Source organism: Roseibium hamelinense (assembly GCF_007830545.1).
Taxonomy (GTDB): domain Bacteria; phylum Pseudomonadota; class Alphaproteobacteria; order Rhizobiales; family Stappiaceae; genus Roseibium; species Roseibium hamelinense.
On record NZ_VLLF01000011.1, the window covers coordinates 115,344 to 165,422 of the forward strand.

At 56.4% G+C, this 50,079-nt stretch carries 53 protein-coding genes, 1 tRNA gene and 1 pseudogene (1 of these 55 cut by a window edge); 23 read left to right on the plus strand and 32 right to left on the minus strand.

From position 1 onward, the window contains the following. Positions 1 to 427: the 3' portion of a C40 family peptidase gene (locus JM93_RS19495; protein WP_145346972.1), read on the plus strand. The gene continues 449 nt to the left of window position 1, outside the view; the window shows 427 of its 876 coding nt (coding positions 450–876); its start codon lies beyond the left edge, outside the window; it ends in the stop codon at positions 425 to 427. Between the two features lie 16 nt (positions 428 to 443). Here JM93_RS19495 and JM93_RS19500 read toward each other — a convergent pair whose 3' ends face one another. Next, positions 444 to 1,625, minus strand: coding sequence for a DNA recombination protein RmuC (locus tag JM93_RS19500; RefSeq protein WP_145346974.1), 1,182 nt, complete (start codon positions 1,623 to 1,625; stop codon positions 444 to 446). A 100-nt stretch (positions 1,626 to 1,725) separates the two neighbouring features. Between JM93_RS19500 and def the strand changes: the two genes are divergently transcribed. From def to truA, 5 genes are read left to right on the plus strand one after another with little or no spacing between them, the layout of a single operon-like run. Further along, positions 1,726 to 2,244 (plus strand): peptide deformylase, encoded by a 519-nt coding sequence (def, locus tag JM93_RS19505; RefSeq protein ID WP_145346976.1) that lies wholly within the window; start codon positions 1,726 to 1,728, stop codon positions 2,242 to 2,244. 24 nt (positions 2,245 to 2,268) lie between these two features. Further along, on the plus strand, positions 2,269 to 2,901 hold the full coding sequence (locus JM93_RS19510) for a MarC family protein (RefSeq protein WP_145346978.1): 633 nt from the start codon (positions 2,269 to 2,271) through the stop codon (positions 2,899 to 2,901). Positions 2,902 to 2,933: 32 nt separating this feature from the next. Further along, positions 2,934 to 3,872 carry a methionyl-tRNA formyltransferase gene (gene fmt / locus JM93_RS19515; RefSeq protein ID WP_145346980.1) on the plus strand — a complete coding sequence of 313 codons (939 nt, stop codon included), beginning with the start codon at positions 2,934 to 2,936 and terminating at the stop codon, positions 3,870 to 3,872. A gap of 26 nt (positions 3,873 to 3,898) precedes the next feature. Continuing rightward, positions 3,899 to 4,438, plus strand: coding sequence for a GNAT family N-acetyltransferase (locus JM93_RS19520; RefSeq protein WP_145346982.1), 540 nt, complete (start codon positions 3,899 to 3,901; stop codon positions 4,436 to 4,438). A 6-nt stretch (positions 4,439 to 4,444) separates the two neighbouring features. Next, positions 4,445 to 5,272: a tRNA pseudouridine(38-40) synthase TruA gene (truA, locus tag JM93_RS19525; RefSeq protein WP_145346984.1), complete on the plus strand. Its 828-nt coding sequence runs from the start codon at positions 4,445 to 4,447 to the stop codon at positions 5,270 to 5,272. Here the strand turns inward: truA and JM93_RS19530 are convergent. Together JM93_RS19530 and JM93_RS19535 are read right to left on the minus strand one after the other, a co-directional pair. Beyond that, positions 5,269 to 5,730, minus strand: coding sequence for a hypothetical protein (locus tag JM93_RS19530; protein ID WP_145346986.1), 462 nt, complete (start codon positions 5,728 to 5,730; stop codon positions 5,269 to 5,271). The two genes, truA and JM93_RS19530, sit on opposite strands and share 4 nt — an antisense overlap. Positions 5,731 to 5,793: 63 nt before the next feature. Next, on the minus strand, positions 5,794 to 6,633 hold the full coding sequence (locus JM93_RS19535) for a DUF2189 domain-containing protein (RefSeq protein WP_145346988.1): 840 nt from the start codon (positions 6,631 to 6,633) through the stop codon (positions 5,794 to 5,796). A 202-nt stretch (positions 6,634 to 6,835) separates the two neighbouring features. Between JM93_RS19535 and JM93_RS19540 the strand changes: the two genes are divergently transcribed. From JM93_RS19540 to JM93_RS19555, 4 genes are all read left to right on the plus strand, one after another. Then, a complete protein-coding gene (locus tag JM93_RS19540; protein WP_280114727.1) occupies positions 6,836 to 7,264 on the plus strand; it encodes a DUF805 domain-containing protein in 429 nt (142 codons plus the stop codon). A gap of 21 nt (positions 7,265 to 7,285) precedes the next feature. Continuing rightward, positions 7,286 to 8,458, plus strand: a complete 1,173-nt coding sequence (gene dapE / locus JM93_RS19545; protein ID WP_145346992.1) for a succinyl-diaminopimelate desuccinylase — start codon at positions 7,286 to 7,288, stop codon at positions 8,456 to 8,458. Between the two features lie 15 nt (positions 8,459 to 8,473). Then, entirely contained in the window at positions 8,474 to 9,067 is a 594-nt protein-coding gene (locus JM93_RS19550) for a hypothetical protein (RefSeq protein WP_208995336.1), read from the plus strand. 147 nt (positions 9,068 to 9,214) lie between these two features. Further along, positions 9,215 to 9,883 carry a class I SAM-dependent methyltransferase gene (locus JM93_RS19555; protein WP_145346994.1) on the plus strand — a complete coding sequence of 223 codons (669 nt, stop codon included), beginning with the start codon at positions 9,215 to 9,217 and terminating at the stop codon, positions 9,881 to 9,883. Positions 9,884 to 9,919: 36 nt separating this feature from the next. On the opposite strand, the gene dapD is transcribed toward JM93_RS19555, so the two are convergent. Continuing rightward, positions 9,920 to 10,768, minus strand: a complete 849-nt coding sequence (gene dapD, locus JM93_RS19560; RefSeq protein ID WP_145346996.1) for a 2,3,4,5-tetrahydropyridine-2,6-dicarboxylate N-succinyltransferase — start codon at positions 10,766 to 10,768, stop codon at positions 9,920 to 9,922. Positions 10,769 to 10,996: 228 nt separating this feature from the next. Between dapD and JM93_RS19565 the strand changes: the two genes are divergently transcribed. Further along, positions 10,997 to 11,902 (plus strand): DMT family transporter, encoded by a 906-nt coding sequence (locus JM93_RS19565; RefSeq protein ID WP_145346998.1) that lies wholly within the window; start codon positions 10,997 to 10,999, stop codon positions 11,900 to 11,902. Positions 11,903 to 12,567: 665 nt separating this feature from the next. On the opposite strand, the gene JM93_RS19575 is transcribed toward JM93_RS19565, so the two are convergent. The 9 genes from JM93_RS19575 to rpmH form a co-directional block, all read right to left on the minus strand. Beyond that, positions 12,568 to 13,434: a LysR substrate-binding domain-containing protein gene (locus JM93_RS19575; protein ID WP_145347000.1), complete on the minus strand. Its 867-nt coding sequence runs from the start codon at positions 13,432 to 13,434 to the stop codon at positions 12,568 to 12,570. Between the two features lie 67 nt (positions 13,435 to 13,501). After that, a complete protein-coding gene (locus JM93_RS19580; RefSeq protein WP_145347002.1) occupies positions 13,502 to 14,425 on the minus strand; it encodes a DUF817 domain-containing protein in 924 nt (307 codons plus the stop codon). A 15-nt stretch (positions 14,426 to 14,440) separates the two neighbouring features. Beyond that, positions 14,441 to 15,187: a pyrimidine 5'-nucleotidase gene (locus tag JM93_RS19585; protein WP_145347004.1), complete on the minus strand. Its 747-nt coding sequence runs from the start codon at positions 15,185 to 15,187 to the stop codon at positions 14,441 to 14,443. Next, the gene (gene argB / locus JM93_RS19590; protein ID WP_196220724.1) at positions 15,184 to 16,071 is read right to left on the minus strand and encodes an acetylglutamate kinase; all 888 of its coding nucleotides are present in this window, start codon (positions 16,069 to 16,071) and stop codon (positions 15,184 to 15,186) included. The genes JM93_RS19585 and argB overlap by 4 nt, the downstream gene beginning before the upstream one ends. 115 nt (positions 16,072 to 16,186) lie before the next feature. Further along, complete coding sequence (yihA, locus tag JM93_RS19595) at positions 16,187 to 16,840, minus strand: ribosome biogenesis GTP-binding protein YihA/YsxC (protein WP_145347006.1); 654 nt, start codon at positions 16,838 to 16,840, stop codon at positions 16,187 to 16,189. A 51-nt stretch (positions 16,841 to 16,891) separates the two neighbouring features. Continuing rightward, positions 16,892 to 17,536, minus strand: a complete 645-nt coding sequence (locus JM93_RS19600) for a CatB-related O-acetyltransferase (protein ID WP_145347008.1) — start codon at positions 17,534 to 17,536, stop codon at positions 16,892 to 16,894. A gap of 151 nt (positions 17,537 to 17,687) precedes the next feature. Beyond that, a complete protein-coding gene (gene yidC, locus JM93_RS19605) occupies positions 17,688 to 19,514 on the minus strand; it encodes a membrane protein insertase YidC (protein ID WP_145347009.1) in 1,827 nt (608 codons plus the stop codon). Between the two features lie 6 nt (positions 19,515 to 19,520). After that, positions 19,521 to 19,928 carry a ribonuclease P protein component gene (gene rnpA, locus JM93_RS19610; protein ID WP_145347084.1) on the minus strand — a complete coding sequence of 136 codons (408 nt, stop codon included), beginning with the start codon at positions 19,926 to 19,928 and terminating at the stop codon, positions 19,521 to 19,523. 66 nt (positions 19,929 to 19,994) lie between these two features. Beyond that, the gene (gene rpmH / locus JM93_RS19615; protein ID WP_040616499.1) at positions 19,995 to 20,129 is read right to left on the minus strand and encodes a 50S ribosomal protein L34; all 135 of its coding nucleotides are present in this window, start codon (positions 20,127 to 20,129) and stop codon (positions 19,995 to 19,997) included. Between the two features lie 330 nt (positions 20,130 to 20,459). On the opposite strand from rpmH, the gene JM93_RS19620 reads away from it, so the two are divergent. From JM93_RS19620 to JM93_RS19635, 4 genes are all read left to right on the plus strand, one after another. After that, positions 20,460 to 21,278 carry a TVP38/TMEM64 family protein gene (locus JM93_RS19620; RefSeq protein WP_341873647.1) on the plus strand — a complete coding sequence of 273 codons (819 nt, stop codon included), beginning with the start codon at positions 20,460 to 20,462 and terminating at the stop codon, positions 21,276 to 21,278. A 35-nt stretch (positions 21,279 to 21,313) separates the two neighbouring features. Next, positions 21,314 to 22,744 (plus strand): dihydrolipoyl dehydrogenase family protein, encoded by a 1,431-nt coding sequence (locus tag JM93_RS19625; protein WP_145347011.1) that lies wholly within the window; start codon positions 21,314 to 21,316, stop codon positions 22,742 to 22,744. A 74-nt stretch (positions 22,745 to 22,818) separates the two neighbouring features. Then, positions 22,819 to 24,306, plus strand: a complete 1,488-nt coding sequence (locus tag JM93_RS19630) for a sensor histidine kinase (protein ID WP_145347013.1) — start codon at positions 22,819 to 22,821, stop codon at positions 24,304 to 24,306. 225 nt (positions 24,307 to 24,531) lie between these two features. Next, positions 24,532 to 24,608: transfer RNA gene (locus JM93_RS19635), tRNA-Arg, on the plus strand. Here JM93_RS19635 and JM93_RS19640 read toward each other — a convergent pair. The 15 genes from JM93_RS19640 to JM93_RS19700 form a co-directional block, all read right to left on the minus strand. Next, positions 24,609 to 25,697, minus strand: coding sequence for a tyrosine-type recombinase/integrase (locus JM93_RS19640; protein ID WP_170230763.1), 1,089 nt, complete (start codon positions 25,695 to 25,697; stop codon positions 24,609 to 24,611). Beyond that, complete coding sequence (locus JM93_RS19645; protein WP_145347016.1) at positions 25,681 to 25,893, minus strand: transcription factor iiib subunit; 213 nt, start codon at positions 25,891 to 25,893, stop codon at positions 25,681 to 25,683. Before JM93_RS19645 ends, JM93_RS19640 begins: the two co-directional genes overlap by 17 nt. 36 nt (positions 25,894 to 25,929) lie before the next feature. Next, a complete protein-coding gene (locus JM93_RS19650) occupies positions 25,930 to 26,517 on the minus strand; it encodes a MerR family transcriptional regulator (protein ID WP_145347018.1) in 588 nt (195 codons plus the stop codon). Positions 26,518 to 26,644: 127 nt separating this feature from the next. Next, the gene (locus tag JM93_RS19655) at positions 26,645 to 26,932 is read right to left on the minus strand and encodes a hypothetical protein (RefSeq protein WP_145347020.1); all 288 of its coding nucleotides are present in this window, start codon (positions 26,930 to 26,932) and stop codon (positions 26,645 to 26,647) included. Between the two features lie 381 nt (positions 26,933 to 27,313). Then, positions 27,314 to 27,892 carry a hypothetical protein gene (locus JM93_RS19660; protein ID WP_208995338.1) on the minus strand — a complete coding sequence of 193 codons (579 nt, stop codon included), beginning with the start codon at positions 27,890 to 27,892 and terminating at the stop codon, positions 27,314 to 27,316. A 155-nt stretch (positions 27,893 to 28,047) separates the two neighbouring features. Continuing rightward, a complete protein-coding gene (locus JM93_RS19665; protein WP_145347022.1) occupies positions 28,048 to 29,541 on the minus strand; it encodes a DUF1254 domain-containing protein in 1,494 nt (497 codons plus the stop codon). Positions 29,542 to 29,827: 286 nt separating this feature from the next. Continuing rightward, complete coding sequence (locus JM93_RS22005; RefSeq protein WP_208995340.1) at positions 29,828 to 30,748, minus strand: DUF1214 domain-containing protein; 921 nt, start codon at positions 30,746 to 30,748, stop codon at positions 29,828 to 29,830. Then, positions 30,670 to 31,008, minus strand: coding sequence for a DUF1254 domain-containing protein (locus JM93_RS22425; RefSeq protein ID WP_425280838.1), 339 nt, complete (start codon positions 31,006 to 31,008; stop codon positions 30,670 to 30,672). Before JM93_RS22425 ends, JM93_RS22005 begins: the two co-directional genes overlap by 79 nt. A gap of 81 nt (positions 31,009 to 31,089) precedes the next feature. Continuing rightward, positions 31,090 to 31,311, minus strand: a complete 222-nt coding sequence (locus tag JM93_RS22015; protein WP_208995344.1) for a hypothetical protein — start codon at positions 31,309 to 31,311, stop codon at positions 31,090 to 31,092. An 836-nt stretch (positions 31,312 to 32,147) separates the two neighbouring features. Next, a complete protein-coding gene (locus tag JM93_RS19675; RefSeq protein ID WP_145347024.1) occupies positions 32,148 to 33,413 on the minus strand; it encodes a DUF445 domain-containing protein in 1,266 nt (421 codons plus the stop codon). After that, positions 33,404 to 34,222: a poly(3-hydroxyalkanoate) depolymerase gene (phaZ, locus tag JM93_RS19680; RefSeq protein WP_145347026.1), complete on the minus strand. Its 819-nt coding sequence runs from the start codon at positions 34,220 to 34,222 to the stop codon at positions 33,404 to 33,406. Before phaZ ends, JM93_RS19675 begins: the two co-directional genes overlap by 10 nt. An 18-nt stretch (positions 34,223 to 34,240) precedes the next feature. Then, positions 34,241 to 35,866 carry an alpha/beta fold hydrolase gene (locus JM93_RS19685; RefSeq protein WP_145347027.1) on the minus strand — a complete coding sequence of 542 codons (1,626 nt, stop codon included), beginning with the start codon at positions 35,864 to 35,866 and terminating at the stop codon, positions 34,241 to 34,243. Between the two features lie 12 nt (positions 35,867 to 35,878). Beyond that, positions 35,879 to 36,346 carry a MaoC family dehydratase gene (locus JM93_RS19690; protein WP_145347029.1) on the minus strand — a complete coding sequence of 156 codons (468 nt, stop codon included), beginning with the start codon at positions 36,344 to 36,346 and terminating at the stop codon, positions 35,879 to 35,881. Between the two features lie 12 nt (positions 36,347 to 36,358). Next, positions 36,359 to 37,987 carry an AMP-binding protein gene (locus JM93_RS19695; RefSeq protein WP_145347031.1) on the minus strand — a complete coding sequence of 543 codons (1,629 nt, stop codon included), beginning with the start codon at positions 37,985 to 37,987 and terminating at the stop codon, positions 36,359 to 36,361. Positions 37,988 to 38,059: 72 nt separating this feature from the next. Continuing rightward, entirely contained in the window at positions 38,060 to 38,449 is a 390-nt protein-coding gene (locus JM93_RS19700; RefSeq protein ID WP_170230765.1) for a phasin family protein, read from the minus strand. An 868-nt stretch (positions 38,450 to 39,317) separates the two neighbouring features. Between JM93_RS19700 and JM93_RS19705 the strand changes: the two genes are divergently transcribed. Both JM93_RS19705 and JM93_RS19710 read left to right on the plus strand, forming a co-directional pair. Beyond that, positions 39,318 to 40,529, plus strand: coding sequence for an acyl-CoA dehydrogenase family protein (locus JM93_RS19705; RefSeq protein ID WP_145347035.1), 1,212 nt, complete (start codon positions 39,318 to 39,320; stop codon positions 40,527 to 40,529). Between the two features lie 45 nt (positions 40,530 to 40,574). Continuing rightward, positions 40,575 to 41,609 carry an AraC family transcriptional regulator gene (locus JM93_RS19710; protein ID WP_145347037.1) on the plus strand — a complete coding sequence of 345 codons (1,035 nt, stop codon included), beginning with the start codon at positions 40,575 to 40,577 and terminating at the stop codon, positions 41,607 to 41,609. On the opposite strand, the gene JM93_RS19715 is transcribed toward JM93_RS19710, so the two are convergent. Next, positions 41,606 to 42,196 (minus strand): GNAT family N-acetyltransferase, encoded by a 591-nt coding sequence (locus JM93_RS19715; protein ID WP_145347039.1) that lies wholly within the window; start codon positions 42,194 to 42,196, stop codon positions 41,606 to 41,608. The two genes, JM93_RS19710 and JM93_RS19715, sit on opposite strands and share 4 nt — an antisense overlap. Before the next feature lie 219 nt (positions 42,197 to 42,415). Between JM93_RS19715 and JM93_RS19720 the strand changes: the two genes are divergently transcribed. The 4 genes from JM93_RS19720 to JM93_RS19735 all read left to right on the plus strand — a co-directional run bounded on the left by JM93_RS19720 (position 42,416) and on the right by JM93_RS19735 (position 45,541). After that, positions 42,416 to 43,522, plus strand: coding sequence for an AraC family transcriptional regulator (locus tag JM93_RS19720; protein ID WP_145347041.1), 1,107 nt, complete (start codon positions 42,416 to 42,418; stop codon positions 43,520 to 43,522). Positions 43,523 to 43,814: 292 nt separating this feature from the next. Beyond that, positions 43,815 to 44,879: an AraC family transcriptional regulator gene (locus JM93_RS19725; RefSeq protein ID WP_145347042.1), complete on the plus strand. Its 1,065-nt coding sequence runs from the start codon at positions 43,815 to 43,817 to the stop codon at positions 44,877 to 44,879. 113 nt (positions 44,880 to 44,992) lie between these two features. Further along, positions 44,993 to 45,289 (plus strand): hypothetical protein, encoded by a 297-nt coding sequence (locus JM93_RS19730; protein WP_145347045.1) that lies wholly within the window; start codon positions 44,993 to 44,995, stop codon positions 45,287 to 45,289. Positions 45,290 to 45,295: 6 nt separating this feature from the next. Then, the gene (locus JM93_RS19735) at positions 45,296 to 45,541 is read left to right on the plus strand and encodes a hypothetical protein (RefSeq protein WP_145347046.1); all 246 of its coding nucleotides are present in this window, start codon (positions 45,296 to 45,298) and stop codon (positions 45,539 to 45,541) included. 92 nt (positions 45,542 to 45,633) lie between these two features. On the opposite strand, the gene istB is transcribed toward JM93_RS19735, so the two are convergent. Beyond that, complete coding sequence (istB, locus tag JM93_RS19740; RefSeq protein WP_145347048.1) at positions 45,634 to 46,404, minus strand: IS21-like element helper ATPase IstB; 771 nt, start codon at positions 46,402 to 46,404, stop codon at positions 45,634 to 45,636. Beyond that, positions 46,401 to 47,900, minus strand: a pseudogene (istA, locus tag JM93_RS19745) (IS21 family transposase). Before istA ends, istB begins: the two are co-directional and overlap by 4 nt. Before the next feature lie 94 nt (positions 47,901 to 47,994). On the opposite strand from istA, the gene JM93_RS22210 reads away from it, so the two are divergent. Beyond that, positions 47,995 to 48,219, plus strand: a complete 225-nt coding sequence (locus tag JM93_RS22210) for an SUMF1/EgtB/PvdO family nonheme iron enzyme (RefSeq protein ID WP_280114750.1) — start codon at positions 47,995 to 47,997, stop codon at positions 48,217 to 48,219. A 53-nt stretch (positions 48,220 to 48,272) separates the two neighbouring features. After that, positions 48,273 to 48,683 carry a DUF4345 domain-containing protein gene (locus JM93_RS19755; RefSeq protein ID WP_145347050.1) on the plus strand — a complete coding sequence of 137 codons (411 nt, stop codon included), beginning with the start codon at positions 48,273 to 48,275 and terminating at the stop codon, positions 48,681 to 48,683. Between the two features lie 115 nt (positions 48,684 to 48,798). On the opposite strand, the gene JM93_RS19760 is transcribed toward JM93_RS19755, so the two are convergent. Then, positions 48,799 to 50,079 (minus strand): GMC family oxidoreductase (locus tag JM93_RS19760; RefSeq protein WP_145347052.1); only part of this gene is annotated, 1,281 nt, incomplete at its 5' end.

Sequence of the window (50,079 nt, forward strand, 5' to 3'; positions counted from 1 at the left end):
TGTCGTTGCGAAACATTTGTCTCCGCTGAACGGCGTTGCCGGGGATTGGGTGGCCGTTGCCGAAGAGTTCCTCGGGACGCCCTATCTTTGGGGTGGCAGAAGCAGTTTGGGGCTCGATTGCTCAGCGCTTGTACAGCTTGCCGCTCAACGTGCCGGCATAAGTGTTGCGCGGGACAGCGATATGCAGGAGAGGAGCGCAGGCATTCCCGTAAAGTTCGACGGCTGTGGAGACGGCCTCAGCCGTGGTGATTTGATATTTTGGAAGGGACACGTCGCCATAGTGACCGGGCCGAACAAACTCATCCATGCCAATGGATACACCATGACAGTGGCTTTCGAAGAAGTGCAGGTTGCGTTAAGCCGGATCGCCGAAACCGAATGGGGCGATGTTACGTCGGTCCGGCGTCTCGAAGCCGGAAGCAACTAGAACACGCTGTTGCTTGCTATCCGCGAGACGACATCAATGGTGCGGTTGACGCCTGGTCTGTTTCTTTTCCATTTTGCTCGCCAAGGTCCAGATCTTCGATTTTTCGGCTTCGTTTACTGATTTTGTCAGTTGAAATCAGGATTTGATCGATATCCTTGTTGGCCTGGGAAAAATGGGTTTGAAGTTTTCCGACGCGGTCATTTAGACGGCTGACATCGTCAATCAGGTGGCCAACTTCTGCTTGAATCAAATGCGCTTGCTCACGCATTTTTGCATCCCGCAGAACGGCCTGAATAACTTGGATGGAAAGCATTAAAAGAGACGGGGAAACAATTACCACACGAGCCCGGTGCGCTTTTTGCACCAAGTCCTCAAAACGCTCGTTCAGTTCTGCAAATACACTTTCGGATGGAACAAACAGGAACGCCGTATCTTGTGTCTCACCGGGCAGCAAATACTTCTCGCGGATGTCTTGAATGTGTTTGGTGAAATCTCTGCGGAATTGGGCTTGTGCTTGTTTAAACTGTTCTTCTGTTTCAGCGCCCTTGAGAAAATTGAACCCTTCGAGCGGAAACTTGGCGTCTATTGCAAGAGGCGGCGCGCCATTCGGCATGTGAATAAGACAGTCCGGCCGGCTGTTGTTCGAAAGTGTCGATTGAAAAGAGTATGTGCTGGGCGCCATCTGGTCTTGAATGATGGCTTCCATGCGGCCTTGCCCGAAGGCTCCGCGTGTCTGCTTATTCGACAAGATAGACTGAAGCTGGCCGACTTGACCGGAGAGATCGGAAATCGTGCGTTGGGCACGGTCGATAACTGCCAGCCGCTCGTGGACTTGCCGCAGGCCCTCATGTGTCTGTTGGGATGTTTGGGACATCGATGCGCCAATCTTGTGCCCCATGCCATCAAGGCGGTCATTCACCGCGCGCATCATATCGGTCTGGCGCGATCCGAAAACCTCTGCCATCGTTTGCATGCGGCCCGTCATCTCACCCTGCGTTTTCAGGAGTTCCGACAGATGGGATTCGAGCTCATGTATCCGGGCTGCGGCCTGATCTTCCGTCTTGGCACGTGAGCGCATTTGCTTGAGTATTCGGGCAGCCAACCAGCAGGTTAGGAGGAGCAATACGAGTCCGGCCACTGCGGACGCTTCCCAAACTGATACCGATCTGTTGCCGATGACGAGGAGTGTTTCTGACATGAAACAAACATAGAACGATTCGCGTCGCAATGCAGTGCAAGCTTTTGAGGATACGCGGTTTCGCGTTGACCGTTGCGCCTGCTTTGCCTATTTGGAGCTCATGACGATACGAAACATTATAACCATTCCCGACCCGGTGCTCAGGGAGGTTTGCGCGCCCATCGAAAGTGTGGATGACGCAGTACGCAAACTTGCCGACGACATGCTCGATACCATGTACGACGCGCCCGGCATCGGTCTTGCCGCGAGCCAGATCGGCATTCTTCAACGCATATTTGTGCTTGATGTTGCTGCCGAAGGTGAAGACAAATCTCCTATGGTTTTCATAAATCCGGAGATCGTCTGGTCGAGCGAAGATCTTTCGATATATCAGGAGGGATGCCTGTCCATTCCTGAATTTTATGAGGAAGTCGAAAGACCGGCGTCAGTACGGGTCAAATATCAAAACCGTGATGGCGAAAGTCAAGAGCTTGAAGCCGACGGGCTGCTTGCGACATGCATTCAACATGAGTTGGATCATCTGAATGGGAAGCTGTTCATCGATTACCTGTCCAAGCTCAAACGCGACCGGGTGGTCAAGAAATTTTCAAAGGCGGCCCGGATGACGGCAAAAGCCTAGGTCGATTGGCTGGAACGGTGGGACATGGACACGGCGTTTTTCTTGAAAATGTTTGCCGCCTTGTTCGCAATCATGAACCCGATCGCCAATTTGCCCGTGTTCTTGTCCCTCACGTCCAGTCGGGACGCGCGCGGCCAAAGAGCGGTTGTCGTCACACTTACGATTGCGCTGGTGACTGGAACCGCCTTGGTTTCTGTTGCCGGCAACGCATTGTTGGCGCTTTTCAGCATCAGCGTTGATGCCTTTCGGCTCGCAGGCGGTTTTTTGATTTTGCTGATCGCTCTCAAGCTGATTGCAGGGGAGCAAAGCAAGGCGCACCACGGCACAGATGCTGAAAAAGCTCATCACGCGGACGTTGAGAATCCCGCGATCTATCCGCTCGCGGTACCCATCCTGCTCGGCCCTGGAACAATATCAACCTTGATTATCTACCGGGGACAGATCAGCACGGTCGGGCAAGACATCGCTTATGCAGCCGCTGCATGCGCCGCTATTGCGCTTCTTGTTGCTACCTTCTGGAGTGCCCCGGTCCTGTCCAAGGTACTCGGGCAAACCGCACAGAGCGTGATGGGGCGGCTTATGGGCATGGTATTGTCGGCCATTGCAATGGAAATGATGGTCTCAAGTCTCAAATCTTTGTTGCCAGGCTTGGCCTGACAACGCGCACCTTTCAAACCAGCAGGAATACCATGTCACTTCGCGTTGTTTTTATGGGGACGCCAGACTTTTCGGTCCCGACCCTGATGGAAATTGTCGGGCAAGGACACGAGGTTGTTGCGTGTTACTCGCAGCCGCCGCGTCCTGCCGGACGGGGAATGGATTTGAAAAAATCACCAGTGCATGAGGCCGCTGAGTCTCTTGGGATACCGGTTCTTACGCCGAACTCGTTGAAAGGGACTGACGAGCAAGCAGCATTCAAGGCGCTGGAGGCTGACGTCGCGGTGGTTGTTGCCTACGGTTTGTTGCTGCCGAAGGCTATTCTTGATGCACCTGCTCATGGATGTTTGAACTTGCATGCGTCTCTGTTACCCCGATGGCGTGGAGCTGCCCCGATCAACCGGGCGATAATGGCGGGAGACCCGGAAACCGGTATTCAGGTCATGCGTATGGAAGAGGGGCTGGATACTGGACCTGTGTGCATGTCCGAAACCGTTGCGATTGACGCATTGATGACCGCGGGCGAACTACACGACCGGTTATCTGCCTTGGGAGGTGATCTGATGGTTCGTGCTCTGGCGGCTCTCTCACGAGATGCCTTAACCACAGCACCGCAACCCGGAGACGGCGTAACTTATGCCCCGAAACTATTAAAGGAAGAGACACGCATAGATTGGTCGGCTTCAAATACAGATGTCCATAATCACATCCGCGGATTGTCGCCCTTTCCAGGCGCTTGGACAGAGTTTAGCATCGGGAATAAGCAAGAGCGGCTCAAGATACTTCGATCGGCGCCAGACACGTCTTCTGGAGCTTCTGGATGCGTTTTATCTGTTGACGATGATCCGGTCATTGCCTGCGGCCGCGGGGCAGTGCGTTTGCTTCAGGTGCAGCGCGCGGGTAAGAAGCCGATGTCCGGTAAAGAGTTTTTGCGTGGCGCGCCGCTCAAGACTGGTGACCAGCTATCGTAGAGCTGTGCGGCCGACGAGGAAAACAAATGACAATTCCCGAACCTGATACGCGTTTTGAAGTGAGGCCGTTCGCTACAGCAGATGGCGGAGCAGTGCGTGAGGTCATTGCAGATGCTTTTGGCCAGGAAAGAGAAGCCCGCCTGGTTCATCGCCTGCGGCACTGCGGGGCGCTTGTGAAAGAACTGGTAGCGGTCAACACGGCGGACCGGGTGATTGGCAGTATTTGTTTTAGCAGGGTCACAGCCGCTGCCGCCGGGCAGAGCCATGCGCTTTCGATCGTGTGTCTTGCGCCGGTATCAGTCTTGCCGGACTACCGGCGGCTTGGCATCGGCGCCGCTTTGGTGCGCACGGGTCTGGAAGCTTTGAGGGAACACGGCGAGGATCTGGTGCTGGTTCTGGGCTCACCCGCTTACTTCGGCAGGTTTGGATTTGATCCAGAATTGGCAAAGAAGGTCAAAGGCCCGTATGCGGGCAAAGCCTTTATGGCGTTGGCCCTTTCAGACGCCGGTTCCTTGGATCTTCCCGTCGAAGTCGCATTTGCAACGCCGTTTGAAGAGTTCGAATAACAACACATGCCCCGCTATAAATTAACCGTGGAATATGACGGGCGCCCGTTCTGCGGATGGCAGCGTCAAGCGAACGGACCTTCGGTACAGGCTGTTATCGAACGCGCACTCAAGGCTTTTACGGGTGAGGAAATCACCATTGGCGGTGCTGGGCGCACCGACACCGGTGTCCATGCGACCGGTCAGGTTGCGCACGCGGATCTCTTGAAGGACTGGGCCTCCGAAACAGTGATGGGGGCTTTGAATTTTCACTGTCAGCCCGACCCCGTCGTTATTTTGAATGTTGAAAAAATGCATGAGGGATTCGATTCCCGGTTTTCGGCAATCCGGCGAGCATATCAATATCGGATCCACAACCGATTGCAGCCCCTGACGCACCATCGGGGTCTTGCCTGGCATGTAAAGTATAACCTCGACGAAAAGGCTATGCACGAGGCGGCGCAGGAATTTATCGGACACCACGATTTTACGACCTTTCGCCACTCGCGTTGCCAGGCAAAGAGTCCGATGAAAACCTTGGAGGCGTTCAATGTGCGCAGAGAGGGGGAATTCGTCATCGCCGAGTGCGAGTCGCGCTCTTTCCTGCACAATCAGGTCCGTTCAATGGTCGGATCGCTCCGCCTGGTTGGCGAGGGAAAATGGGGCCTTGGCGATATTACCAGGGCGCTTGCCGCCAAAGACCGGAGAGCCTGTGGTCCGGTCGCACCGGCCGATGGACTTTATCTCACTCGTGTCGATTACCGATCGGCTAGGAACGACCTTGAGGCTCTGGCTGATTGGAAGGCAAGAAAAGCGGAGCTCGATGAGGCTGAAAATGAACGAGCTAAAGGTTAGCCGTTCCACTCTCCGAGGATTTGGGTCAGATTCATGAGGATGTACCCGAGCAATATGACCCCTGCGATGATTATCACAGTCCATGTGAACAGCTGAAAACCGATCGTCATTGCACCTAGGCTTACCGACATTGCCGCAAGTTTTCGATCTTCTCGCAAGACGAATGATAGAAGGCCCAAAATAATCGCACTGGCACCAAGGATAGGCCCAACGGTCTGAAGGATGCGATCGGTGTCCCATCCGGCAGGTTCAGGCTTCGGCGCGGGCTGCCCTTTAAGAGCGCGCACGGCCGAGTTGCGAATATCAGCCGCGGTTTCTCCGATTGTCTGGCCAATGGTTGGTTTAGGTTCAAACGGACCAGCCGAGAAATGCGCAATCACAATCAGGAAGCCTAGGGTGCCTAGCAAGGCCCCGAGTCCTGAGATCAAGTGCCGCCGCGGTCCGGATGATGCGCTCATGATATGGAAACCCCGATTGACTGCCGTTTTAAACCCCTATGATCCAGAAATGGAAGGGAACGCCTAATTTGCAGCTTCCTCCATAATGTCTTTACGTTCGGGAAATGAGACGCACTTTTTGTAAAGATGCCATGTCGTATGCCCAAGAATCGGTAGCGTGATTACAAGGCCCAAGAAGGCAGGTGCCATCGATACGATCAAGACGATCGTCACGATAAATGCCCATCCGATCATGGGGATAGGGGAAGCTGTGACTGCTTTCACGCTTGTGATCATTGCAGTAATGAAATCACGATCTTGCTCCAAGAGCAGTGGGAACGAAATCACCGTCAATGTAAACAGAATGAGGGACAAAATAGCGCCGACCACGTGGCCGACCGCGAGAAACATCAAGCCTTCTGGCGTTGAGACAACCTCGTTCAGGAACTCTCCGAAGCTCGCAAACGAGCGGAATCCCAAAAACAATGCGAGCAGCAGCCGTACCTGGTACATCCACATGATTTGTATGAACAGTACCACGAATGCCATCCATGACAGCTCCCGGCCCTTTTGTTCCCACATTGTTGTGAATATCTTGCTCCAGCTGATTTCCTCTCCCGCGCTGATCCGTCTGCTCACCTCATAAAGCCCAACTGCCGCAAATGGTCCGATCAGTACGAATCCCGCAGCAAGCGGGTAGCTAAGGTAACTCATGCTCAAAGCAGAGGCGCTGAGAACAACAATGAGGCCGCCTAAGGCAAAAAAGGCTCCAATCACCAGTCCGTATTGAGGCGCGCGTTTGAAATCATTGAGCCCTGCCGACAGTGCGTCAATGACGTCGTCAAATGAGATCGTTCGAACCTTCGGCTCCGGCGGCAATGCCGCTGGCACCGTTTGGGTCGTCGTTTCGGCCTGGTCAGCCATGGTGCATCCTCCCAAATGCAGCAGATAAGATGTAGGATGACGTAAAAATCTGGGCTGGCCAATCCCGATAAGCACTGACAAGTTCTTGACGTACTGCATTCATGCCCCAAACCCGTCGGAATTTTCTATTCTTCTTGATCGGTTTGGCAGTTGGCATTACCTCCTTGGCAGCTTTGAATTTTACCGAACACACGGGAACTCCATGTCTCTTCCGCGTCAAGACGCCAACACCTCGCCAGGACTTCTTTGGGCGCTTGCCAGTCCGATCGGCCGTATGAGCCGCGAACCCTACTGGCTGGGATTCGGACTGGTGTGGATTGTTATTGGTATTGCGATGCGGCTTTGGTGGCTCTCGCTTGGCGCAGACACACCTGTCGAACAATTGAATATTGTCGATTTCGTAGGCTCTAACGCGCTTTTCCCGATCTTGTTTTTTGTTTTGAACTGGATCGAGCTGGCCATGGTTATCAAGCGTGCGCAAGATGCTGGGCTGACGGGATTTTTAGGCCTGCTGGTTTTTGTTCCCATCATTAATCTGATAGCGGTTGTTATCATTGGACTATTGCCGAGCCAGCCGGCCCCAAACAAATATGGTCCGATGTCAAACAGCTATTTTCGTCGTCCCTCCTGATCATAAGGCATTATGGCCAATATGAATTCCGAAACACAGCTCGTCACCGAAATCGCTCAGGAGTTGATCCGTTGCGACTCCGTCACGCCGAATGAGGGCGGCGCACTCACGGCGCTTGGAAACCGGCTTGAGGCAGCGGGTTTTGGTGTTGAACGGATCATGTTTTCGGACGACAAGACGCCGGACGTAGACAACCTTTTCGCGACAATCGGCACCGGTGGTCCGCATTTTGTGTTTGCCGGACACACAGATGTGGTGCCGCCCGGGGCTTCGCAAGATTGGACGTTTGGGCCATTTGAAGGCCACGTCGATGCAGGCTTACTTTACGGTCGCGGCGCTGTTGACATGAAAGGAGGGGTCGCAGCCTTTGCCGCAGCGGCCATCTCCTTTCTGAAGGAGCGGCCGATGCCGATGGAAGGCCGGATTTCGTTTCTGATTACCGGAGACGAAGAGGGGCCGGCCATCAACGGAACGAGGAAGCTGCTCGAATGGGCGGAGGTGCAGGGCCATCGGTTTGATGGTTGCATCGTTGGCGAGCCAACCAATCCGAAACAGATTGGCGATGCGATCAAGGTTGGCCGGCGCGGCTCCTTGTCCGGTACGATTGTCGTGTCAGGTGTTCAGGGTCATGCTGCCTATCCTCACCTTGCGGATAATCCGATCCCGAAACTGGTAACGGTCTTGTCCGCTCTGAATGGGATGGTGCTGGATGCCGGAAATGATCGGTTTCAGCCATCAAATCTCGAGATTGTGACGGTCGACGTCGGTAACACTGCGTTTAACGTCATTCCCGCCAGGGCTGTCGCCCGGTTCAACATCCGTTTCAACGATGAATGGACGCTTGAGGCTTTGAAAGAACGTGTCTCCGAAACCGTCGTCAGCGCAGCGGTGGGTGTAGATGCCCGGGTTAGCCTTGAGTTCAAGCGCGATGCCAGCGAGTCGTTTTTGACGCGGGATTCCCGGTTGATCGAGACCCTAAGCAAAGCCGTCGCAGATGAGACCGGTCGTTCGCCGGAACTTTCCACCGGAGGGGGGACGTCGGACGCAAGATTTATCAAGAACTATTGCCCGGTCGTCGAGTTTGGTCTGGTCGGGCAGACTATGCATAAAATTGATGAGAACGTCCCTCTAGCGGATCTGGTTCAGCTTGAGGCAATATACCTGCGGTTCCTTCAAAGGTACTTCTCCGCTTGAAAGGCGACGCACTGGATGATCAGACAGGCTGAAGTGTACGCTGCATTCCGGGGCTCACTGCAGCTTCTGCGTTATGACCCGCGCGGCATGATGGGTTTTGACACGTCCGTGGGCGGATTTTGGCGCTCCTTTCTTGTTGTGTTTTATTTGCTTCCGCTTTTTTGGATCAGCTCCCTTGCGGAAAAGAAGCACATCGTTGAGCAGGCCAATATCCTTCCTGAGAATTTTCCCGAAACAATATATTGGAGCGCAAAGTTAACCGGGCTAGGGCTCGATTGGATTGCGCTGCCCCTGCTACTTGCAAGTTTGGCGGGGCCAATCGGGGTAACAAAGGGCTTTGTTCCATTTATCGTGGTCCGCAATTGGACGAGTCTTTTAACAGCGATCCCTTACGTTGTAATTTCGCTGCTTTATCTGGCGGGTATCATCAGTTCGGGCGCTATGGTCTTCGCGTCACTGGCGACCCTTCTGGTCGTTGTTTGGTTCCGCTACGTGATTGCACGCATCGCTCTTGGAGCCGCAGCTGGGACTGCGGTGGGAATCGTCTTGATGGATGTGTTGATTTCGTTGTTCGTCACCGAATTTGCCTACAAGCTGTGGGGCGGCTGACCGGATTAACCTTGTACGCATACAATTTGAAATTAACCTTAGGTTAACTTTACGTTTTCAACTCAGAGAACTACGGGGTAACAAGAGAAGGCGCTCCACCAAGGCGCATCAGAAAGTATATGTTTGTCAGTTATACAGCAGGTGGTTGTGCTAAACATTTCTCCAGTCTCGCCGAACAACAGTTTCCGCAAAAGGCGCGTCGCGCTTCTTGCTAAAATCATTGATGAATATATCGCGATAAAAGGCCGTTGCCGCCTCATCGATATGGGGGGGACGCTCGAGTTCTGGAATGTTTGGAATACTTTTTTTGACTACGAAAAGCTCGAGATCGTATGTGTGAACTTGCCAGCCCAATCGATGGCTGCGCCGCATTCAAACGTCCGCTATCTTCAGGGGAATGCATGTGACCTAAGCGACTTTGAGGACAAAGCGTTTGAGGTCGCATTTTCCAATTCAGTTATTGAGCATGTTGGCTCTTGGGCCAACATGCAGCGATTTGCGAACGAGACTGCGCGGGTTGCAAAAAGCTATTTTGTTCAAACGCCGAATTTCTGGTTTCCCGTTGAACCGCATGCCCGTTTGCCGATCGTTCATTGGCTTCCAAATCAGATCAATTATCGGATCCACATGGCAACCAAGGCCGGTTTTTATGCCAAGGCCGCCAATGTCGGGGAGGCAATGGTCAGTGTCGAGGACGCCGAATTGCTTGACGCGCGGCAGATGGCCTATCTGTTTCCAGATGCGGACATCAAGCACGAGCGTGTCCTTGGCTTGTCAAAGTCTATTCTGGCCACGCGGCATCAAACCCCGGCTTGAAAGAGTCACGGAGTTTGATGCGGTAGCGTGAGCCGATTAGTCTCGAAGCAACTCGTTGATGGATGTCTTGGAACGTGTTTGCTCATCAACGCGCTTGACGATGACTGCACAATATAGACTTGGACCTGGAGTACCGTCCGGCAGCGGCTTTCCTGGCATGGCTCCTGGCACAACCACTGAGTAAGCCGGGACTTCACCAATGAATGTTTCGCCGGAATTGCGGTCGATGATTTTGGTCGAAGCACCAATGTAGACGCCCATCGAAAGCACCGCGCCTTCACGCACTACAACACCTTCAACGACCTCCGAGCGCGCGCCAATAAAGCAGTTGTCCTCGATGATAACAGGGCCCGCCTGAAGCGGTTCCAGAACACCGCCGATACCGACCCCGCCCGACAGATGTACGTTTTTGCCGATCTGGGCACACGATCCGACGGTTGCCCAAGTATCCACCATCGTACCTTCATCGACATAGGCACCAAGGTTCACGAAGGACGGCATCAACACAACGCCTTTGCCAATGAACGCAGACCTGCGGACGGTCGTGTTTGGAACTGCACGGAAGCCGGCCTCTTCGAAGTCTACACCACGCCATCCGTCGAACTTTGAAGGCACCTTGTCCCACCATGTCGCGTCACCCGGCCCGCCCTTGATCACTTCCATCGGATTGAGACGGAAAGACAAAAGAACGGCCTTTTTCGCCCACTGGTTGACGACCCAGTCCCCCTGCTTTTTCTCTGCGACGCGCAGGTGGCCGCGGTCAAGCAGGTCGAGGGTTTTGACTACGGCATCACGGATGTCGCCTGTAGTATGGGTGTCGATGTTGGCCCGGTCTTCAAAGGCCGCATCAATTGTCTGTTCCAGTTTGGCTAGGTCAACTTTCATAAAGGTTCACTCTCTGAAGCGCGCTGAATGTGAGCGCGACCTAAGCTTTCCGTTCTGGCACTGTCAAGCCAATCAGCACGGCTTCGCGAACAGATCACGCGAAACAACAGGCTTTCCGGCTGTGCAGTCTGTTTTACCTCACGGCCGGCTATTGTTGAGGAAAGGTCAGCAATGCTGTGCGAGGTCACATGATAGATTGTAATGCGTTGTTAACAGGCCTTTTCCGACATGGAACTTTGGATCCCGATCACTATTTGCGCCGCCTTTTGTCAAAACGCGCGTTCGGCCGTTCAAAAGTCTTTGCAATGCCATGTCGGTACGACCGGAGCAACGTTTGCACGTTTCGGCTACGGTCTTCCATTCGCGGCAATCTATGTAATCGTCTTGCATGTTGGGTTCAGCTTGCCGCTTCCCTCACTGAACGCGGTTTTTCTGGTGGCCGGAGCAGCCGGTGGGCTTGCCCAAATCGCGGGCACCTTCCTGCTTGTCTACTTGTTTTCGCAAAGAAATTTTGCGGTTGGAACGGCGTATTCAAAAACGGAACCGATACAGGCAGCACTGTTCGGTTTTGTCTTGCTTGGAGAGAAAATATCCTGGGCATCGGCCGGGTTCATATTGGTCGGAATCGGCGGCGTTGTGGTGATTTCCCTTGCCCGCAGCAGCCTCAGCCTCGCGACCATATTTTCCGCTGTTCTTGGCCGCTCCGCATTGATCGGTATGGCGTCCGCTGCATTGTTCGGTGCTTCGGCCATCGCATATCGTGTTGCCTCGTTGGCACTGGAAGGCACCGGTGTTGCCATGCAGGCGGGATTTGCTCTGTTTTATGCGACCGTATTTCAGACCGTTTTGATGGTTGTTTGGATGCTTCTGAAGTCCCCTGCCACTTTGCAAGCCAGTGTCAAAGCGTGGCGCAGCGCGACCTGGGCGGGTGCGCTGGGCATTGCAGGATCGATTGGGTGGTTTACGGCCATGACCCTGCAGAATGTAGCCTATGTCCGCGCGCTCGCTCAGATCGAAATGGTCTTTACGCTTCTCGCCTCGTTTTTTGTCTTCAAGGAAGCAGTTTCAGACCGGGAAATCTTGGGGTGCATTTTGATCATCGCGGCAGTAGTCGGCATAGTACTCACGCACTGACGCTGCCAACCCTGTTATGGATTGAGAACAATCACTCGGGTTTGGCCCCCATCGCAAGTGTAACAACAATTCGAACAGCGGTTTCGATTTTCATATCCGACGCCCCAGTAAGTACTCGATCTGTTGCGGACCCAGGCTCCGTAACAGATCGTTTCCCCGTACCGGCACGAAATGCCTATGGTTTTTGTTGAATAGTCATCCAAGACATAGATCCTGCCGTTCCCAGGCCAGACATGGCCAAGCCGCGTATCGGAATATAGTTCTACATCAACAATTTTCGGGTGCTGACTCTGGAAACGCTACGTCAGAGATTCGGCCGAAACATGCGATGACGATGACATTGCAAACAGAAGTCCGGCAAGCAGTGTGGAAGAAAAATATATGAGTTGCCGCATAGGGAGCTTCCAAACGCAGGGGGATGCAATTCGTAACTTGAATGAAATGCGATTGATGTCTGTGCGGCAAGAAAAAAACGCAAGCAATGGCCCGCACCGACGAAACGCGGAACGGCATGTTTTTCTGCCCTTTGCATTTGGTCAAATTGGATTCAGCTGCGTTGCAAGAGGCTCTTGAATGCCCCCCGAAGATTGTTATCCGCGCTTTTGCTCTTCCATAGACGTCTGCCCGCCGTGAACCACGTCATTTTTAACCACAAATCCACACCGTCAGGGTGCTTCAGACCGAAGCCAGTCTCTGAAGCTCGATACTGGTCTTGACATTGGGCGTGTTGGGGAACGCACGAACCAATAACCGGTCTCCAGCTCAACCTGAGGCCAGTTCGGAACAACTAAGTGACCTGCTTCGAGTTCGGTTTTCAAAAAACGCCTATCGATTACGATTGCCCCCATACCTGCGATCGCTGCTTGAATCGCGAGGTCCCGTGTTTCCAAAACCATTCCAGCCGCACTGTCGGCGTGATCCAACTGTGCTGATCGCAGCCAGGTTGCCCAATCAGATCGACGGGCCGCACTATGCAGCAGCCTTTGGGATTTCAGTTCGTCAATTACAGGTTTGTCGGGCGCGTTCAGAAGCCGCGGCGCAAGAGCGACAGTAAGGTGTTCTTTCCAAAGAAGTGTGCTTTCCACCCCGGGCCAGTTTCCTTTCCCCAATCGGATGGCGCAGTCATAACTTTCGCGATTAAGATCAACAATTCGAGTTGAGGTCGATAATAGAATTTCGACATCAGGCTGAAGACCCTGGAATTGTGGCAGGCGGGGAATAAGCCATCGGGTCGCGAACGTTGAAACTGTGCTGATCCGCAATTCCGTGCGCCCGCGCCGGCGGAAACTGTCGACCGCCTCATCAATCTTGTCGAAAGCATCTCCAAGACCAAGTGCAAGTCGCTGACCTTCTTCCGTCAGAGTGAGTCCGCGCCCATCACGCAGAACCAGCGTTGCCCCGAGTTCGCCTTCCAGTTTCCGCAATAGGTGGGATAATGCAGAGGGCGAAACACCGAGGAGTTCGGCAGCAATTGATGCCCGTCCATGCCTGGCAAGAAGCGAAAATGCATGCAGAGCACGGAGGGATGCCATTTAGATCTTCCAGAATGGAGTCTGAGATGATCAAGAAAGACCAGCTTTTGCGCGTGTTTTCAAGCACCTATGTGACCGGTGTGCCGGGCTCTGCCGGTATTTCGTCAGTCTCCGGCAACGGTTTGTTGATTATGGTCACGAGAACGAATGATATGATCATTAACAAAACCCACGCATTCAATTTGTGCAATGAGACCAGCGACCAACCATCTAGTTGATCCGGGTACTGCCAGGCATTTGCGAAGGTGCCGATGTTTTCTGCAATCCAGATAAACACCGCGACCAGAAAGAACCCGAGTATTAGGGGCATTTTGTGCCGGTACCGATAGACCGAATAGTGTACCCAGGTCCTCCCAAACAAGACAAAGAGCATTCCAAACAGGCCGAGTCGTATATCCACCGTGAAATGGTGAGCGAAGAAATTGACATAGATTGCCAGCGCGAAGATCCACGTTGTCCAAAGCGGCGGATAATGCATGTAGCGGAACTGAAAGATCCTCGAGATTCTCGCCAGATAGCTTCCGACGGCCGCATACATGAAACCAGAGAAAAGAGGAACGCCGCCGAGGCGAAAGAAACCGTTCTCCGGATAGACCCATGATCCCGCGTGGGTTTTGAAGACTTCCATAGCCGTGCCAACAACATGAAAGATGAGAATTACTTTGGCCTCATCCCAGCTTTCTAGTTTGAAAGCCAACATGCTGATCTGAATGACAACCGCGCACAGGAATAAGAAATCGTAGCGTGTGACCCAAGCTTCCTCTGGGTAGACGAAACGGGTCAACAAAATGAGCGCCAGCAGGAGGCCGCCGAAGACGCAGGCATAGGCTTGTTTGAAGCCGAAGGCGAGAAACTCGGTAAGCGCCGCGCCGAACTGGCTGGGACCGAAATAACGGTCCACGTAGGGAAGGAATTGGTGCAGAAGGCGTTCGGTCCGTGAACCGGGCGTGACGGTGGTGTCCAAGCGGATGGCAAGGTGTCGCAGCGTCATAAGAGGCATCCTCTATCAGCTGTGCACGGCGCCGTTCACTGCTTTCAAAAACCCGGTCAAATCGTCTGTAACGAAATCCACATGAGGGGCATTCGCACCTTCGAGTTCCCAGCTCTCCCGGAATACTTCCCGGGTTCCCGAAGGGACGATGAGGGCAGTTCGCATCCCAAGCCGGTGAGGCACCTCAAGATTGTGGTGCAGATCTTCAAACATGGCTGCGCGGACCGGCGAAACGCCGGTTTTCTCTATAAACAGGTCATAGGTTTCTTTATTCGGTTTCGGCAGCAGTCCTGCAGCAACGATGTCGAAAATGTCTTCGAAGTGTTCGGTGATACCGAGTGCCGCTGCAGTCCGTTCAGCATGCGGGCGGTCCCCGTTTGTAAAGATGTATTTCTTTCCGGGAAGACGCGCGATCTGCACGCCCAAATCAGGATTTGGCCGGACATTCGAATAGTCGATATCATGAGCGAATGCCAGGAAATCGTCAGGATCGATTTCATGTTCGACCATCAAGCCGCGTAATGTTGTTCCATATTCGCGGTAATAAGCTTTCTGCTGTTCGGTCGCGGTTTTTCGATCAAGGTTCAACAGTTTGGAGACATATTTCGAGATCTGGTCGTTGATCTGACTGAACAGGTCCGTTTCCGCTGGGTAGAGCGTGTTGTCCAAATCAAAGATCCAAGCCTCGACGCCCTTGTAGACCCGCAGGTCTTGGCTGTGCGCGTACGTGCCCTCGGCGCTAGGTTCGTGACGGCCGGTCATGGGCAGATCAATGTGCCAATACCGCGATCGGTAAAGAGCTCTAGAAGAACGGCATGCGGGACCTTGCCATCCAGGATAACCACGCCTTCGACGCCTCGATCCAAGGCCTCAATGCAGGTTTCGACCTTTGGTATCATCCCACCCGATATCGTTCCATCTGCCATCAATTCGCGTGCGCGTGCGACGGATAATTGCTTAATCAGGTTTCCGTCCTTGTCGAGAACTCCCGGCACATCGGTAAGAAACAACAGCCGCTTTGCATTCAATGACCCTGCGATTGCGCCTGCAAATGTGTCGGCGTTGATGTTGTATGTCGCACCATCGATTCCAGGGGCCACCGGCGCAATGACCGGAATGAGATCTTCCTTTAGCACCAGTTTGAGCACGGTTGAGTTGACTGTGCCCGGTTCGCCGACGAATCCGAGATCGACGACTTTTTCAATATTGGAATCAGGATCCACCGCGGTGCGTTGCAGTTTTTCGGCAACCACCATGTTCCCGTCTTTGCCGCACAATCCGACAGCACGCCCCCCCTCGGCATTGATCGACTGAACGATCTCCTTGTTGATTGAGCCGGCAAGCACCATCTCCACGATCTCTACGGTCGCCTTGTCGGTCACACGCAATCCCGCTTTGAACTCGCTGACGATGCCGAGACGCGTCAACATTTTACCGATTTGCGGCCCTCCGCCGTGAACGACCACCGGATTCACACCGGATTGCCGCAGCAGGGTTACGTTCCGTGCGAAAGCTTTTCCTAGTTCCGCGTCGCCCATCGCGTGGCCGCCATATTTTACCACGACCGTCCGGTTGTCATAGCGCTGCATGTAGGGAAGCGCCTGTGCAATGATATGGGCACGGCTGTGATTGTCGGGCAGTGTCATGTTAAGCGAAGCTCACTGAAAAAGTCGATTGGCCGGACCGGCTCTATAGCCGGTTTAGCACCGGGGCTCAACGAAACTGTCTGTTTTCAGCGGTCCGGACCGCATCGTTATTTGTCTATAGTGTCGAAATACGGGCGATTTCCGCCTTTAACTCGTCCACACCCAGATTTTTTTCTGACGATGTTGCGATAATCTCCGGATAGGCTGCAACGCGTTTTAGAAGTTGAGCCTTGGTCTCTGCGATCAGCTTTTTGAGGGCCGGGGGCTTGATCTTGTCGGATTTCGTCAGGACGACCTGATAGACAACGGCCGCTTTGTCCAGAAGAGCCATCGTCTCAAGATCGTTTTTCTTTATGCCGTGCCGGCTGTCGATAAGCAAAAACACCCGTCTCAAAGATGGGCGCCCCCGCAGATACGAAAACACAAGCTCAGTCCAGGCATCAACCAGATCCTTGGGCGCTTGCGCATAGCCATAGCCGGGCATGTCAACGATGCTAACCGGCGTGCCGTCGGACACAAAAAAATTTAGCATCTGCGTCCGACCCGGGGTACTGGAGGTTCTGGCGAGGCCTTTGCGCCCCGTTAATGCATTGATCAGGCTCGACTTGCCGACATTTGACCTGCCAGCGAATGCAATCTCGTTGGCGTTTATTGGCGGCAGTTTCGCCATGTCCGTAACACTGGTCTGAAACTCCCATGGTGCGGCAAAAAGAAGACGGCCTGCTTCCAGTTCAGCTTCTGAATAGGTTTCGTCTTCGTTTTGGGTCATATTTGTTTCCAGGAGTTGTTGGCAAACAGGCGGCGCATACTGCAAATCTAGTCAGCTGTTTGCTGCGGCCTCAAGAGTTTTGATGTCGGCGCCACGAATAGCCGGCAGATGGCGCGTGATCTTATCTACCGGCCAATCCCACCAGCTCACCTGGTTCAGGCGGTTGATGGTGTCATCGTCAAACCGCATCTTTACGATACGCCCGGGATTGCCCACAACGATTGCATAGTCTGGCACATCCTTGGCTACAACAGCATGAGCACCAATAATGGCGCCATTGCCGATGGTGACCCCGGGAAGGACAGTTGAGTTGGTGCCCAGCCATATGTCGTTTTTCAAGACCGTATCGCCGCGCGTGCTTTCGGAAACGCGTTTCGGATCGAGCCCTTCGGACCAATCCGCACTGAAGACGTTGAACGGGTAGGTCGAAAAGCCATCCATATAATGGTTCGCCCCATTCATGATAAAGGTCGTACCACGTGCAAGTGCGCAGAATTTGCCGATAACGAGCCGGTCGCCGATGAAGTCGAAATGATAACGCACATTGCGGTCTTGGAATGCCGGTGCATCTTGATCATCGTGGTAATAGGTGTACTCGCCGACCTCAATATTGTCGCGGGTGATGTGGTTCTTTAGGAAAATCATACCCGGATCGACAGCGAGTGGGTGTTTGGCGTCAGGCGATGGACCTGGCATGCGAAGTCTCCAAGACAATAATTGTACTAAATGCTGCTGGCCAATTGACGGGTCCGGTCACGCGACAGGCCTAGTCCGTGCCGTTGCATAGGATTGAGCGGCTCGCTGTGAGGCGAAAGAAAAGGCCCGAAGCCGGGCCTTTCAAAATCGCTTAGCTTTTGTCTTCCGGAGCGGGCTTCTTTCGTTTGAACGTCGCGCCCAGATTGTCCCAAAGCTCGATCTTCACGCCCTGGCGACTCATAATCACCCACTGTTGCGCGATCGACAGGAAGTTGTTCCATGCCCAGTAAATCACCAAACCGGCCGGGAACGACGCCAGCATGAATGTGAACAGAACCGGCATCCAGGTGAAGATCATTTGCTGTGTCGGATCTGGTGGAGCCGGGTTCATCTTCATCTGCACGAACATGGTCACACCCATGATCAACGGCCACACACCGAGCATCAGAAGCTGAGGCGGATCCCAGGGGATCAATCCAAACAGATTGAAGATCGTGGTTGGATCGGGCGCCGAAAGATCCTGAATCCAGCCGAAGAATGGCGCATGACGCATTTCGATGGTGACAAAAAGAACCTTATAGAGGGCAAAGAACACCGGGATCTGGATCAGGATCGGCAAACAACCGGCCAGTGGATTGATCTTCTCCTTTTTGTAGAGCTCCATTAGCGCTTGCTGCTGCTTCTGCCGGTCATCCGCATACTTTTCTCGGATCTCTGTCATCTGCGGCTGAACAAGTTTCATTTTGCTCATCGACACATATGACTTGTTGGCGAGTGGGAAGAACACCAGCTTGATGGCAACAGTCACAAGCAGGATCGCAACACCAAAATTGCCGACCAGATGGAACAGCCAATCGATGGCATAGAACATCGGCTTGGTCAGGAAGTAGAACCAACCCCAATCGATCAACAGCTCAAATCGCTCGATACCGAGTGCGCTTTCATAGCTGTCCAGCAGGTTTGTCTCTTTTGCGCCGGCGAACAGGTAGGAAGAGGTTTCTGCATCTCCACCTGCGGGAACCGTGACCCCGGTTCCAAGATAATCCGCCTGAAAATAGTTGCTTGCCGCCGAATAGCTGAAGCCCGGCTGGAATGTGCTGCCAGGAGCTGGGATAAGTGTTGATGCCCAGTATTTATCCGTGAAGCCGAGCCAGCCTTGGTCGACAGACGCTGGACGAACCGGGCCGTCTTCCTCAAGATCGGAATAGTCGATTTCCTGCAGGCCTTCCTCGCCGAAGACACCGAGAAGGCCTTCGTGAAGAATGTAAAACCCGGTGGTTTCCGGCTTCCCGTTACGCGCAATCAGTCCGTAGGGGAAAAGCGTGACGGCTTCGGCTCCAGTGTTCTCAACAGCCTGCGAAACCGTGAACATGTAGTTCTCGTCGATGGAGAACGTACGTTTGAAGACAAGCCCTTCGCCATTGCTATAGGTCAGCGTCACAGGGGTTGACGGTGTGAGGGTTGGCGAGCCTTCAACTGACCAAACCGTGTCGGTGCCCGGAAGCGTTAGGTCGCTGTTGCCGTCGCCAACCCAGCCGTAATCTGTGTAATACGGCTCGGGGCTGTTCCTTGGTGAAAACAGCACAATCGTTGGGCTGCTTTTGTCGACCGTCTCATGATAGTCTTTCAGACGCAGGTCGTCGAGCCGCCCCCCGATCAGGTTGATCGAGCCGGATAAACGCGGTGTTTCAATCTCTACCCGGGCTGTTTGGGCGATTGCCTGATCCCGGTTCAAGGTTCCAGAAGAAGAAGCCGCCGCCGGAGCCGAAGAGGTGCCGGATTGCTGAGGCGAATTGGTCAAACTGGGTGTTTGCGGAGCGTCTGCGCCTTGTTCGGTTTGCTGTGCAGCTTGCTGCTGGGCTTCAAGCGCTGCTTGTTGCCGCTCAAGTTGTGGCTGTGCAATAAAATATTGCCAACCGAGCAGGACCACCAGGGATAAGACAATAGCAAGAATGGTATTGCGGTTTTCGGCGAACAACTGATTTTACCCCTGTTCTTTTTTCGGCAGCTTCGGTCGGACCTGGGAGCCCTTTTGCCGACGCGGTTTGCGGTGGTGACTGCTCGCATTTGGGTCGAGCGCCATCGACATACCCGATTTAAGGTCGCGGACCAATTTTTCGAAGGGCATTGAGAGCGCATTTTCGCGCGCAACAATCACGAAGTCCGCATTTTGCGGGACCGACGCAGGGTCCAGCGCGGCAACCGCGGCTCTCAATCGCCTCTTTATCCGGCTGCGTGCAACAGAGTTGCCCGTTTTTTTTGTGACCGTGTAGCCAACGCGCGATGCCCCGGCTTCAGGCTTTTTCGAACCCTGAACGACAAAAGCGCGCCGTCCGACGCGGCCGCCTTTGGCAACTGCGAGGAATTCGGAGCGCTTTTTGAGTGTTTTCATGACGGGCTGCGAAAGGCTGGTTGCGAGAGCAGACATGCCTGGCAGCGCCGCACGCGTTGCGCAGGATTAAGCGCTGAGACGCTTGCGGCCCTTTGCCCGGCGGCGTGCCAGAACCTGACGGCCGTTTTTGGTTGCCATGCGTGTCCGGAAGCCGTGACGGCGCTTGCGGACAAGGCGGCTCGGTTGATACGTACGCTTCATTGTTCTTCCCCGCGCGCCCGGCGCGGCCCTTGTTTTTCAAAATTCTTTGGAGGAAGCATCCGAAGCGAATTCATCGCGCAGCAAATAGCCATGGGTCCGAATGCATGTCCCAGTGACGCGGCTTATAAGGTCGCTGAACTCGCAAGTCAACGATCCTTGGAGCTAAATCCATCCATTTTGCTCAGCTCACGCTACCTTGAGATGATTTTGACGAGCGGTCACTTGTCGGTGAGAACTCCTCCAAAACCCAACAAATCGTCTACACGTGAGTGCGAGCTGTAAACCTGGTTTGCCTAAATTCCAGGTTTGTAGAGTATCGCGGAGCGGTGGATGATGACAAACGAGAGCGCAACTGTGACCAAGCCCCCAGAAAAAAGCGACCTGCCGAATGCCTCGGAAGATGGCAGCAACAAGCTCCGGTCATCTCTGCGCAGATGGTTGCCCCTAGCGGCACTTGGCTTGATAATGATCGTCGGGTTTTCCCAGGGCTGGCACGAGAATTTGACCCTTTCCGCGCTCATTCGCGAACGGCAAGACCTGATAGCTTTTGTCGACAGTCATCTGTTGCTCTCCATCCTGGGCTTTGTCGCGGCTTACGCCGCTGCGGTCGCTCTATCTTTTCCTGGCGCTTCCCTGTTGACGATTGCAGGCGGGTTTCTTTTCGGTTGGGCTTTGGGGGGAGCTATGACCGTGTTTGCCGCAACCCTCGGCGCTGTCGCGGTTTTTCTGGTTGCAAAGACCTCCTTGGGCGAAACGCTAACCGAGAGGGCAGGGCCGTTCTTGTCGAAAATCTCGAAGGGGTTTCGGGAAGACGGGTTCAACTACCTTCTTTTCTTGCGACTGACACCGGTGTTTCCATTTTGGCTTGTGAACATAGCACCCGCGATCTTCAAGATGCCGCTACCGGCCTTTGCGCTGGGGACATTTATAGGCATCATTCCAGGTACGTTTGCATTCGCGTTTATCGGGTCGGGCCTCGACAGCGTCATCGCAGCCCAAGAGCAAGCAAACCCCGGCTGCGCCGCACAAGGAACATGCTCGGTCGAAGTCGGTGCTTTGGTGACACCACAGCTGCTTGCAGCACTGTTCGCCCTCGGTGTAGCCAGCCTCATTCCAATCGGTCTTAAACGGTTTCGGAAAACCAAGTAATCCGCGCCAGGCGCATTTTCAGAACAGGTGATTTCATGAGCAAACAATTGACGCCCGACATCTGTGTGATCGGCGCCGGGTCCGGTGGATTATCCGTTGCCGCGGCGGCGGCGGCCTTCGGCGTAGAGGTTGTGCTGATCGAGAAAGGTCTCATGGGCGGAGATTGTCTTAATTACGGCTGCGTTCCCTCAAAAGCTCTTTTGTCCGCTGGGAAAAAAGCATTTGCGCTCAAGGGTAACAGCGCCATGGGCGTGTCCGCCTCTGGTATTGAAGTCGACTTTGGGCAGGCCAATGATCATGTCCGCGCGGTCATTGCAGCCATTGCTCCCCATGATTCTGTGGAGCGTTTCGAAGGCCTTGGTGTAACGGTGCTTCAAAACCAAGCCAGATTTGTATCACCGGATTGCGTCGTTGCCGGCGATGCCGAGATCCGGGCTCGCAGATTTGTTGTTGCAACAGGCTCTTCGGCAGCGGTTCCACCAATCCCAGGTCTCTCTGACGTCCCCTATCTCACTAACGAAACCCTGTTCGGACTGCGCGCTGCCCCGGAACACCTGATCATTATTGGCGGCGGCCCGATCGGAATGGAAATGGCGCAAGCCCATCGCCGACTCGGTGCACAGGTAACTGTTATTGAAGCTCAAAAAGCCCTTGGCAAAGACGATCCGGAACTCTCAGCGGTTGTGTTGGACCGGATCCGTGAGGAAGGGGTTGATCTTTACGAGCAGACCGCTGTTACCAGCGTTGAAGCTCGAGACAGCAAGATTATTGTACATATCGAAGGGGCGGGCAACGAACCGACTTCGATTGAAGGCAGCCACCTCTTGGTGGCAGCGGGACGCAAACCGTCGGTCGACGGACTTGACCTTGAAAAGGCCGGCATCACTTTCGACCGTAACGGTATATCCGTGGACAAGGGTTTAAGAACCTCCAACCGAAAGGTCTATGCCATCGGCGATGTTACCGGAGGGCTGCAATTTACCCATGTCGCGGGCTACCATGCAGGGCTTGTAATTCGATCCATCCTGTTTCGGCTGCCGATCAGTGAAAATCGCGACATAATCCCTTGGGTCACCTACACCTCGCCCGAGTTGGGACATGTCGGCATGACCGAAGCGCAAGCACGCGAACGCTTTGGGGGAAAGGTCAAGATTTTATCCGCAGACTATTCCGGCAATGACAGGGCTCAAGCGGAAGCGGCAACACAAGGGCGATTGAAGTTGATCGCCGGGCCCGGCGGCAAGCTTCTGGGCGCGGATATTGTCGGTGCCCAGGCAGGGGAAATTATAAATTTGCTGTCCCTGGCGGTATCGCAAGGAATGAAGATGAAAGATCTTGCAGGCTTCGTAGCAGCCTACCCAACCCTCGGCGAGTTGGTTCGCCGCGCTGCGATTTCCTATTACGCCGAAGCGCCGAAAAAACCATGGATCCGCCAAGCGGTCCGCTTTTTACAGGTGTTTGGATAGAGTGTTTTTCGGGGCTTGTTCGCGCGCACCAACCCTTAGTATTGTAATCCGAATTTCGATTGGAAGCGGAGTTCATGAAGCACGAGGGACCGCAGAAGGGGACTGTTGATCCTGCTGCATCCAGCCCGGGATCCCTGTTCCCGCTACCATCCCGTCGCAACGGGCGGTTTCGGGTGTTGGGAGGACTGTCCGGCAAACTGCTGCTTTTGACGATCGTCTTCGTCATGCTTGCAGAAATTTTAATCTACGTACCGTCGATCGCGAATTACCGAAACAACTGGCTTTCGGACCGTTTGTCGACCGCTGGCGTGGCCGCATCCGTTCTGGCCGAAACGAACACGATCGCCCCGCGGCTGCAGGAAGAGCTCTTGCGGACAACCGGAGCAGTCGCCATCGCCTTGGACCAGGGCACCCGCCGTAGTTTGATCGCCATGGACGATCAATTGCCGGACAACATTCGCTATGTCGTCAATATGGGGCGAATGAATCCGCTTCAATCCATTTTGGAGAGCTTTCAGATCCTATTTGACCGTGGCGAGGGCTACATGCGGGTCGTGGGGGCGGTGCAGATGGGCTATGTCGAGCGGGTTGATATTGTTCTGCCCGTCCGCCTGTTGCACCAGGACATGCTGGCGTTCTCGGTCCGCATTCTGGTGCTTTCAATCATCATTTCCGGCATCACCGCAGGCCTTGTTTATGTGACTTTGCGAGCGGTGTTCGTTCGACCCTTGCAGCGGCTGACAAAATCGATGGATCATTTTGCTGAGGAGCCGGAGGATCTGTCGCGTGCCATAAAAGTTTCTAGCCGAAATGATGAGCTTGGGGATGCTGAAGTTCGGCTGCATGCAATGCAAGAGGCCTTGTCCCGTGCCTTGACCCAAAAACAGCGGCTGGCCGACCTCGGACTGGCTGTTTCTAAAATTAACCACGACCTGCGCAATCTGCTTGCGTCGGCTCAATTATTTTTGGAGCGGTTGGAACACGTGCCCGACCCAACCGTAAACCGTTTAGCTCCGAAAATTTTGGCCACCCTGGATCGTGCCGTTGGGTACACACAAGCTGTGATGGCCTATGGCAAGGCAAGCGAGCGTGCGCCGCAACGGCGGCTGATCGCTCTGCGCAAAGTAGGTGAGGACATTGCGGACGTACTTGGCTTGGCGGACAATAGCTCGGTCCAATTCCACAACCGCGTGGATGAAAACCTTGAGGTGGATGCCGATCCCGAGCAGATTTTCAGGGTCCTTCTGAACTTGTGCCGCAACGCGTTGCAGGCGATTGAATCAGAAAATGATCCGACCTTGGTGCGGCGCATTACGCTTGAAGCCGAGCGGGACAAAAACTGCGTATTCATACGCGTTGTCGATACGGGGCCGGGCATTCCGGCCAACATCAAAAGCGCGCTGTTCAAAGCCTTTCACAGCGGCTCGAAAGCAGGCGGAATTGGGCTTGGGCTCGCAATCGCCTCGGAACTGCTAAAGGCGCATGGTGGCCGGATCGGGCTTGATGAAAGCGTACCGGGTACGTGCTTTTGTATCGAACTGCCTGACAGAAACTCGACCTGAGTCTTCGGACTAAGGATACGTATATCGGAATTCCACGGGCAAATATCCCGTAAATCAGCGGCTTCGCGACATATCCCTGGCCGATGTCAAAAAAACATCAAAAACCCACTTGCAATCCCGAACCTTCAGCAGTAGGAGTAGCGCCCTGTTCGGGAGCAACCGCAGCGGCTGCCCCAAACCATAGCCGACGCAATTCTCTAAAAGAACTGCGGTATTTGGCCAAAAGCACCGGTAGCTCAGCTGGATAGAGCACCAGACTACGAATCTGGGGGTCGGGGGTTCGAATCCTCCCCGGTGCGCCATCACTTAGCATGCTTTTGCTTCTCCTGTTTTGCAGTCCGTTTTGCAGAATTTGTTTCCAAAACGTTCTCAAACTTGGCAATCGCGTTGTCGGCCATGGTCGATGTGCGGGCGAGATACTTGTCCAGAATGTCCTGTGCCCGCCGCAGCGAATGACCGGTGATCGATACAATCTCGCCAAGATTGCAGCCTGCCTGAAACAACATCGTCACGGTCGTGCCGCGAATGTCATGGAAGTGGAGGTCTTCAATGCCTGCCTCCTTGCAGGTCTTTTCCCATTGGAGCGCGAAATAACGCTTTTGAAAAGCGCGGCCCGTCTTGGTGGTGAGGATGAGCGTGGAGCGCTTCGGCAGGGCATCCAAGGTCTCCTTCAGTGCCTTGGTGCATTTGATGGTGACCAGTCGCCCCTTCAGCTTTCCTCGCCGGGCTTTACCCTGATGAATCGAGATGCGCTCGCCGTCATAATTGTTCCAAGTCAGCAGCAGAAGGTCTCCTTGGCGTTGTCCTGTATGCAGGGCAAGAACCATCGCGAGCTTCATTTCCGGGGTGGCAACGGCCATGAACGCTTCAACATGCTCCGGCAGCCAGATCTTTTCAGACCGGTCGCCTTGATAGGCGCGTTCAAAGCCATCCATGACATTGCGTTTGAGCGGGCCGTCCCGGGTTGCCCATGACAGGACGCGGGCAAGGACTGTGACACGGTTGTCGGCCTCACGCGGTTTTTCTTCAGAAAACTGGTCGTGCCATTTGATGACCGCCCGTCGAAACGCCTTGTCTTCCAAAGCGGGGTAGGGACAAGTTCCAAACTGATCTTCCCAGAAGGTGAAGATGCGCCTGTATTCCGCCTTCGTGGACTCAGCCAGCCGCCGCCATTTTGCCGTTTGTTGAAACTCGCGGATCAATCCGGCGAATGTGCCCTTGTCCCTTTGGCGGGTCGACGCTTCGGCTGCTGCAATTGAGGCCAGGAATTCAGGAGATCCAGGTGGGCCTTGCAGGCGTTTGCCGGTGGCCCTGTGATAATAATAAGTCCGTACCTCGCCGCTTGCGAGTTTGCGCTTGATGGTATTGATACCCTTAAGATGTGTTCGCATGCTCCATCTCCCATTGTTCGAATGGCGATTTGGATGGCTGCTCATGTTCAGAGTTTCGAGGACGGTCTTCGCCGATGATTTCAAGGCGGCCATCAGGGTGGGCAATCAGTCGTCCACACTTGAACCCGGAGGTCTTGATTGCCTTGAGATAGTTTGCGGTCTCGGAGGGGCGGATGGGTCTGTGTCGCTGTGCCATTTTTTGTTCCGTCTTTTGGCAAGCAACACGCGAAACTTAAGGAAGCTTGGCCTTTTTTCTGTTTTTCAGCAGCTCGTCTCTGGCTGCCCGAATTGCCTTGTCCGTTTCGGATTTTTGATCATCCGGAGTTTCGTCAAATTGGATGTCATTAATCCCGTGCGCTACATAGGACGCAATACGGGTCAGGGATACCTGGATGAAGGCCATCCGGTCGCGCGCCCAATCATCGCCATAAGCGAACCGTTCATTGTCCTCTGGACTTGAGATGAGATTTGCGAACAGCCCGTCTGCATCAAAAACAATCCTGCCGATGTATTCCTTGTCCAGGTTCTCAGCTGCCACCCTAAGCCAATCGCCAACCTTTGCTCCTGGTTTATAGAACAACTGCGAAACGAGGTTTGGAGAGACGCCAAGCGCGCTCAAATGCGCGATCATCGTCACCGCCATGATATCGAGCGCCGAATACAAACGCCGCCGCCCTTTGCCGACACCGTCCTGGCTCAGGCGCAGGATCCCGCGATTGGGGTCCGTCCAATTCTGGAGCGTTTTCGCGCTCACTCCCGTGATGCGAATGACGTCCGCCTGGGTGAATTCAGGGATCTCAATGTCGACTCGATTACTCACACTAAGAACCTCGCATGAGGCTGAGGCAGTGTCAAGCGAGAAACTCGTGTGAGTTTTAATTATGGTGATCAACGGGCGGCGATGACTTCGTTCTTCATCAAAGACTCAGGGCTTGGTGCGATGCCCGTTACCCGTCTCGCGAAGTGTCATCATTTGGATCCTGCACAACCGCGTCTGGCAAATCGGGCCCCGGGTCCAGGTCCGGAGCGGAAGCGCCTTGCATTCCGTCGTTATCGAGACCGTCAGGATATTCAACCACTAGCACCACCGGGTCCGTAGCATCAGATGCCGACACGGCTGCGCCCGGGTCAGCATCGGCATCAAGATAGCTGCTCAACTGCGAGACTTGCGCGAAAGGGGCTGGAGCGGCGGCCGGATCATGGCCAATCGCGTCGAAGTAGGCCATCCTAGCCATAGGTCTGGCCCGCAACGATTATGACATTCTCACCGACCTGGCGGACCACCTTGGCATACGGGTAGACTTCACCGGATGCCGCGACGAGGCCGCCTGGCTGCGCCGCCTTTGGGGAGTTGCGCGCGCACGGCGCACATGTCGGACATGGGCTGGGTCATGCGTGGGGCTCTCTTTAGGTCCGCGACTTGCTGCAGAGACCCGGACCTAGAACTGGAAGTTGAGGCCGGCGAATATACCCCATTCGGGCTGGCCGTCACCCTCGTCGAAGACGGTGTATTGCGGCTCCACGAAGGTGTTGATCACCGCACCCTCCGTCTGAAAGACCTTGCCGAGACCGAGCCCCAACGGAACGGCGTAGTTGTCAGTTTCGAAATCGTAGGTCTAGACAGCCGCCGAGCGCAGGTACCACCCCTCGCCCAGTTGATAGAAAGCGAAGGGCTGCAGCGCCGCGATGTTGACATCGGCGCGGTCGTCGTTGCCCGCGACGCTCATCTGCCAGGTCAGCAGGTAGCCCCACTGGAACTTCGGGTTCGACGCATTGAACAAAACGTTGGCGAAGCCGAGAGACCACTTCTCCGACCCGAGCGCGTTGTCCGTCGCCGACGGTACGGTGACCTGCGGGCCGAAGCCGAAGCTCACTGCCGGATTGCCTGTGTCGAACAGGTAGGCAGCGAAGAGATTGATATCGCCAAGACCCGTCTCGTCATCGCCGCCAGCCTGCGGAAACGTGTTCACCGGAACCGTGAGGCGCGCGATCCAGTTGCCGCCGAACGCCTCGAATGGCTGGGCATAGCGCAGGAAGAACTGGTTGGCGTCGCGATCGGAGCCCGTCAGATCGCCGGTGTATTGGTTCTGGAAGTTCAGCGCGGTCGTGCTGGCGAGAGGGTTGTTGGCCTGCGCCGCGCTGTCCTGCGCGTGGGAGGGAAGCACGGTGCCCAACACGAGGATGGCCGCGGTCATGCATCTCATGAGTTTTCGGTTCTTTTGACCCGTCACAACGCGCCCCTTCCGTATCCGATGCTGCGGTCTTTCTTGTCTATACAACCCAGGCCCCAAGCCACGTTCGCGGCTCGGGGCGTAGGTGCCCTGATGGACGCGAGTTTTGTTGCAGAGCGTCACTCGACCTTCACGATGTCGTCGGGCTTCCAGGTCTGGTCATAGAATTCGATCTCGGCACCGTAGAGCCGCACGGCCGCCATGAAGTTCCGCCCCGGGATCGTCTGGATGAAGTTGGTGTCGGCACCCCCCTCGGGCTGCTCCGGCGCGAACCAGATGTCTATGGAGCCGTCTTCATTGGTGTCGACGTCATAATAGCCGTTCTTCGAGGGCAGCAGCTGCTCGGTCTCTGGCATGGTACCGTCGGTAATGTTGTAGGCGGTGACGGCCCAGAACAGCGCCGCGGGCGGATCGGCAGGTAAACGCATCCGGTAGGTGTGCTCGCCGCTCAGGAACTCGCCGTCCGCATCGCGCGCCGTGAGCGGGTATTTCGAGCCCGCGCCGATGGTGCGCATGACCATCGCTGGCGCCGAGGAATAAGCATAACTGAAAAAGCCGGCGCGCTGATCGATGTCGAGATAGCTCTCCTGCATGAATTCGGCCGTGGCGCCCGACCAGGCGCGCTCGTACTGCCGGTCGTCGTAGTAGAGGTTGCGCTCGTCGTCACGGCCCAGCTGCTTCGTGGCAAGGATCATCCTCGGAGCGGTCTCGACCGCGCGCAGCAGAAGCTCTTGCTCGCGCTCCGTCGGCTCAAAGGGTTCGCCCTTGATGATGCCAATGGAGGCCAGCACGCCGCGCAACTCGGGCGTAATGGCCGTGACGGGCTCCTCGTCGACGAAATCCTTCAGCTTGGTCCAGTAGTCGTTGTCGACCGGATACATCATATAAACGCGCTGACCGCTGGCGTTGGGAAACTCCATCGGCGGGATGTTCTTCTCTTCCTCCCAGAGCGGGTAGATCCGTGTCTGTTCGGCACGCGCGACGGCCGGTGCCGGATCGGGCACGCCGTCGCCCTGTTCCATCACGGTGCGGAAGAATAGAAAGACGTTGTTCGTCGATGACTCGAATGTGAAATAGCCGTCGGGTACGTGCCCGTCGTAGTTCGGCGGCAGGAGCAGGTAAAGTCCGCCGCGCGCCCGATCCGGCCCGATCGCGCCCACGTCCGTTATGGTGCGCTGGAAAAAGTCGGTGAACATGCCGATGACCCCGGGAGGGGCGGCGACTACGAGCGGTCCGGTCTCGCCCAGATCGAGATAGTTCATGGAATAGATCACGTCGGCATTGGGCGTCGTCACCAAGGTGCGGCTGTCCATCCGGTCCTTCCAGATCGGCAGCACATTGTAGCCGGCGCCGAAGGCGGCCTCCGACCCGTCGCGCATCCCGATCACGTTTAGCGCCGGCAGCATGGTCATATAGGCGTGCACGGCGCGCTGGTAGAACAGCTCGTCGCGCAGCGCCTCAGCCTCGTCCTGGTCGAGCCAGTTGCCGTCGTTGAGCTGGTCGACGAGAGGAGACATCGGCGCGGCTGCGTCTTGCGCTGCGGAGGGTGCGGCGGCGAGTGCAAGGCACAGGGCGGTAAGCGCGGTGGTGCAACGGAGTGCCGTCCGTTTCATGGCGTATTCTCCTTTCAAACGGATGATGGTCTGGTTGTCTTCTGTCACCGGGTCGTTGTGGGTCCAGGTGTTGACCGGGGCCGCCGCTTGTTGTGCGGCAAAATTCCAGTCGGTTTCCGCAATGACCTAATTCTCCAGTGTGACGGGTTCGGCCTGTGCCAAAGCGGGGACCAGAAGTGCTGATCCAAGCAACAGCGCATGGCGAGCAAGACGTGACATCGGGACCTCTTCGTTTTGAAACAATCAAACCGGCCCCGGTGCCGTCAGCCCGGGGCCGCTAAAGAAATCAGTCGACCGGCTCGAAATCCGGCAGGGCGAAGCTCTTGTCGAAGAAGGGCTCTTCCGGGCCATAGAGCCGGAAATAAACAAACCAGCCATCATCCCCGACGGTCGCCATGTGATTGGACTCCATGCCCTCCGGAGCCTCCGGCCCGATGAACAGGTCGACGCTGCCGTCTTCGTTGACCTTGAGCTGTTCCATGCGGCTGTCGAGGCTGGCATCCGTCAGCTCCGGGCCATTGTCATAAGGCCGCCGGGTCTCCGAAGAGTAGAGCGTGAGCGACCAGAAATTGGCGACCGGCACATCCGCCGGCAGGCTCAGGCGATAGGTGCGGTCGGCGCGCAGGAGGTCGCCGTTCGAGTCCCGCTTGGTGGTCATGTAGACCTGTCCAACGCCCGGCTGGGGGTTCACCATCCCTTCGCTCGACCCGACGGCCTCATAGAACCACACCGCGCGTTCATCCAGTTCAACGCGCTCCTCGGTGATCTGCGGCACAGAGAGATCGAAGCTCTTGTACCAGGACGTGCCCTCCCACCAGGGCTCCGTGAAGCGCGGGTTTGTCTGCATGTTGCGGGCCATCAACTCGCCCATGATCGCGCCGCGGGTCAGGATCGCCGTCTGCCGCGCATCAGGCTCAAAGGGCTGCCCCTTCTCAATGCCCAGCGGTTTCAGCATGGCCATCCAGGCCTTGTCCTCGGTGCGCACCGGTTCTTCCTGGATAATGGCATGCAGCACTTCCCAAAACGCCAGGCCGCGCGGCGGCGTCGACGACCAGACCGGGTCGGCACCGATAATCGGCGTGGAAGATTGCGGTTCCTCGCCATGCCAGGCCAGCTTCAGGCCTGACTTCACAGTGTCGACCGACTCCGGCGAGGTGTCGAGGATCCGGATGGCGATCTTGACGTTGTTGGTCGCGCTCTGCACCACGAAGTCGGCTTCGCCTTCGTACTCGGCCGGGTCCGCCTCCGGTCCGACGACGAGTTACTCCCGCCCTCGCCCTTGTCCGGGCCGGTCTCTCCGATATCGGCGACCGGGCGCTGCCACGCATCCAGGAACGCGCCGGCCACGGGCGCGGCGGGCACTTCAAGATAGAGCGGCGCCTCGGAAAGGTTGACGAAGTTGAAAATATACGGCGTCGTCAGGTTCGGCGTGAGAATGCCCCCCTTTTCATTGCGTGACACGAGCACCGCGAAATCGGTCAAGGCTTCGTCGCCAAAGGCGGCATCCTGGGTCAATTGCCACTGTTTGAAGCCGAGATATGGGATGGCTCAGAGGAAGGTCTGGACGGCACGCTGGTAATCCATCTCGTCGAACAAGGCCTGAACGCCCTCATCCGTGATGTAGTTGTCCTGAAGCTCGATCACGCCAATCGGGGTTTCGATCCGCTCATCGCCTTTCAAGGTGGCATCGTCGAGTGTGCGAACCTCCTGGGCAAAGGCCGCTGCAGTTGTGAGAAATGAGAGACCTAAAACGAGGGAAATCAGGTTCATGTTTGGAATTCCTTTCAGATTTACAGGATTTTTTTCCGTCGTCCTGCACGCTCGACACAAGAGTGACGTAGCGTCATTAACTCATCGTGAATGTTTGCCGGCTGACATCACTTTGCAGGCTCTGCGATTACGGATGATCCAACTCATCGGCGGCATACTGTTCATCCACCGGTTTGCACAAATCAGGCCACGGCAATTGATGAGGATATGTTTTTGCAAAACAAACGCTTAAGAAAAAGCTTCCCAATTTGACCGGTCCGCTCCATTCAGAGTTCGAAAACGGGTCTTGCAAAACTGGAATCTGCGGCCGGGGGGAAACGCAAGCTATCCGAAGCGCTCAAATCTCCGAACTAACGCTCACGTGCGGACGGAAAATGCCTGCAATTGAAAACCAGAACCCGGTTACTTGCGCCCACAAGATCAGCGGTTTAGCTCTGCGGATACCGACCATCCACTCAATTCGCAACACGCGTCGGCTTTCCGCCCTTTGTCATAGTCGCGGCTTGTGCAACGAACTGCCGCTTTAAGAACAATGCCGAGAGTGGGCGACGACCGAATTGGCAACGTTCTGCCACCAATTGCCCCGTTGAGGATCTGTCATTCGACCTACGATGTGAATAAGGCTGGCGGACTTTTCGAACTAATTTTGGTTCGGGTCAGGATATAGCGCCATCTTGTCTCCTAGTGGCTGACGGGGAATAGGGAAGATCAATCGGCTTCATGGTAGTCTTTGACAGCGATGCCTCCATCGCTTGGGTCCTGCGGAACCACATCGGCACATTTGATGCTGTAGTGTGGCTACATCCACCGCATCAATTCAGGATGAAGAACATCGTTTATCCAAAATGCGGGATATGTGTCAGCAGGAAGATCAGGCCACCCAGGATCGCGCCCAGGATGGCTCCGTTGATGCGGATGAATTGCAGGTCGCGGCCGAATTCGGTTTCGAACTTGTCGACCAATTCGGCGCTGTCCCATTCTGAGATCACCTCGGTGACATAGCCGGCGATGGCCGGACGCGCGGAGACAACCATATCGGCCGCAGAATCAGCGATGACCACATCCATCTCTGCGCAAGCCGCATGGTCTTTGGCGAGGCGCCGCGCTGCATCCTGAAGGCCCCCGGCAATCATTTGGGCCACACCATCGGGTTCGGTCGCAAGACGCTGCCCAAACTCTTGGAAAGCTTCGTCTTCCAATCGGTTCAATAGCGATTCGATCAGGCCCCGGTCAAAAGCATGGTCGCGTGCCTGGTTGATCAGGCGTTCCATGGTGCCATCCTGGTGAAGCCGGTTGAACAGCCCGGCGACTGCCTGATCGAACTCGGTCCGAAGGGGTGTGTCTTCGGTTGTGAGTTCGTCGATGACCGAGAGAACGCCCTTGACCAGAAGGCCCGCTATTTCTTCATCGACCCTGCTTGCGATCCACCATCGGCTGCGGTCGCGCACAACGGCCACCACCTTCTGCCGGTTCTGCTCGATGGCGTCGCGAACAACCAGAAGAAGGCTGTCGGTCACCGCGCCGGTCATCGCCTCGCCCGCAAGCCCGGCAATGCCGCCTGCCAGTTTTTCACCGGACACAACGCGGCGCAGGGTCGCCTGGATGCCATTGCGCAGATCTTCACTCAGGCGCAGCCCGGCGACGTCGCGCAAGGCCAGTCCAAGGGCGCGGACAAGAAGGTCGCCGACCTTCTTACTGTTGTCCTTGCGGCTGAGCCAGATTGCAGCCCGCCGTGTCGGGTACTTTTCCAGGATCCGGGTCCGGAGCAGCGTTTTGTCCAGAAAGTACCGTTGAATGAATTCGGCTACGCCGCGCGCGGCCCGTTGTTGGTTCGATGGCAGAAGGGCTGTGTGCGGGATCGGCAGACCCAAAGGCCGGCGAAATAACGCCTCTACCGCAAACCAGTCGGCCAAAGCGCCTATTAAACCAGCCTCGGCCATTGCGCGGATCAACAGGAGCCCGAAGCCGGGTTCGTCCACGGCGAAGGTCGCCGTAAACACCACCACCAGGCATACCGAAAGTCCGGTAGCGACCCGGCGTATGTGCCGGATAGCCCGCCGTTTTTCGATGTCTGTGTCCGCTGCGGCGTCACCTAGGCGCATTTCGCGGCTTCGGGCGCGAAAATGAAGTCCTCGATCAAAGCGGCTGTCTCGGCCGGGCTGGTGAGAATGAAAAGATGGCCGCAGGGCATGGTCACCAGCTTGGCGTCCGGCAGGCGTTCCGCCAAGATGCGGCCATTGACGATCGGGACAATTGGATCGTCGTCCCCCATAACAATCATGGCCGGCATCTTGAGCTGAGGCAGCCAGACCCAACTGGTCCAACCGACACCGGCCAGCAGTTGATACAGGTAGCCACGGTTGTTTCCCGGTTTCAGCGCCGAGGCGTGCTCACGCAATACGGCATCTGAAAACCGCAGCTGGCCGCCATATATATCGGGACCGACTTCGACCATGTAGTCGGGACTGAGATAGCGTTTGGGCGTGGCCATCTTCGACAGAACCTTGAGGTTGCCCGGAACCATGACAAAGCCGGCCGAGGTTGCCGCAAGGATAAGGGATTGTGTCCGTTCGGGATAGTCATGCGCGAATTGCTGTGCCGCCGCACCGCCCCAGGACACACCGAAAACGTCGACCTTGCCGAAGCCGAGTTTGTCCAGCGCTCGTACGATCATCCGCGATAGGCCGGTGAACCTGTAGGGGAGAACGGGCGTGGGCGATCCGCCCACGCCTGGCACGTCAAAGGTAACGATTCGCGTGCGGGCGAAATGCTTTGCCAAAGGGAACACACTGTCCAGACTGGCTCCGATGCCGTTGAAGACGAGCAAGCTTCGCTCGGCATCGTCTGGCCCGAGGATCGCATATCGAAGATCCTGTCCACCAATCGTCACAGTATTGACTGTCTCTTTCATGTCATCTTTTCCCGGGCCTTACTGCACATATAAACCGGGCGCGTCGACAAGCGGCGGATGTTTGGCGGAGCCAAGTTCCTGTTTCGCTTTAACCTGCTTGCCGCCTCGCGCAACCAACCAGTGATTCCAGTGTGGCCACCAGCTGCCCGAATGTGTTGAGGCGGTCTCGGAAAACTCTTCGGGCGTCCCATGATCGGCCTGATTGGTCTTGAAGCGCGCGCGCGGATTGCCCGGAGGATTGATCAGTGACTGGATATGCCCAGCTTGGCTGAGCACGAACTCGGACTTGCCGCCAAATGCATGAACAGACGCATAGCAACCGTCCCAAGGCGTGATGTGATCGGTTTCACCGCCGACAACGAACGCATCGCACGTGATGTTCTGCAGCGAAATTTTGTGGCCATCCATGATCCAGCCATCACCGCCATCGAGACCGCCTTGGTTGAGCAATTGCAACATATCATTGTGCAGGCTGGCAGGAAGGTTGGTTGTGTCAGCGTTCCAGTAGAGAATGTCGTAGGCCGGGGGCTCGTTGCCGAGGAGATAATTGTTCACCCAATAGGCCCAGATCAGATCATTCGGGCGCAACCAGGCAAAGGCACGTTCGAGGTCCTTGCCTGCCAGCACGCCCTTTGAACGCGAAAACAGGCGCGCCAGTTCGAGCGTCTCGAAGTTGGCGAACAGTCCCATCGTCGTATTCTTGGCTCCGTCGACTTCTAGTATCGCGACAAAGAGCGAAAAGCTGGCGGCGCGTTTGATCTTTTTGGCCCCCCAAAGCGACAGGAGCATGGCTGCGGTAATGCCGCCGGAACAGGCGCCGACAACCTGAAGAGATTGAGAGCCTGACACCTCACATGCCACTTCCGATGCCCGGTCAAGCGCCGCTACATAACTGTTGAAATCCCAGTCGGATTGCGATGGATCGGGATTGCGCCAGACGACGACAAAGACCTGATGACCCTGCTTGGCAAGATATTCTACGATCGACCGGCCCGGTGCGAGATCCCAAACATAGTACTTGTTGATTTGCGGCGGCACGATGAAGATCGGCTTTGAATACACCTTCTCAGTTTGTGGCGTGTATTGGATGAGCTCAAGATGATCTTCACGATAGACGACTTGGCCGGGACTCAAGGCGAGGTTCTTACCGACCGTGAATTTCGACTTGTCGACCATCGCAGGCAGGCCGCCATTTCCGGCCATGTCGCCGATGAAATTCTTGAGCCCCGCAACTAGGTTCTTTCCGCCGTGGTCGAAGGTGGTCTTGGCAGCGGTGGGGTTGCCCAGAACGGTGTTCGTGGGCGAGATCGTATCGGCGACGACACTGGTTAAAAGCTTGGCCCGAAGCTTGTTGCGATCGTCGAGCTGCAGCGAATCGACCCATGCATCGATCCCTTGCGTGAAGGCCAGGTAACTGCTCGCCATGGCCCGGTAAGCCGGGTTCGTGGTCCATACCGGATCATTGAAGCGCTTGTCGCCCTTGGGAATGCTCAACTCGGCCTGGCCCAGAGCGCCCTTGATCGTTGCCGACCAGATGTCGTGCGAATGGCTCAGGAAGCTCTTGGGATCGCGCAGAGCGGCGGTGTAAAATCGTGTAGCCGCGCGGGCGAGCTCGGTCGCAGATCCAAGACGTTTGTCGGTCATGATCGCATCCTCCTAGCCAATGACCATGGCGAGCAACTCGCCAACAAGTGCCGGTTTGTCGCTGCCATCGATCGCGACCGACGCTTCGACCCGCAGAAGCTGGCGATCATCGCCCTTGGCTTCTACATCCGCGAGCTTGAAATGCGCACGAACGGTTGCGCCCGAGGGTACGGGGGCGAGAAAACGCACTTTCTCGAGCCCGTAATTCAGGACGCCCTTGGCGTCCGGCGGCACCACACCGGCCGACGCAACTGCGGCGGCCATCAGTGAAAGGGTCAGAAAGCCATGTGCGACCGGCCCGCCAAAAGGGCTGTGCTTTCGGGCCTTGGCCACGTCGACATGGATCCATTGGTGATCACCGGTCACATCGGCAAAGGTGTTGATGCGGATCTGATCGACATCGATCGGCTCGGACGCGCCGAAATCGTGGCCGATGAACTCCTTTAGCGTGCCAACGGAATACCCTTGGGGAGCACTCATCTTGCGCCCCCCTCAGAACTGATTGCGCAATTCGCGGCGCAGGATCTTGCCGACATTCGATTTTGGCAATTCCGTAACCAGCCGGATGTGACGAGGCGTTTTGTAGGCGGCAAGCTTTTCACGGCAAAACGCCACCACAGTGTCCGCGGTGATCTCGACACCCGGCATCGCAACGACGAAGAGGGCAACCGCCTCGCCGGTCTTTTCGTCGGGCACGCCAAAGCAGGCGCATTCCGCGACACCGTCCAACGAAGCGGCGACGGCCTCAATTTCGTTTGGGTAGACGTTGAAACCGGACACGATGATCATGTCTTTCTTGCGGTCGACAATCCTTAGAAAGCCGCTTTCATCAAAAACGCCGATGTCGCCAGTCCGGAAGAACCCGTCGTCGGTAAATGCGTCGGCGTTGACATCCGTGCGGTTCCAGTAGCCGCGCATCACTTGCGGACCACGCGCGCAGATTTCGCCGGCCTCCCCAGGTTCGGCCTCTGTATCGTCTGCCTTCAGCAGCTTTATTTCTGTCGAGGGCACCGGAAGCCCGCAGGACCCGGTAAACGCCGTCATTGACATCGGATTGATGCACAGGACCGGCGACGTTTCCGACAGGCCATAGCCTTCTTTGATATGATGTCCGGTGAGGGATTTCCATTTTTCCGATGTGGCCGGTAGCACCGCAGCGCCACCGCCAATGGCGACCTTGTAGCCGGACAGGTCGATCTCTTTGAAAGCGGGATGCATCATCATCCCGGAAAAGAGCGTGTTGACCCCAGCCATTATCGAGAACTTCGCGTCCTTGATCGCGTTGATAAACGCATCCATGTCACGCGGGTTCGGTATCAGGATGTTGCGACCGCCCACCGAGATATAGGACAGGGTCAGCATCAGCCCGAAAATGTGATAGAGCGGCAAGGCTCCGATCACGACTTCCTTACCTGGTTCGAGCGCTTCCGGCATGAAGGCCTTGTACTGCTCGATATTGGCCAGAAGGTTCCGGTGGCTGAGTGCCGCGCCTTTGCTGAGGCCAGTCGTGCCGCCCGTGTACTGCAGGAATGCAAGGTCGGTGCCGGTCAATGCGACCGGTGCGAACTGGATTTCCGCACCTTCGGCCAAAGCATCGGCAAAGCGGAGGACGCCATTCAGGCGTACATCCGCCTGCGGTGAGGGGATGGGCAGGCCCGATCCATCGCCGAGATCTGCGACAATGATGTTTCGAATTGGCGTTTCGGCCGCAATCTCGGCCAGAACCGGTGTGGAGCCGCCAAAGATAATCATTGTTTCCGCTTCGGCGTCGATCAGCTGATGCGCCAGTTCGCGCGGCGTGTAGAGCGGGTTGACGTTGACCTGAACCGCACCGGCTCTCAAAATGCCTAGCATTGCGATCAGAAATGCGGGAACATTGGGCATCATCAGCGCCACCCGGTCACCGTGACTGACACCGAGTTTGTTTTGCAAATAGGCCGCGACACTGCGCGAGAGGTCGTCGATTTCGGAATAGGTTAGCGATTTCCCGAAACACGTGAATGCTGGATGGTCGCCGTAGGTTGCGACCGAATGTTCAAAAAGGTCGGGGATGGATGCGTAAACGTCAGGATTGATTTCCTGCGGGACGTCAGCCCCATAAGACTTGGTCCAATGCTTCATGTTTCTCCTCCCAAAGAAATTGTAAATCCGGGGCGCCCGAAGCCGTTCTTTGTGCTTCGGGCGCTGCTGTTTTCACGCCGCTTTCTTGGATTTGACCAAGTCGACGATCGGCTCGATCACGTCTTCGCTCTTGGCGCGGGCGAGCTCGACGACTTCCTGCGCATGGGCTGCGCTTGTTTCGATACGGTGCTGCGCAAAGCTCACCTGAAGTTCGGCCATCTCGCGCATCGATTTGGCATTCAGGCTCGCCTTTCCGTGCTGCATAGCCTCATCGAGCGTTTCCTTGCCGAAGCGAAAAATAGTGCGACCGATCTCACCGACCCCAACGGCATAGGCCTTGCTGCCTGCGGAAACGGCGGAGGCAACGCCGGCCGCGGCCTGTCGCAGCTCATCACCGCGGGTGGCAGCTTCTTCGGTGTTTTCGACGATGGCTTTTGTGATCTTTTCGCTGGTTTTGGTCATGTTTGTCTCCATTGGCGGGCCAAAGATGGCCGGGATTGGCTAACCTGAACTACCGTAAAGTCCAGATTTCCATCATCGGCGCCGGGCGGACAGAATTCTTGTGATGACGTGACAGAGATTTGAGTTCAGATGACTGAACGCTGTCTTTTATCCTCCCGTGGGACAGCATTTACTTAGAGTCAGATCCTAGAATATTGACCGGCACGTGCTCGAACAGGTTCGCCCAGACCCGGAAAAAGGTGATTTGAGGCCAGGAACTTACTTGCTTCGATTGACCAATTGCGGCCCGGCGCGGCGGCTTGCCCTCGCCGCCTGAGGCAAAGGCAAGCCCATAACGGTCGTGTTCAGCGGTCTGTGGCTCGGGGATGTTTGGCTGCCAAAGGTTAGCGGCGCGCTGACGACGACCGATGTCCTGATATCACCCCTTTGCCGGTCACGGCCCACCTTGTCGTCCACCCGTTCTTCGATGGATTGTTTTCGGATGCTGGCACGCGAGAAATAAAAACGGCGGCTGGATGGGAGGAAACTTATGAGGGTACAAAATGGCATCGACTGCACCTCGCAGCACGCACACGGCGTATCTGGGATGCCCGAAAGCCAAATCGCACTGACTGGCCTGTGAAAGCGGTAGGAGACTTTCCCTTCCAGTGAAATGGCCTGCCGCGATGCAGGCGTCAGGCTGCAATCCGGGTTTCTTTTGTCGGGTGCAATGGCTCCATTTAACACCACGCCAACTGGGAGCGCTGGGAACTGCTGGCGGCTGACAGAAAGTGCCCGAATGTAAAAGAAGCCGAAGCCCGAATTGCCATTGCAATCAGGCTAGAAGACGCATCGAACAAGCTCGTGCAACGACCATGGGAGGCACCATATGACGGACCGGCTTACACCCGAACTTGCCTGCGATATCGGCAAGGCCCGCGGAACAGACTATTTCCTGATGAAAGATCAACTGACAGAAGAAGAGCAAGACCTCCTCTATACTGTTCGGGCGTTCGGTGAGGCCGAGATCCAGCCAGTGATCAACGACCATTGGGAAAAAGGCACGTTTCCATTCGAGCTGGTGCCAAAACTCGCCGACCTCAACATCATCGGCGACTGGAACATGCATGATTACGGATGCCGCCCGATAAGCGCCGTCGGGTCCGGGCTGGTCGTGGCCGAACTTGCGCGCAATGACACCAGCATCCAGACCTTCATTGGCGTGCACATGGGTCTGGCGATGCAATCGATCAACATGCTGGGTTCAGAAGAGCAGAAGGCGCATTACCTGCCGCAGATGGCCCGGCTTGAAAAGATCGGCGCCTTTGCCTTGACGGAACCCGATCATGGCTCGGATTCGGTTTCGCTCGAAACCACCGCCGAGCGCCAGGGCGATGACTGGATCCTGAATGGCCTGAAACGCTGGCCGGGCAATGCAGTATGGTGCGATTACATCATCGTCTTTGCTCGTGACGTGGCCGATAAGCAGGTCAAGGCCTTCGTGGTCGAAAAGGACAATCCCGGCTACAGCGCCACCAAAATCGAGCGCAAGTTGTCCCTGCGGTGCGTGCAGAACGCCGATATCGTGCTCAGCAACTGCCGTGTGTCCGAAGATGCGCGGCTTAAGGAGTGCCGCTCCTTTGTGGACGTTGCAAAAGTGCTCGCAGGAACACGCAACGGTGTCGCCTGGGCCGCGGTCGGCAATGCCACGGCCGCCTATGACATCGCATTGACCTATGCCGAACGGCGGGTCCAGTTCGGCAAACCCATCGCCAGCAACCAGATGATCCAGCGTATCCTCGTGGAAATGCTCGGCGATCTGACGTCGATGCAGCTTTACGTCCTCCGGCTGGGTCGGTTGATCGATGAAGGCAAGATGACCGACACGATGGCTGCCCTTGCCAAGTATTATTGTACGGTGAAGGCTCGCGACGTGTGCCGCAAGGCCCGCGATGTGCTGGGCGGCAATGGCATTACGCTCGACTTTCACATCATGCGCCATCTGTGCGACATGGAATCGCTGGTCACCTATGAAGGCACGGCCGAGATCCAAAGCCTGATCGTCGGCCGTCATGTGTCGGGGCACAGTGCCTTTGTCTAACCCAGCATCGACCGGAGCCGGGAGCGGACGGAGTGGGGGCGCAAGATGACCGGGCCCTACTACGCGCGGGCTACAAAACTGACCGGCCTCAGCGCCATTGCACGCGGCAAAACTCCAAATCTCGTGTCGCTGATGCTGGATGCGGGGCTCGATCCACAAGCGCTGTTCAATCCCGAAATGCGGGTCGAATATAGCGGGTTCTGCAGCTTGCTGCGGCTCTGCGCACGGCAATGGGACATGCCGGATATCGGTTTGCGGCTTGCCAAGCAGCAGGAAATTGATTTTCTCGGGCCCGTGGCTCTTGTCACACGCTCCGAGAAAACGGTGCGTGGCGCCATCGACGCAATCATTGCCAATCTGGTGATCTACTCCAATGCAACGTTTGTGGCGCTGGAAGAAACCGGCGGTACGGCCTCCGTCATTCTGGTCCAGCGCGACGATGCCCCCCAGGACCGCTGCAACACCGAGCTCGTAGTGGCCCAAGCGAAATCTGTCCTCAACACACTTGTGGAGCGGGACATTGATCTGGTCGAAGCCTCCTTCGGGCACGAAAAGGGACCATCGGCTGCCGCGGTCTCGAGCTATTTCCAATGTCCGGTCCGCTATGAGGCGGAGCGCAACGCGCTCAGTTTCGACGCCGGACTGCTGGACCGGCCGCTTGCCTATGCCGATCAGTTTCAACAAATGCCGATCCGTCGATACCTGACCAAGTTACGGACGGAAGCGGCAGGCAATATTGTCGAGATGGCCCGCCAAGCCGTGGCGCAGCGTATGGAGCAAGGCAATTGCACGCTAGAGACCGTCGCCGAAACGTTGCAATTGCCCCCGCATACGATGCAGCGCCGCCTGCGGGCCGAAGGCACAACGATCCGCGGATTGGTTGAGGAATGGCGCCGCCACCGGGCCTTGTCATTGGTGACAAATACGCGGCTGCCCCTGTCGCAGGTGTCGGACGCGCTTGGCTATTCGGAGCAAAGTGTGTTCACACAGGCCTTCCGTCGCTGGTATGGCGCGCCTCCGAAGCGCTACCGCTCAGAAATGCCTGTGGCAGGCAATTATGCTACTGGTCATCGAAGTTAACCGGTGGCCTCAGTTGCGGGCGCAGACCCCTCACAGCACTTACGGATGAACAGGTGCTGGACTTTATGGTTGTGATCAATTGCCGCCAGCCAATCGTCGAGGCCTTCGGCGATCAGGCTGCACAAGGTTAGTCCGGACATGGTTTTCTCAGCCTCGGTCTCGGCATCTGTCGAAAACGTCACGAACCCGAGCTTCTTCTCGAGAACGGCCATTGGCCGGTTGTCCATCAACCTCGTCATATGCACGACCTCCACATCCGCGTTTCGGGCTCGTTGAAGGCAACGTCGAACGAGAGATTTGGCAACACCTTTTCCGCGCCAGCCCTGCAAGACCGACACCCCGATATGGGCGTGCTCCGCGTCCATAGAGAGATGCCCGACCCCGACAAAATGTAAATTGGTGTCTTCGACGGCAAAAAGGGTGTCGTCCTGAAGATCGATCATCTGGACATAGTCCTGCAGGTTGCCGTCGGAAACCGGCGATCCAAACCGATAGCGCCTGTCGTTGCTGTCGAGCTGCAAGAAGTGGCGCAACAAGCGTTGTTCGTCTTGGGCGTGGACGCGGCGTGGCAGACCAATCGAGCTCATTCTATCCGGATTTCCGATATTGTCCTGGCAACAACTTTGGATCTTGCAGGTTTCACGTCCGGTGCATGGATGCCACCGGTCGTAATTTTGAACATCGTAACCCGGGTTGCGCGGATTTGAATTGAGATGAGATGACAGCAATTTTATTTCAGACGACAGAATGGCGCGAATTGAAAGGAAATATTGTTTTGAGAATGCAGGGGGTGCTAAACTCTGAAGATGAGGAGACGTCAAGAGACCGCGGGAAAAGAGGGCGGTATAACATGGGTGGCGCGAAATCCGGCGCCATCATACAACGCGCGTGTTCACAAAGCCGACACCTTGTTTGCAATCGTCGAACAGTTGCGATCCGAGGGCGTTGATGCACGTCATGCCTTAGCGGACACCGACCTAACGCCAACGCAACTTGCTAGTCATAATTGCAGGATGTCTTACCGGCAGCTGGAAGTCGTCATTCGTAACGCGCTGCGCCTTTCGACAAATCCGGCGATCGCGCTCAACGCCGGGTCGCGGGTTTGTGTAACGTCCTATGGTATGTATGGCTACGCGATGCTGAGCAGCCGCACCCTGGCCGAAGTCGTCGATTTGACGAACAAGTACATTCGGATCGGAACGCCCTGTTGCATGGCAGTGATGACCAAATCCGAAACCAGCGTTCTGTGCTGTCTCTCCCCGATGCATTGGTACGACGAAACCACCGAGATCTACCGTTTTGCCGTCGAATTTGCCTTGGCGGCGCATCAGAAAGTCATCCGCGACTTGCTCGGACCGCAATTTGTCTTCAAGAAAATCATGTTGCGGTATGGACGGCCAAAGCATAGCGCCCTCTATTCAGAATTTTTTGGTGACCAGATCGACTATCGGCAAGCAGAGAATGGCTACGAATTCGATGCCGCGCATCTGCATGCACCGCTTCCCTTTGCAGATCCGCGATCGAACGCGATGGTTAGTGAGATTTGCGAGACCATGCTTCTTGAAATCGAGCAGGTTTCCGATATGGCAGGTGCCGTTCGCAGAATATTGGTTGAAAACCTGGGACATATGCGGCGGCTGGGCGATGTGGCCAAGACGCTGAACATTCACCCCAGATCCTTGCGTCGCGCCCTCGCCGCTGAGGGCACCAGCTACAGCGAAGTTTTTTCATCAATCCGGGCCGAGTTGGCTATTCGCTATCTGCGCGAAACTGACATGACAAGCGAAGACATTGCCTATCGGCTTGGCTTCAGCGACGCAGCGAATTTCCGGCATTCTTTCAAACGGTTGATTGGCGTCCCGCCATCCGAGTATCGGCGCAATGCCAAGCATGGCACCGTCCAAAATGTCTGACGGCGAACCTCTGGAGTGGTCCCGATTTTCTAGACAAGCTAGCGGCTTGTTTTAGGTGCATCTGTTTGGCTTCCACGCCGCCAATGTCGAATTCCCATCAGTCCAAAATGCCTCCTTGGGTGTTTTGGGCTCAAGAGCTGAGTGAGGACGTTCAGTATTGTGGAAAGTTATCCAAACGCGAATGACCTTTGTCCGTTCAGATAGATTTACCAGCACAAGATCACTCTTCTTTTTGTTGCCGAATACACTCGGTAAAGCCAAAATTGCGGTGACGATGACGGAGCAATCTTGAATGCCGCTGAAAACGTTTACCCCGGATGAGCCGGCGTTGCCGATGAACTACCCGGGCTTTGTCCTGCGCCCTTTGCGCGAAGAGGGCTATCCGGCAATCGCGTTGCTGGCCGATACCGGACTTGACGAAAAGCAGCTGGAAGATCCTCATTTTAGATGCGGCTTTCAACCGCTGCGCCGGTTTTTCCTAAATGCTATCGAACAAACAAGCGACCCGCATCTTGGCGCCCATCTCGCGCTGAAGTTCGAACCTGCATATGTTGGCCTTCCGTCCTACACCGCCATGAACGCGGCATGCTTCGAAGATGGACTTAAAGTACTGGAGAGGTTCTTCTTTTTGACCTTCCCGGCATTCGACTTCACGCTGATCGATATGGGCAATAGTCTTGAGCCTGGCGAGATGGCCATTCGTCTGCGATCAAAGTTTCCATTTGACGACATTGAGTATTTTGGCTTCAGCAGCGCGATGGTCGCCATTGACGGTCTGCTCAAGGCGATGCTTCGGAGCGACCAGGTGACGGGCCGTGCCGAGACGACGGTCAAACAGCCTGACGGCTGGTCCGATGTGGCGCCCAAAATCGGGTTCCAGGTCCAATTTGAGGCTGCAGAAAACCGGCTTTTGTTTCCCAAAGACCTGTTGCCCCGGCCTCTCCCGGGCGCTGATCCGATCAATCATGCGCGGCTTTTGGCGCTTTGCGAGCAGTTTGCTGCTGACGTGTCGCAGGTGACGACCCCGCTTGCGCAGGTCATGGCCCGCCTTGAGGCCGCAGAGAACCTTTCGGTCCAGCTCTCGGAGATTGCGGAAGAGCTTGGATATTCCGAACGCGGGTTACGCCGGCAGCTGGATCGGTGCGGAACTTCTTACCGCTCCCTTTTGGATCAAGCCCGGGTGCAGCGGGCACGGGCGCTTTTGTCGGGCACTGCGCAGCCAATCAAAAGCATCGCGAGCCTCCTTGGCTTTGATTCATCTTCGAACTTCGCCCGCAGCTTCAAGCGCTGGACGGGCCTTACACCAAAAGCTTTTCGGGACCAGGCACATGTCCGGGAAGCCTCTGGCCGAAAATGAATGTTCTTTGGCCGTAGCTGATCCCGAACAGCGTCCGTAGTTCCACATATCCACGCTATAAGTCGCCAGACGACTTGCGGTCCAACCCGCGAGCGGAAACGCGTGGAGCAGTCATGTTAGGCAGTGCGGGGATTCCATTGGAGGACGGCGCAAGCGAAGGCGCCTTGAGCGGGCCCAGCCGCGGCCAGGTCTTTTGGAAGCTGACCGCGCTCGTCGTCTGCGCCGCTTTTCTCGGCGCGCCTCAGGTCTTGGCTGACGTGACCAGCACAGATCTGACTGATACCACGGCGGACATGGCACTGCCTCGGCAGACTGATGGCCAATCGGCTGAGCTTCTGTCGGCTTTCTTCGGGCTCGACAACGCCTTGCCGTTGTTATCCCGCCTGATCTGCTGGGGCGCGCCCCGCTAGGATGGGATGCCGGTCATTTTCTCGACGGAGATCGATCACGCAACGATGCAAGCCGGCGATTTTCGGGTCACCACCGCATCCGGCAAGACGGGTGAGATTCAGTGCGTCACGCTCTTGCCCGCGACCGATGGAAGCGAATTGCGGACAGTGCTGCTGGTAGGGGAATTCGGCGATGCCGACACCGATCCGCCCGTGAAGGTCGAGATTGCAGGTGTCAACGGCGGAGTAAAATCAGGCCACTGGGTGGAGTAAAATTCGGCCACTTGCGGCGCACGCATGAGAGCGCCGGGAGGGCGTAGCCCGAGCGGGGGTCTCATGCGTGCGTGGCATTTTCCGGGTGGGGGTCAGCCTGCCTTTCGGGCTCGGCTTTGGGCGAGGCGGTAGCTGTCGCCGTTCATCTCGAGAATATTGACGTGGTGGGTGACGCGGTCGAGCAGCGCGCCGGTCAGACGTTCGGATCCGAGGGTTTCCGTCCATTCGTCAAAGGGAAGATTGCTGGTGATCAGGGTCGCTCCGCGTTCGTAGCGTTGCGAGATCAACTCGAACAGCAGTTCCGCCCCGGTCTTTGACAGCGGCACAAAGCCTAGTTCGTCGATGATAAGCAGCTTGCAGGCGGCCATCTGTTTCTGGAAACGTATAAGACGCCGTTCGTCGCGGGCCTCCATCATCTCATTGACCAGTGCCGCGGCGGTCGTGAAGCCCACGGACAGGCCCTTCTGGCATGCGGCCAGGCCGAGACTGAGGGCGATGTGCGTCTTGCCCGTGCCGCTGGGACCAAGAGCTATGACGTTCTCGCGGCGCTCGATCCATTGACAACGGGCCAGTTCCAGCACCTGCATCTTGTTGAGCTTCGGTATGGCGGCGAAGTCGAAGCTGTCGAGGCTTTTGACGACCGGGAACTTTGCCGCCTTGATGCGGCGCTCGACCTTGCGGCGATCCCGCTCGATCATCTCCCTTTCCGCAAGACGGGCGAGGTATCCGGTATGATCCACGCCCTCGGTGGCGCATTGCCGGGCCAGCTTCTGATATTCCCGCAGGAAGGTCGGCAGCTTGAGGGTTTTGAGATGGTGGGAAAGCAGGATCCCAGGAGGTGTATCTGGCGCTTCGGTGCTCACGCCGCGTCCTCCGCTTCAGCGCCGCCGAGCAGGTGCATATAGGCCTTCGCCGAGGTCTTCTCGACGGTCGCCCTCGGCAGGTAGGGATAGATGGACAGGTCCAACCTCGGTGGCCGGCGTTCCACCCGGCATAGGATCAGATGCTTGACGGCGTCAAAGCCGATCGCGCCAAGCTGGAGAGCCTGCTTCACCGCTGCATGCAAATCGGCAAGCTCGAAGCTTTCCATGAGACGCAGCACCTGCACGTATTCCCGCCGGCCGTGCTTGCCCATTCTCGCTTCCATCAGGCGGCGCAACGTGGCGAATTCTTGCGGCAGGTCCCAGCCCTGGAGCGGGGCGGCCTGATCCAACGCATTTATCTTCCGCTCGATCAGCGGCAGGTAATGCAGCGGGTCGAAGACGACATCTTCCCGCTCCCAGCACCTGGGATGACGGGCTATGATGTCGCCACGGCAACCGATCACCACCGCGTCGACATAGCCTCGGACCCAGACGTCTTGATGGCCATAGGCGACGGGAACCGAATAGTCGTTGGTCTTGTAACGCACCAGAGATTGAGCCGTGACACGGGCACTGGCCTGGTCGCAGGCATCGAAAGGCGAAGCCGGTAACGGCTGCATGGCGGCCAGATCGCGTAGCAAGCGATCCCCAATCGCCTCCCTCTCGCCCCGCAGCCTGTCGCCCTGGCGCTTGCGGCATTGCTCTTCCAGCCAGAGATTGAGCTCATCCCAAGTCGCAAACCGCGGGATTGGAACCATGAAGTTGCGCCGGGCATAGCCGACAAGACCCTCGACACTCCCCTTGTCATTGCCTTTGCCCAGACGGCCATAGCGGTCCCGGACCAGGTAGTGGGACAGAAAGCCACTGAACAGCGCCGCGCGCTTGCGCGTGCCATCGGGCAGGATCTTCGCCACAAGGCACCGATCGTTGTCGTAGACGATCGATTGCGGCACCCCGCCGAAGAAGGCGAAGGCATGGATGTGGCCGTCCACCCAGGCCTCAGCCACGGCCGCCGGATAGGCCCGCACATAGCAACCATCGCTGTGAGGAAGATCGAACACGAAGAAATGTGCCTTCTGTTCAACACCGCCGATCACCACCATGGCTTCGCCGAAATCGGCCTGCGCATGACCGGGCGGATGCGACAGCGGTACGAACACCTCCTGGCGACGCTGCGCGCGTTCGCGCATGTAATCCTTGATGATCGTGTAGCCGCCGGTGAAGCCGCATTCGTCTCGCAGCCGGTCGAACACCCGCTTGGCCGTATGGCGCTGCTTGCGCGGCATGTTCACGTCCTCATCGAGCCATTGATCGATGATCTGAACAAACGGATCAAGCTTCGGACGGCGCACCGGCGACCGGCGCTGATAGCCGGGCGGCGTCTAATACGACAGCATCTTGCGAACCGTGTCGCGCGATATGTTGAAATGCTTCGCCGCCTGGCGCTGCGTCATCCCTTCGGAGCACGCAAGACGGACCCTCAAATACAATTCCACGGTATAGATCCCCTAACCCTCCTGCCGTCTTCGCAGAAGGAAAATAGGTGGACGACTTTTACGCCGCCCGCAGCAGGACTATCCCGCCGCTACCGTGGTCGAGTTTTGCACCGCCGCTCTCATCTGGGAGTGGACTGATAGTCCGTTAGCACCCGCCGTGCCGCGGTTCACCATCAAGGGCGGTTCGTATCTGTGCAGTGAAGACTACTGCCGGAGATACCGTGCAGCTGCCCGCGAAAGCCTGGAGATGGATTTCAGCACCGCGCATATCGGGTTTCGCATTGTGCGCAGCAAAAAGGCCAAGGATGAACCAAGCTGACTTCACCGTTCGGCAAATATCCGCCTGTGTAACCTGCAAAAGGGGCTTAGCTGATGTCGATTGATCAGGCGCAGAGGCTGTTTCTTGTGGCAATGGGCATCGGCCTTGTGCCGATTGCATTGACCTATGGCGCGGTGCCCGAGACGAGCCTGCCTTGGCTCTACGGTCTCAGTGACCCCGATTTACCCACGCGGCACCTCTTGCGGGCTGTCATGGGCCTTTACCTCGGCATGATCGTCTTCTGGCTGACCGGTGCCCTGCGGGCTGAGCTTCGTATCCCCGCGCTGTGGAGTGTCTTCGTGTTCGTCACCGGCATCGGGTTAGGCCGATTGCTGAGCCTGGTTCTCGATGGTTGGCCGCAGCCGATCTTTGTCTTTTATCTGCTCGCCGAAATCGTGCTTGCTGGAACAAGCTGGGTCCTCATCACCAAAGCCCCCAGCAGCAGCAACGCGGGGAATGGATGATCTCCGGCCGCATGTTCTTTTAGCATAAAGGGGCGAAAAGCCGGGGCAGTTTTGCGCCACCGGCTTTGCACTCCATCCATGTCCGTCCAGCTGAACAAGATAAGACACCGCGCCGTTACGCGGCCTTGATCATGTCAGCGGCTTTTTCGGCGATCATGATGGTCGGAGCGTTTGTGTTGCCGGATATGAGATTTGGCATGATGGAGGCATCAACCACGCGCAGACCCTTAAGGCCATAGACCCGCAGCGCCGGGTCCACAACGGCCATAGGGTCTGTGCCCATCTTGCAGGTGCCCACGGGGTGATAGATCGTATCGGACCGCGCGCGGATATGCTCTTCCCAATCCGCGTCGGTGCGGGCCTTTTCGGTGCCGAAAAGTTCGCGATGGCGATACTTGGCGAGTGGTTCGGCCTCCAGGATGTCTCTTGTGATGCGGGCGCCCTTGATCATTGTTTCCAGATCGCGCGGATCACTGAGGAAGGCAGGGTCTATGGCCGGTGTGGCAAGTGGGTCGGTGCTTGCCAGCGTGACCGTGCCACGGCTGTCGGGCCGCAGCTTGCAGACATGACAGCTGAATCCATAGCCATAATGGAGTGTGCGTGCGTGGTTTTCGATCACTGCGATGGCGAAATGCAATTGGATATCCGGGCGGTCCAGGTCCGGCGACGTCTTTAAAAAGGCCCCACTTTCTACGAAGGTGGAGGCGGCCATCGAGACACCATTTTTGCGCCATCGCCAGAGATGCCGGACAAGGCGCAATGCGCCAATAAAACCGAGACCGGCGCAGTCGGTATCGCGTGACTTATAGGCCAATGAAAAATCCAGATGGTCTTGCAGGTTTTTGCCAACACCTGGCAGGGCGTGCCGGACCTCAAGGCCGTGGGGCTTCAAGTCTTCCGGGTCGCCAATTCCGGACAGCTGCAGGATTTGAGGTGTTTTGAGCGCGCCGGCACAAAGCAGCACCTCGCGGCCGGCCAGGGCTATCTGTTCCTGCCCCTTGTGACGGAATTTTACCCCCGTTACCCGGGCGCCCTCAAAGGTCAGGCCAGTGCAATCGGCATAGGTGAAGACGGTCAGGTTCGGCCGGTCCATGACCGGAAAAAGATAAGCTGCGGCGGCCGAGCACCGCTCGCCGTTGCGCTCATCGTGGAACTGCGTGACCTGATACAGCCCGCAGCCCTCGTTCTCACCTGTATTGAAGTCCTGCCTTTCGCGGACCTGCAGGCACTTGGCCGCCTCAACGAAAGCATGGGCCATCGGGCGCGGCTCTTGCGGTTCCGAGACGTGCAAAGGCCCGCTTGATCCGTGATAGGCATCTTCGCCGCGCTCATTGTTTTCAGCGCGCCGGAAATAGGGAAGCACACTGTCCCAATCCCAGCCGTGGCACCCCTCGGC

What these genes read in the sequence shown, in the direction of transcription:
- JM93_RS19500 (WP_145346974.1), bottom strand. Translation starts at nt 1,625, where the DNA reads ATGTCAGAAACACTCCTCGTCATCGGCAACAGATCGGTATCAGTTTGG.
- def (WP_145346976.1), top strand. Translation starts at nt 1,726, where the DNA reads ATGACGATACGAAACATTATAACCATTCCCGACCCGGTGCTCAGGGAG.
- JM93_RS19510 (WP_145346978.1), top strand. Translation starts at nt 2,269, where the DNA reads ATGGACACGGCGTTTTTCTTGAAAATGTTTGCCGCCTTGTTCGCAATC.
- fmt (WP_145346980.1), top strand. Translation starts at nt 2,934, where the DNA reads ATGTCACTTCGCGTTGTTTTTATGGGGACGCCAGACTTTTCGGTCCCG.
- JM93_RS19520 (WP_145346982.1), top strand. Translation starts at nt 3,899, where the DNA reads ATGACAATTCCCGAACCTGATACGCGTTTTGAAGTGAGGCCGTTCGCT.
- truA (WP_145346984.1), top strand. Translation starts at nt 4,445, where the DNA reads ATGCCCCGCTATAAATTAACCGTGGAATATGACGGGCGCCCGTTCTGC.
- JM93_RS19530 (WP_145346986.1), bottom strand. Translation starts at nt 5,730, where the DNA reads ATGAGCGCATCATCCGGACCGCGGCGGCACTTGATCTCAGGACTCGGG.
- JM93_RS19535 (WP_145346988.1), bottom strand. Translation starts at nt 6,633, where the DNA reads ATGGCTGACCAGGCCGAAACGACGACCCAAACGGTGCCAGCGGCATTG.
- JM93_RS19540 (WP_280114727.1), top strand. Translation starts at nt 6,836, where the DNA reads ATGTCTCTTCCGCGTCAAGACGCCAACACCTCGCCAGGACTTCTTTGG.
- dapE (WP_145346992.1), top strand. Translation starts at nt 7,286, where the DNA reads ATGAATTCCGAAACACAGCTCGTCACCGAAATCGCTCAGGAGTTGATC.
- JM93_RS19550 (WP_208995336.1), top strand. Translation starts at nt 8,474, where the DNA reads ATGATCAGACAGGCTGAAGTGTACGCTGCATTCCGGGGCTCACTGCAG.
- dapD (WP_145346996.1), bottom strand. Translation starts at nt 10,768, where the DNA reads ATGAAAGTTGACCTAGCCAAACTGGAACAGACAATTGATGCGGCCTTT.
- JM93_RS19565 (WP_145346998.1), top strand. Translation starts at nt 10,997, where the DNA reads ATGGAACTTTGGATCCCGATCACTATTTGCGCCGCCTTTTGTCAAAAC.
- JM93_RS19575 (WP_145347000.1), bottom strand. Translation starts at nt 13,434, where the DNA reads ATGGCATCCCTCCGTGCTCTGCATGCATTTTCGCTTCTTGCCAGGCAT.
- JM93_RS19580 (WP_145347002.1), bottom strand. Translation starts at nt 14,425, where the DNA reads ATGACGCTGCGACACCTTGCCATCCGCTTGGACACCACCGTCACGCCC.
- JM93_RS19585 (WP_145347004.1), bottom strand. Translation starts at nt 15,187, where the DNA reads ATGACCGGCCGTCACGAACCTAGCGCCGAGGGCACGTACGCGCACAGC.
- argB (WP_196220724.1), bottom strand. Translation starts at nt 16,071, where the DNA reads ATGACACTGCCCGACAATCACAGCCGTGCCCATATCATTGCACAGGCG.
- yihA (WP_145347006.1), bottom strand. Translation starts at nt 16,840, where the DNA reads ATGACCCAAAACGAAGACGAAACCTATTCAGAAGCTGAACTGGAAGCA.
- JM93_RS19600 (WP_145347008.1), bottom strand. Translation starts at nt 17,536, where the DNA reads ATGCCAGGTCCATCGCCTGACGCCAAACACCCACTCGCTGTCGATCCG.
- rnpA (WP_145347084.1), bottom strand. Translation starts at nt 19,928, where the DNA reads ATGAAAACACTCAAAAAGCGCTCCGAATTCCTCGCAGTTGCCAAAGGC.
- rpmH (WP_040616499.1), bottom strand. Translation starts at nt 20,129, where the DNA reads ATGAAGCGTACGTATCAACCGAGCCGCCTTGTCCGCAAGCGCCGTCAC.
- JM93_RS19620 (WP_341873647.1), top strand. Translation starts at nt 20,460, where the DNA reads ATGATGACAAACGAGAGCGCAACTGTGACCAAGCCCCCAGAAAAAAGC.
- JM93_RS19625 (WP_145347011.1), top strand. Translation starts at nt 21,314, where the DNA reads ATGAGCAAACAATTGACGCCCGACATCTGTGTGATCGGCGCCGGGTCC.
- JM93_RS19630 (WP_145347013.1), top strand. Translation starts at nt 22,819, where the DNA reads ATGAAGCACGAGGGACCGCAGAAGGGGACTGTTGATCCTGCTGCATCC.
- JM93_RS19640 (WP_170230763.1), bottom strand. Translation starts at nt 25,697, where the DNA reads ATGCGAACACATCTTAAGGGTATCAATACCATCAAGCGCAAACTCGCA.
- JM93_RS19645 (WP_145347016.1), bottom strand. Translation starts at nt 25,893, where the DNA reads ATGGCACAGCGACACAGACCCATCCGCCCCTCCGAGACCGCAAACTAT.
- JM93_RS19655 (WP_145347020.1), bottom strand. Translation starts at nt 26,932, where the DNA reads ATGGCTAGGATGGCCTACTTCGACGCGATTGGCCATGATCCGGCCGCC.
- JM93_RS19660 (WP_208995338.1), bottom strand. Translation starts at nt 27,892, where the DNA reads ATGACCGCGGCCATCCTCGTGTTGGGCACCGTGCTTCCCTCCCACGCG.
- JM93_RS19665 (WP_145347022.1), bottom strand. Translation starts at nt 29,541, where the DNA reads ATGAAACGGACGGCACTCCGTTGCACCACCGCGCTTACCGCCCTGTGC.
- JM93_RS22015 (WP_208995344.1), bottom strand. Translation starts at nt 31,311, where the DNA reads ATGAACCTGATTTCCCTCGTTTTAGGTCTCTCATTTCTCACAACTGCA.
- JM93_RS19675 (WP_145347024.1), bottom strand. Translation starts at nt 33,413, where the DNA reads ATGCGCCTAGGTGACGCCGCAGCGGACACAGACATCGAAAAACGGCGG.
- phaZ (WP_145347026.1), bottom strand. Translation starts at nt 34,222, where the DNA reads ATGAAAGAGACAGTCAATACTGTGACGATTGGTGGACAGGATCTTCGA.
- JM93_RS19685 (WP_145347027.1), bottom strand. Translation starts at nt 35,866, where the DNA reads ATGACCGACAAACGTCTTGGATCTGCGACCGAGCTCGCCCGCGCGGCT.
- JM93_RS19690 (WP_145347029.1), bottom strand. Translation starts at nt 36,346, where the DNA reads ATGAGTGCTCCCCAAGGGTATTCCGTTGGCACGCTAAAGGAGTTCATC.
- JM93_RS19695 (WP_145347031.1), bottom strand. Translation starts at nt 37,987, where the DNA reads ATGAAGCATTGGACCAAGTCTTATGGGGCTGACGTCCCGCAGGAAATC.
- JM93_RS19700 (WP_170230765.1), bottom strand. Translation starts at nt 38,449, where the DNA reads ATGACCAAAACCAGCGAAAAGATCACAAAAGCCATCGTCGAAAACACC.
- JM93_RS19705 (WP_145347035.1), top strand. Translation starts at nt 39,318, where the DNA reads ATGACGGACCGGCTTACACCCGAACTTGCCTGCGATATCGGCAAGGCC.
- JM93_RS19710 (WP_145347037.1), top strand. Translation starts at nt 40,575, where the DNA reads ATGACCGGGCCCTACTACGCGCGGGCTACAAAACTGACCGGCCTCAGC.
- JM93_RS19715 (WP_145347039.1), bottom strand. Translation starts at nt 42,196, where the DNA reads ATGAGCTCGATTGGTCTGCCACGCCGCGTCCACGCCCAAGACGAACAA.
- JM93_RS19720 (WP_145347041.1), top strand. Translation starts at nt 42,416, where the DNA reads ATGAGGAGACGTCAAGAGACCGCGGGAAAAGAGGGCGGTATAACATGG.
- JM93_RS19725 (WP_145347042.1), top strand. Translation starts at nt 43,815, where the DNA reads ATGCCGCTGAAAACGTTTACCCCGGATGAGCCGGCGTTGCCGATGAAC.
- JM93_RS19730 (WP_145347045.1), top strand. Translation starts at nt 44,993, where the DNA reads ATGTTAGGCAGTGCGGGGATTCCATTGGAGGACGGCGCAAGCGAAGGC.
- JM93_RS19735 (WP_145347046.1), top strand. Translation starts at nt 45,296, where the DNA reads ATGCCGGTCATTTTCTCGACGGAGATCGATCACGCAACGATGCAAGCC.
- JM93_RS19755 (WP_145347050.1), top strand. Translation starts at nt 48,273, where the DNA reads ATGTCGATTGATCAGGCGCAGAGGCTGTTTCTTGTGGCAATGGGCATC.